Origin of the sequence: Gallibacterium anatis DSM 16844 = F 149 (assembly GCF_000379785.1) — a bacterium.
Lineage (GTDB): Bacteria > Pseudomonadota > Gammaproteobacteria > Enterobacterales > Pasteurellaceae > Gallibacterium > Gallibacterium anatis.
In genome coordinates, this window is record NZ_KB903759.1 from 1 (window position 1) to 57,671 (window position 57,671).

The following is a 57,671-nucleotide window of genomic DNA, read 5'->3' on the forward strand; positions in this document are numbered from 1 at the left end:
GGTATGGGCTATTTTGTCTTATTTATGGCGTCAATTTTACTTGTTTGAGGCATGGGTAAAACAATCAGCGAAAATGACCGCTGGCACCGTTATCTGAAAGGAAAAGCAAGAGAAAAGCGACAAAGTAAAAAAACAAACCCACTTTTATCAAATGATTTTGGAAAGATGGGTTTGTCAGCAGTCTGAAACCGGTGGAAACACCGGTTTTTTGTTGGTTTGTGTATGTTAGTTTTTTACAAGATGTTTATGATTTTGCATTGATACGTTATTTCTTTTTGTATGTTTCATCTATTTTCTGATATTTGATAATGATTAAATCATCATTGATATTACCAACTTTTTGAAGATCGCTATTTAAAAGAAGATTATTTCCTTCTTTTTGTACTCCCAAATTAATATATGGGCTAGATTTTCCTTTGCTTTCAATAAAATACAATTTATCATTTTTTTGTGATTTTGTTACAGTCAGTATATCGTTACTATTAGCTATATTTATATAATTTCCTGAAATATCTTTATCACCACAAGCGGTTAACATCGCAGATAAGCCAATAGCAGTTAAAGCAGTAATGAGTTTCTTTTTCACAATTGCTCCTTATGTCGTGATCAGTTTGAAATGAAAGGTTGATAAAAAATAAAATGCACAATTTTACCGGTGTGTACCGTCAGTGTGAGGTGTAATTTTCATCATTGGTTTTCAATGTTGAACCTTACAGACAGCATTCTACCCCCCCCCCTGAAAATAATGTAAATGCTTATTTTTGTGGTTATTTTTAGAATCTTGCACATAAAAAAACTGCTCAAGCGTTTTCACACTTGAACAGTTTGTTTCTACAGGAATATAAAAATTAACGCATTGTTACAAATTCTTCCGAACCGGTCGGGTGAATTGCCACTGTATTATCAAAATCTTTTTTAGTTGCCCCCATTTTAATAGCAACAGCAAAACCTTGAATCATTTCATCTACGCCAAAACCAATACCGTGCAAACCAACAATTTTTTCTTCTGAGCCGATGCAAACTAATTTCATTCGGCAAGGTTGGCGGTGTTGCGTTACAGCGGTATACATAGAAGTAAAGGTTGATTTGTACACTTTCACATTTTCTGCGCCATATAGTTCAATGGCTTGTGGCTCGGTCAATCCTACCGTGCCGATTGGTGGGTGACTGAAAACCACAGTTGGGATTAAGTTATAATCTAAATGTTCAGTCGGTTTATTATTGAACAAACGTTCAGATAAACGGCGACCGGCTGCTACGGCAACAGGCGTTAATTCGACCGCACCGGTATTATCTCCCACTGCATAAATCCCTTGCACATTGGTATTCTGATATTTATCAACTTCAATAAAGCCTTTGCTGTTGGTTTTCACACCAGCAGCTTCTAAATTGAGCTGATCGGTCATCGGCACACGACCAATCGCCCAAACAAGACAATCTACTGTTTGTGAACGTCCATCTTCCAAAAAGAGTGTTAGCGTGCCATCACTATTTTTCACTGCTTTTTGTGGAATAGCTTGAGTATGTAAGGTTGGGCCTTCGTTATTGATGGTTTCTACTAAAGTTTCAACAATTAACGGATCAAAATTACGCAACGGCGCGTGTTTGCGCACAAATAGATGCGTTTCAACGCCCAAACTATGTAAAACGCCTGACAATTCCACTGCAATGTAACCGGCACCGACTACAGCAACACGTTTTGGCAATGCTTTCAATGCAAATACACCATCGGAATCAATGCCGTATTCAGCACCTTCAATGTTTGGATGACTTGGACGACCGCCGGTTGCGATCAAGATATGTTTCGCTTTGATTAATTCGCCGTTGACTTCAACAGTGTGTGCGTCAACAAATTTCGCAAAACCGCGAATGACATCAACTTTGTTATTGCCGAGAACTCGCTCATAGGATTGATGAATACGATCAATATAGGCTTCACGGCTTTCACGTAATTTTGCAAAATCAAATTGGTTAACGGTAACATCAAAACCATAATCCGGCGCATAAAGGTTAATGGCTTCTGCAATTTGCGCACCGTACCACATCACTTTTTTCGGCACACAACCCACGTTTACACAAGTACCGCCAAGATATTTGGCTTCAATAATGGCACATTTTTGACCATAGCTGGCAGCACGGTTAATCGAAGCGATACCGCCGCTGCCACCGCCAATCGCAATATAATCATATTCTCTCATTTTGGTTCTCCCATTAAATTTAAACTGTTATGGCATCTATTTTGACGAAATTAAATAAAATACGCCAACTGTTAACATAAATTGGTTTAATTGGTAATAGCGATATTTATTCCGGCGTAATCCAATGAAGATCCCAATGCCCGGTGCCTTCCAGTGCTAAAACATTGGTTAAATACGGCAAAATGGCTTTCATTTGTGCTTCTAATTTCCAAGGCGGATTAATCACAATCATTCCGCTTGCCGTCATTCCTCGTTGTGCGGTATCAGGGCGAATACCCAATTCAATTTGTAGGATTTTACGGATCTGAGTCTCTTCTAAAGCGCGTACCATTTTCTTAATTTGTTGACGTAAAACCACCGGATACCAAATGGCGTATGTGCCGGTAGCAAAACGTTTATAGCCCTCAACAATGGCATCCACTACAAGCTGATAATCCTCTTTTAATTCATATGGCGGATCGATCAGAATAAATCCACGCCGTTCTTTGGGCGGCAAGACTGCCTTCAACTGCTGAAAACCGTCATCGCGTTTAACCTGTACATTTTTATAAAGCTGCATATTTTTGCGTAATAACGGATAATCGCTCGGATGTAATTCCGTTAAAATGGCTCTGTCTTGTGGGCGCAATAAATTTGCCGCCAATAGCGGGGAACCGGGATAAAAACGGAGTTTTTGTTGGGAATTTACTTTCGCAATTTGATCCAGATAATATTTCACCGTTTCGGGAAGATCTTGGCGTTGCCATAAATAACCGACGCCTTGCTCAAATTCCGCTGTTTTTTCTGCTTCAAAACTTTGTAATGAATAAAGGCCGGCGCCGGCGTGCGTGTCTAAATAAAGAAAACCTTTCTCTTTTTGCTGTAATGACTCAATGATTAAAAGTTGCACAATATGTTTCAGCACATCGGCAAAATTACCGGCGTGAAAACTGTGGCGATAACTTAACATAAATTTCCTCTTATTTTTCTAATTGATGCCAATGTTTCGGATTGACAAATTCAATGCCTTTATCGACAAAAGCGATGTTTTCGTGTTGCAACAAGTAGCGTTTTGCCGGCAATCCGCCACCAAAACCGGTGAGCTGCTGCTGTTTGCCGAGAATACGATGGCAAGGCACAATAATGCTGATCGGATTTCTACCGACTGCACCACCAACCGCACGCACCGCTTTCGGTTTGCCGATTTGATGGGCAATATCGGCATAACTGGCGGTTTGTCCAAAAGGGATTTTTAATAGTGCAGACCACACTGCACGTTGAAATTCTGTACCGATCAAATGTAATGGCAGATCAGAAAATGTGGTTCTTTGCCCGGCGAAATATTGTATTAAGGCATTTTTTGTCTGTTGCAACACCGGATGTTGATCATCATAACGCCAATTTTGTTGCGCCTGTTCCTGTTCTCGCTCAAATAATACACTGATTAAATGCTGCTGTTGGGCGAAGAGCTGTAAATTGCCAATCGGAGAAGACATTGTCAGCCAATAAATATGATCTGCCATTTGATTAATCCTTTTTAAAAGCCCGCTATTGTATTGGAAGCAGTTGAAATAGAAAAGTTAATAATTTTTACGGCGAATAAACGCGATTAAATTTTTAATTCGATAAATTAATAAGGCGGCGAGGATTAATACGCTACCAGCCAATTTTAATGCCGTTAATTGTTCATCAAGCCACCAAACGCTCATTATCATTGTCCACACCGGCTCAAGCAACATAATAATAGAAGCGTTAGCAATATTGCAGTAACGTTGCCCGATTGTTTGCAACATATAGCGGAAATTAGTACCGATTAGCACGCTAATGGTTAGCCACATAATTGCTGAAGTCGGCACTTCACTTTTCCACGGTTCAACTATTAATGAGTAACTAAGGCAAAGCACACCAACGACAGAAAGTTGCAATGTAGTTAAAGCTAAAGCCGGAATCGATTTTGAATATTGATTGTGTAAAACAAAATAACTTGCTGAGAATAGCGAGGCAAGTAAATAGAATAGACTGTCGGCAGAAAAATGCAGTTCACCTTTGGAAATCGCCAGTAAATACACGCCGGAAAGGGCAATCGGCAAGGCGATCCAGAATGAACGCAGCGGTTTATTACGAAACACCAACCAGGAAATCAGCGGTGCGATTAACATTGAAATACTCATCAGAAACGCACCCTCACCAAGATTATTACTATAAGTGATAGCAATAATCCAAGTCGCCATAAAAGCAGCAAATAACAGCCCGGTGGCACTGGCACGCATCACTTCGGTTCGAGTTAAACGTTTAAATTGTGGATAGGCAAACGGCAAGAATAACAAGGCAGCGGAGAAAAAACGCAATCCGATAAAACCGACAGGCGGAAAGCCGACTAAAGCATATTTTGAGAAAAACCATCCCAAAGCTGCCAAAATGGATACAAAAAACAGGATAATTTCGCCGATACCATCTATTTTTGCCATAAATTTTTCTTCTTATAGGAACAATGAAGGAGAATGTCTCTATTATGAGCATTCAGGAAAGGCGTGTAAAACTTTTTTCAAGTCAGTCGCGGATAATGGCATAATAAATCAGGAAAAAATACTAATTAACTGGATATTTATACAGTTTAAAGGTATGCTAACGAACACATTTTTATAGGGCAAGGCGCACTTGTGCTATGAAGACAAAATGAGGTAATTATGATTGGGCATTTACGCGGTATTCTATTGGAAAAATCACCACCAGAAATCTTATTAGAGGTGAACGGTATAGGTTATGAAGTTTTATTACCAATGACCAGTTTTTATCATTTGCCGGAAGTTAATATGGAAGCCGCCATTTATACGCATTTAGTGGTGCGAGAAGATGCACATCTGCTATTCGGTTTCTATCATAAGCAGGATCGCACGTTATTTAGAGAATTAATCAAAACCAATGGTGTCGGCCCTAAATTAGCGTTGGCTATTTTGTCAGCGATGTCGGTAAGCGAATTTTCTTATGCGATAGAGCGCGAAGAGTTGTCGAAGTTGGTGAAGATCCCCGGAGTGGGAAAGAAAACCGCCGAGCGTTTGATTGTTGAACTGAAAGGTAAGTTTAAAGCGTATCAGCACGATGATTTCTTTATTGAACAGACCGCAACGCAAAGCGGCATTGAAACAGACAAAGCTTCCTCAATAGAGGATGCCATTTCTGCGTTGGTTGCGTTGGGTTATAAACCGGTAGAAGCAGAAAAAATGGTGAAACGTGTGGCAAAACCGGAATGGGATAGCGAACAGTTGATTCGTGAAGCCTTGAAGAATGCCTTATAACAATACATAGAAGCAAAGAGATATGATTGAAGCAGACCGTATTATCAGCCCTACGGCAAAAGAGGAAGAAGAGTATATCGACCGTGCAATCCGTCCAAAATTGTTGCAGGATTATGTTGGGCAGCCGCACGTTCGGGAACAGATGGATATTTTTATCAAAGCGGCGAAAATGCGTAATGATGCACTTGATCATCTGTTGATTTTTGGTCCTCCCGGTTTGGGCAAAACCACATTAGCCAATATTGTTGCCAATGAAATGGGGGTGAATATTCGCACTACTTCCGGTCCGGTGTTGGAAAAAGCAGGCGATTTAGCAGCAATGTTGACCAATTTAGAGCCTTACGACGTGCTGTTTATTGATGAGATTCATCGTTTATCACCGGCAATCGAGGAGGTGTTGTATCCGGCAATGGAAGATTATCAGCTGGATATTATGATTGGCGAGGGGCCGGCAGCACGGTCGATTAAATTGGATTTGCCGCCGTTTACGTTGGTTGGAGCAACGACGCGTGCCGGATCATTGACTTCGCCATTGCGAGATCGTTTTGGCATTGTGCAACGCTTGGAATTTTATTCGATTGAAGATTTAACCTCCATTGTGGTGCGTAGCGCAAATTGCCTCAATCTTCAGATTGATGAGCAAGCGGCACACGAAATTGCACGCCGTTCACGCGGTACACCTCGAATCGTGAATCGATTATTGCGTCGTGTGCGAGATTATGCCGATGTAAAAAATGACGGTTTTATTTCGGTAGAGATTGCTAAATTGGCATTAACGATGTTAGATATTGATTCAGAAGGCTTTGACTTTATGGATCGTAAATTGTTAATGGCGATTATTGAGCGTTTTGACGGTGGTCCAGTTGGTTTGGATAATTTAGCTGCAGCGATTGGCGAAGAGAAAGAAACAATAGAAGATGTTTTGGAACCTTATTTAATTCAACAAGGCTTCTTACAACGTACTCCACGAGGAAGAATAGCCACACTGCATACGTATCAGCATTTTGGGGTGAGTAAATAAATTAGAAAAGGAAAGTAGACAAAAGGCATAGTAAACAAAATGAAGGAAAAACCAATATTGTTGTCTACTATGCTTTTATTTTCGGAGTTCTACTTTTTCATAATCAAAATCGGATACGGATTTCCCTGTTCGTCCAATTCGTGGCGTTCTACAGTTTGAAAGCCCATATACTGATAAAAGCCTACCGCTTGTGGATTTTGTTCATTAACGGTTAAGCTGTTCACGCCAAATTTAACAACAGCGTGTTGTAACAAGGTTTTGCCGATGCCTTTGTCACGTTGTTCGGGAGCAATGAAGAGCATTTCCAATTTTGTGCCGTTGATGCCCATAAAACCGATAATTTCGCCGTCTTCTTCTGCCAAGAACAGATGTTCCACGCCTTTAAAGGCTTCCGGTACATAAGGACGGATGGCGGCGATCTCTTCAGCAGATAAGAAATGATGAGTGGCTTCGACACTGGCTTGCCATAGGTCTAATAACTTTTCCAGCGGTAATGTTGTTCTGTTTTCTACTTGAATAATGTTCATTTTTTTCTCTATTTCAATAAGTTAGATGATTTAATTGTTTTTATTCGGTGGATTATCGTGGGCGAGAGATTTTACAGGATAATGTTGAAATCACAATTATTTTGTCGAGAACAATTATTTTGCGGAGAGCAGGAAAAAATCAGTTTTAACCAATTGACTAAAATACGTAAGAATATTTTATGTTGTTGCAATAAAAATCCTCGCTATTCTGTTGAAATAGCGAGGATTTTTTGTTTTTTTGATAGGAGTTATTCTTTAAAGTCTTTCATAAATTGACCGGCTTTTTCCACCATATTTTTTGAACCGATAAAGAGTGGTGTACGCTCGTGTAATGCAGTTGGTTGAATATCAAGAATACGACGATAACCGTCAGTCGCCATACCGCCGGCCTGTTCAGCAAGGAACGCCATTGGGTTGCCTTCATACAATAGACGAAGTTTACCGTTCGGATAACGCGTGGTGGTTGGGTAAATATAAATACCACCCTTCAACATATTACGGTGGAAATCGGAAACCAATGAGCCAATATAACGTGAAGTATAAGGACGATTGCTTGCTTCATCTTCTTCTTGGCAATATTTAATATATTTTTTCACGCCCATTGGGAATTTCAAATAATGCCCTTCGTTAATGGAGTAGCAAGTACCATCTTGTGGAATTTTGATATTTTCGTGGGAAAGAATAAATAGACCGAGCGAAGGATCGTAAGTAAAACCGTTTACGCCGTTACCGGTGGTGTAAACCAACATTGTGGATGAACCGTAAACGATATAACCGGCGGCAACTTGGCGATTACCCGGTTGCAAGAAATCTTCCAAAGTAACCGGTTGACCGATTGGCGAAATACGGCGATAGATAGAGAAGATGGTACCAACGGCAACGTTTACATCGATATTGGATGAGCCGTCCAAAGGATCGGTTAAGATAATATATTTTGCATTGCGTGCACGTTCTGTATCGAAAGCAACGATGTTTTCTTCTTCTTCCGAACCGAAACCGGCAACTTCGTCACGAGAAATAAGCGCCGCTTTCATTTTTTCGTGGGCGAATGCGTCCAATTTCATTTGTGCTTCGCCTTGTACGTTTTGAATACCGGAGTTTCCGATAATATCATTCGTTAAACCGGCTTTGTTAATATCACGGTGGATAATTTTAGCCACTAAACGAATAGAGGAGAGAATACCGCTAAGTTCACCTTTGGCATTAGGGTATTCGGCTTGTTTTTCTACAATAAATTGACCTAGAGTTTTCATAATAAACCTTACTTTTAGGATGAGAAGTTATACTATTAAAGATAACATTTTCTAATAAATGTTATAAAAATTTTTTAAACTAAAATAAAAAAATGCGAAACGGATCACAAATTTATTTTACCTTTCGATTCGATTAGTTTATTTTCGCAACGAAATATTGAAATTTAATTTTCGGGTTAATTGCCTGCAATAGTTGCTCTGCCATTGAGCGTTGTTGCATTTTGGTAGGCAATTCAACCATCACCGCTGCGGTAATATCCTGATCGTGATAACCGGATAATCTCACCAGATTTATTGCCACTTGTAATGCCGGCAAACTTGGATTAAATGCGGCATTTTCGGCATAGCGACCGGTTAAAATGGTGTCATCTTTTAATAACAGTGCGACACCACAATAAGCCTGACTATAAGGTGCGTGAGAACGGTTCGCTGCCAGTAATGCCTGTTGAGCCAACGGTTCAAAACTGTCAATGGTTAATTTGTTGTTATGTGGATCAAACAGACAAGTTTTGATATCAAGATCTTTCGGACCGAAAGCATCGGGTAAATATTGGTGTAAACGGTTATTTTGGGCGTGCGGTAAATGAATATAAAACTGTTCCGCACTGTTTAATTCGTTCATAAATTGGCGGCAATGCCCACAAGGTGTGTAATTTACGGTGATAGCGGTAATGGTGGCTTCATTATTCATCCAAGCGTGCGAAATCGCACTTTGTTCGGCGTGGATGGTCTGCTGCATACTGCTATCGCAAAATTCTTGATTTGCACCGAAATAAAGCGCACCGCTGATACCGTGTGCCACAGCACCAACGTTAAAATTGGAAACAGGCGTAACGGAATAACAAGCAGCGATAGGTAGTAATTGCAAAGCCAAGTGATTTACGCTCAATTTGAAATTTTTGCAAAGATCACTGACGACTTGTGGCGATAATTTTCCAACAAAATGTTGTTGAGAAAGGGCTTGATAAATGTCGTTAGCGAGAATTTGATCATCCCACTGCGCGAGCTGCATCTGAATTGCTTTAATTTTTGGATTAGTTGTTGCCATCATAATATCCCTCTTATTTCTGACCTATGGCGTTATGATAGAACAAATTATGCTATCCGGTTTAAATAACCTTCATTTTTGTGATGTAGGTAAAATTATTTGTGATAAATACTGTTTTTGAGCCGGTTTTTCTTGGAAAAATCGTGAATATTTTTATGCGCTCATACCATTATTTTTGAAATCGCTTATACTGGCGAACTTTTATGGTTATTGGAGAAGTGGTGTTAATGCCTTTTCAGATTGTGGCTCAAACAGAAAATTTTGTGGTAATCAATAAACCTTGTGGTGTCAGTGTACATAAAGATGATAATGAACAGGGGTTAACGACACAGCTTGCCGAACAGCGTGGTGTGGAGCAGGTTTGGTTGGTTCATCGCTTGAATAAAAGCACTTCTGGCTTATTATTGTGCGCCTTGAATCGACAAGCGGCAGCGGAATTATCGGCACAGTTTGCCGCACATCAGGTACAAAAAACTTATTTGGCATTGGCAACAGGAAAACCGAAGAAAAAACAGGGTTTGATTAAAGGCGATATGATACGGAGCCGGCGAGCAATGTGGAAATTGTCGCCAAGCTGCAGTAATCCGGCAATTACTCGTTTTTATTCAATCAGTTGTGAAAGCGGATTGCGTTTGTTTGTCTTAAAACCGCAAACTGGAAAAACTCATCAGTTGAGAGTCGCAATGAAAAGTTTGGGCAGCCCGATTTTGGGTGATCCTTTGTATGGTGATAAATCACCGGCAGATCGTTGCTATTTACACGCAGCCATATTGGCGTTTTCATTTGCCGGAGAGCGGTTTTGCTATTCGCTGTTACCGCAAGGTGTTTATTTTGAGCGGGAGTGCGTAAAAGCGCAAATTGCGGTGGTATTACAACAAGAAATTACAGAAATACAACAATAAAACGTGATTTTTTAAGCGGTTAGTATTATCATTACTCCACTTTTAACAATTTCATTTCAGTTTAATTATGACCACATTATTTTTTAGTTTTCGATTTTTTTGCTCTTAGTATCTAAGAGGCGATTGGTTTAACTAAAATCTTGGCAATTAAACTGACAAGCCTCCTCAGTATGGAGGCTTTTTTTATGACAAATTTTGACGATTATTGAGTTATCTAAATCATAGAGGAAAGGTATGCAAAACCTAGAACAGATTACAGAGCAAGCCTTAGCGGCGATTGCAGCAGCTCAGGACGGAAAAGCGTTGGAAGCCATTCGTGTTGAGTATTTCGGGAAAAAAGGGCCTTACACATTATTAATGCAGGGGCTGCGTGATCTCTCCGCCGAAGAGCGTCCGGCAATGGGAGCGAAGATTAACGAAGCGAAACAGACAGCACAATCTGCATTGAATGCGAAAAAAGCTGAATTGGAAGAGGCGGAATTGAATGCCAAACTGGCAAAAGAAAGGATTGATGTTACTTTGCCGGGACGTAAATTAGAAAACGGCGGGCTTCATCCGGTGACATTAACCATTGAACGTGTGGTGAAATTCTTCTCTGAACTTGGCTTTGCGGTGGAAACAGGGCCGGAAATTGAAACCGATCACTATAATTTCGATGCTTTAAATATTCCGGCACACCATCCGGCACGTGCCGACCACGACACTTTCTGGTTTGATGCGGAGCGTTTATTGCGTACGCAAACTTCAGGCGTGCAGATTAGAACAATGGAAAAACAGCGTCCGCCGATTCGTATTATTGCGCCGGGTCGTGTTTATCGTAACGATTATGACCAAACACATACGCCGATGTTCCATCAAATTGAGTTATTGTTTGTTGATAAAAAGGCAAATTTCACTGAATTAAAAGGTTTGTTGCACGATTTCTTGCGTAATTTCTTTGAAGAAGATTTGCAAGTGCGTTTCCGTCCTTCTTATTTCCCATTCACCGAACCTTCTGCGGAAGTGGATGTGATGAGAAAAAATGGAAAATGGTTGGAAGTGTTAGGTTGCGGAATGGTACACCCAAATGTGTTACGCAATGTCGGTATTGATCCGAATGAATATTCCGGTTTTGCGGTTGGTATGGGGGTAGAGCGTTTAACAATGTTGCGTTACAACGTGACTGATCTGCGCGCTTTCTTTGAAAATGATCTACGTTTCTTAAAACAGTTTAACTAATTTGCAGGGAGATATTTGACAAAATGAAATTCAATGAATCGTGGTTGAGAGAATGGGTTAATCCTGCGATTAGCACCGAACAGTTATGTGATCAAATCACAATGTCAGGTTTGGAAGTTGACGGTGTTGAGGCGGTTGCCGGTGAATTTAGTCATGTTGTGGTTGGTGAAGTGGTGGAATGCTCACAACATCCGGATGCCGATAAACTACGCGTAACTAAAGTGGATGTCGGTAGCGGTGAGTTATTAGATATCGTCTGTGGCGCACCAAATTGTCGTAAAGGATTGAAAGTGGCTTGTGCGAAAGTTGGTGCAGTGTTACCGGGTGATTTTAAAATCAAGAAAGCCAAGCTGCGCGGGCAACCTTCGGAAGGAATGTTATGTTCTTATGCCGAGTTAGCCATTTCAACTGACGGCAGCGGTATTATCGAATTACCGGAAGATGCACCGATCGGTATGGATTTGCGTGAATATCTTAACTTAAATGATAAAGCGATTGAGATCAGCTTAACACCGAACCGTGCGGACTGTTTAAGTATCCGAGGCATTGCTCGAGAAGTGGCAGTGGTGAATAAAGCAGCAATGAACGAATTGCAGTTTACACCGGTTAAATACACTATCAGCGACAAAGTGGCGATTGAATTAAAAGCGCCTGAAGCTTGCCCACGTTATTTATTGCGTATGGTAAGAAATGTCAATGTGAAAGCGGCAACCCCGATCTGGATGCAAGAAAAATTGCGCCGTTGTGGTATCCGTTCTATCGATCCGGTGGTTGATGTCACCAATTATATTTTGTTGGAGTTAGGTCAACCGATGCACGCATTTGATGCGGATAAAGTTGCTCAACCTATTCAAGTCAGAATGGCTAAAACCGGCGAAAAATTAGTATTGTTGGACGGCTCAACCGCAGAGTTAAAAGAGAATACGTTATTAATCGCTGATCAAAATGGTCCATTGGCAATGGCAGGCATTTTTGGTGGAGAAGCAAGCGGTGTGAATGAAAATACACAAAATGTGATTTTAGAATCCGCCTTTTTTGCACCGTTGGCAATCACCGGACGTGCTAGACAGTATGGCTTGCATACAGACGCTTCGCACCGTTTTGAACGTGGTGTGGATTTTGAATTACAGCGCTATGCGATGGAACGTGCCACTGCATTATTAATCGAAATTTGTGGCGGTGAAGCCGGAGAGATTTGTGAAGTTGCGGATGAAAACGCTTTACCGAAATTAAATCCGGTAACATTGCGTCGTGAAAAATTGGATAATTTGTTAGGTCATCACATTGAAACTGAAACCGTTACCGATATTTTACAGCGCTTAGGCTTCCAAGTTTCCTATGCAAATGATGTTTGGACGGTAGTGCCGACCAGCTGGCGTTTCGATATTGAAATCGAAGAGGATTTAATCGAAGAGGTGGCGCGTATTTACGGTTATAACACCATTCCGAATAATGCACCGTTGGCGCATTTGATGATGCGTGAACATAAGGAATCCGATATTTCATTAAGCCGTATTAAAACAGCATTTGTTGAACACGATTATCAAGAAGCGGTCACTTATAGTTTTGTTGATCCGAAAGTGCAGCGTTTATTGCACCCTGAGCAAGAAGCGTTGATTTTGCCAAATCCGATCTCTGTTGAGATGTCAGCAATGCGCGTTTCCTTATTGAGCGGATTGCTTGGTGCAGTGGCATATAACCAAAATCGTCAACAATCTCGAATTCGTCTATTTGAAAGCGGTTTGCGTTTTGTTGTTGATGCCGATCATCCGATTGGGGTGCGTCAAGAATTTGTGATTGGTGGGGTAATTTCAGGTAATCGTCATAATGAGCATTGGGCAATTAAGTCGGAAGCTGTCGACTTCTTTGATTTGAAAGGTGATTTAGAAAGTATTTTTGATCTCTCCAACGCTGGAAAAAATATTAAATTTGTTGCAAAATCGTATCCAGCCTTGCATCCGGGGCAATCAGCTGCCATTATGTTGGGTGATGAGGAGATCGGTTTTATCGGTACAATCCATCCTCGTGTAGCACAAAAATTGGATTTAAACGGAAAAGTTGTCGTGTTTGAAGTTTTATGGGATAAGATTTCACATAAAGATGTTATTCAAGCCAAAGAAATTTCCCGTTTCCCTGCTAACCGCCGCGATTTGGCGATTATTGTGGCAGAGAATGTGACTGCCGACGAGGTGTTGACGGTTTGTCGTGAGGCTGCCGGTGCACAATTAACACAAATTAATTTATTTGATGTTTATCAAGGTGCAGGGATTGCCGAAGGAATGAAGAGTTTAGCGATTAGCTTGATTTTACAAGATAATGAAAAAACGCTAAGTGATGAAGAAATTTCAGCAGTGGTAGATACCGTGTTATCTGCATTGAAAGAGAAATTAAACGCTTATTTGAGAGATTAATTTATGACACTAACAAAAGTAGAACTTGCTGAAAATTTGATTGAGAAATTCAATCTAAATAAAAATGATGCAAAAGAGTTGGTTGAATCATTTTTTGAAGAAATTCGTCAGGCGCTTGAGTCTGGTGAAGAGGTGAAGTTATCCGGTTTTGGAAACTTTGAATTGCGTGATAAAACATCACGTCCGGGTCGTAATCCTAAGACAGGTGAGTATGTGCCGATTACTGCGCGTCGTGTTGTAGTGTTCAAAGCAGGGCAAAAATTGCGGGCACGCGTTGAGAAATCTAAACCGAAAGATTAATTGAATAAAAAGAGTATTCCTTGAACAGGGGTACTCTTTATTTTATCTGTTTCTTGTAAGAATGGAGAATGTCCGTGTTAAAAATAAAACTAACATCTTCTGTTAAAACAAGTTTAATTATTGGTTTAGTCTTAGGATTGGCAGCTTGTTCATCACATCGTCATTCATATAACAGTCGGATGCCTGATCCGATTTATACGATGGCACAGCTCAGTGAGCAGCAGCACGAATGGTATCGCACTCCTTATCGGATAGGTGGCAATACGAAAAGTGGGGTTGATTGTTCCGGCTTTGTGATGAGAACGTTTTCAGATCGTTTTGCGATTCAATTACCACGCACCACTACGGCACAATCTAAAGTCGGCATTGAGGTCGGCTTAGATGAAATCCAGACCGGTGATTTGGTTTTCTTTAAAACCGGCAGAGGTCCTAATGGTTACCACGTTGGTATTTATGTCAAAAATAACCAATTTTTACACGCTTCTACCAAAGGTGGTGTTATCTATTCCTCACTGAATAATCCCTATTGGAATAAAGCGTTTTGGCAAGTTCGCCGTTTGTAGTTGATTTCTCAAAATAGGCATAATAACAATGAAAAAACCTGCTAGATCAGCAGGTTTTTTGTTACGGAGTATTACAGCGAATCTATTAATTATTAAACATTGCTGAAATAGATTCTTCGTTGCTGATACGTCGGATTGCTTCTGCCAACATACCGGATAAAGTCAATACACGTACTTTATTCAAGGCGATAATTTCCGGTCTAAGCGGGATAGTGTCGGTAACGACGATTTCATCTAATGCCGGGCTGGCAATGTTTTTCGGTGCTGAACCGGAGAAAACAGCGTGCGTTGCATAAGCAAATACACGTTTTGCACCACGTTCTTTTAATGCTTCCGCCGCTTTACATAATGTACCGCCGGTATCGATCATATCATCAACCAAGATACAATCACGATCGGCAACATCACCGATGATATGCATCACTTGGGAAACATTGGCACGAGGGCGACGCTTATCGATAATCGCCATATCTGTGTCATTTAATAATTTTGCTACTGCACGAGCACGAACCACACCGCCGATATCCGGAGAAACGACAATCGGATTTTCCAAATCAGTTTTCTTCAAAATATCATCCAACAGAACCGGTGAACCGAAAACATTATCTACCGGCACATCAAAGAAACCTTGAATCTGTTCTGCGTGCAAGTCGCAAGTTAAAACACGGTCAACGCCGACATTGGATAAAATATCTGCTACCACTTTTGCTGTAATCGGCACACGGGAAGAGCGCACACGACGGTCTTGACGGGCATAACCGAAATAAGGCACAACTGCAGTGATTCTTCCGGCAGAAGCACGACGAAGGGCATCGATCATAACCACTAACTCCATCAAACTATCATTCGTCGGCGCACAAGTGGATTGAACGATAAATACATCGGAACCACGAACATTTTCATTGATTTGGATTTGGATTTCACCATCACTGAAACGACCCACGATGGCATCGCTAAGTGAAGTATAAAGACGTTCAGAAATTTTTTTGGCTAGTTCTGGTGTTGCGTTACCAGCAAACAGCTTAATGTCAGGCATTTTTAACCTCAGAGTTGGTTTTTTAAAATTCAGATTGCAATGCAATCCACACGTTAACAATTTTGTTGCATATCCTCAAGGACAAGGTATAACGGAGAACGATTTACCCCTTTGGCAACAAACCCTGATAAGTGGGTCGGGCGTTGTTGATATACGGCTATTGCAGCATCTTGCGAATCAAACTCGGCAAAAATGCAAGCGCCAGTCCCTGTTAAACGGGTCGGTGCATATTGTACCAACCACTGAATAGCTTGTTCAACCTCAGGATAATGATCTCGCACAACTTTTTCGCAATCGTTTGTATAAACATCGGCTAATAATTGTGACAAAGATCGTTTTGGCGTATTTCTCGGCAATTTCGGATCTTGAAAGATTTTTGCGGTGGAAATCGCCACATTCGGTTTTAATACCACATAATATTTCTCATCCGGTTCACAATAGCTGATTTTTTCACCGACACCTTCAGCAAAAGCGGCTTTACCGTGAACAAAAATCGGCACGTCCGCACCGAGTTTTAAACCAAGTTCAGCTAATTGAGAGAGTGAAAGATTGGTTTGCCACAAATAATTCAAGGCGACTAATGTTGTTGCCGCATCGGATGAACCGCCACCAACGCCACCACCCATCGGCAGCTTTTTCTCAATGGAGAGCGAAGCACCTAGCGAAGTTTGCGTGTATTGTTGTAATAATTTTGCGGCACGAAAAATAAGATTATCTTCAAGCACAACGTCGTCCAATTGATTTTCCAAAGTGATATTGCCACTGTTATTTATTGTTACAGTGAGCTGATCTGAAAAATCTAAAAATTGGAATAATGTTTGTAATTCGTGATAACCATCTTCACGTCGCCCATTAATATATAAAAAAAGATTTAATTTTGCCGGGCAAGGAAATGAAAAAGAACGATTTAAAAAAGAGTTATTTTCAACCATTAGAAAGTCCATTTTTTAATTTGAATTTTTAAGGTTTTATCCGGGCTACTAATAAATAAATTTTGCGGCAACTTTGGCGATTGTTGATTATAATTTACATATTTCGCCTGCCATATTTCATTTTGCCATTGATAATCAAAATGGCTTAATAAACCCTGCTGATTAACAACATAATTTTGTGTATTTCCCGGCAACCCTTTTAACCAATTCGGAAATTGTTCTACCGGAAAATCAAAACCGATAATATCTTGTAATAATTGATGAATATCCTTATCGGCATAATAATTGCCTTTATTATCGAAAATTACAGTATTATTTGCTGTTTTTTCAATAGTTAATGTACTGCGACTTAATAAGGAAGAAAAATATAAACGATAATGTTGCTCACCTAAATATTGCCATTGAAACGAGGAAGAAAAACGCTCTTCTTTGCTGATATAACCTAATTGCCCTTCTGCCGCATAATGATTAATCGCATTCACCGCCTGTTGATGTTGCAACCATACCGGATCGTTATGCGGTAACGTAACTTGAGGTGCAACAAATTGTCCATCATTTGCACAGCCGATAAATAATAAAGTTAATCCCGATAATAAACCGAGCCGTACTGTCTTTTTAATATTCACTGTCTATTCCTGATATGAGAGATGAGAGCGATATTTTAATCAAAAGTTGATGGGATGGAAAGGAGAGCAGATATTCAGGGTGGTATGTTTCTATGTAGTCAGGAGAAAGCGATAGTCTTTGTAGGTTATGCTTTTCTTATGGGTATAGAGCAGAATAATCTTTCTTGCGTTCTGATTTTCTAATGTTGGCTGTTTTTTCAAATAAGTTTATACAATTCGAGTATTGATGAAACTATGAAAAATATATTTCTCCGTATGAAAATCTAATAGATGAGTATATCCACCCTACTACAAATGCACTGGACTTGACAGAAATACCTCTATGAGTTCATTATCTGATGAGCAAGCAACGTGCACAATGTGAAGGCAATTCGCAAGCACGAGGGCTGGATCACTGGGGAAGAAGTCCCAACTAATTAACATCAACAGTGAGGATTATTTATGAACAAAATCTTAGTAACTGCTTTAAGTATCAGTTTGTTAGGGCTAAGTGGCTTTGCTCAGGCAAAAACATACGATTACAATACTCCAATTGAATTAAAAGGTGTAATTAAATTGGAAAACGACTACCCAATGTTGTATTTAAAACAGGGCATTGATGTTAATAAAAAGGATTTTTATGATTCAGCAAAAAATGTGAAAAAAATGCAGGTTGTTAATATCAATCGTAAGCCTGGTGAAAAAACACCAACAGGATGTCAAATCGTTACAGGCACATTATTTGGATGGGAAACCGCTCATCACAAAACACCTGTATTAATTCAGGCTGAATCATTTGAGAAATGCAAATAGCATTTCATCAATCTTCCTGTACCCCAAAAAAGGCAAGAAACGTGATTTTCTTGCCTTTTTTGATATTTATCCCCTCAAAGTTAACTTTCATTTTATAATCTACAATAGATATCTATTAGTGTTTAAAATATTATGCCAATCCTCTGAATTTATGGAGGTTAAAGACGTCCACTAGAATGTTAAGAAATACAGACCGAATTGAATAAAAGTCATCACTATCGCCGCTTTCATACTGTAACCACTGAACATCATTACAAACGGAATGGAAATTACAAACACAACAGATAGTAATCCCTGAATCATTGGTAACGCTTGTCGCATTGCGTCAAAACCATGAGAAGCCACTGCATTCCCAGTAGATACCTCAAAAAAAGATAACATTTCTGATCCAAATTCTGTTAAAGCACCTAGATCGGTATTATTTCTCACATCAGAAAGATTTTGATATTTCGTTCCATTTTGAACAGCAATGCGTTGAGGTTGATTATAACAGCGGAGAATATAAATCAGGTTATTTAGATCTATTTCCCGGTGCAAGTGGTATTTTATATGACGAGGATACAGGCGAAGAATTTGATATACAAATGGAGTAAATAATATGAGAAAACCTCTTAGGCTGTTTGCTTCAGCTTAAGAGGTTTTGTTTTATTAAGCGGCAACCATTACCATTGCTGGGCGGATAACGCGTCCGTTCAGTAGATAGCCTTTTTGTAGAACGGTAGTGATTTGGTTGGCGCTGAAGCCTTCAGTTGGTTGCATTGAAATCGCTTGGTGAAGATCCGGATTAAAAGTTTCACCGACAACGCCAACCGGTTCAATGCCGAATTTAGCCACAGTGGAAAGCAGATCTTTTAGCGTGAGTTCCACACCGTCGAAAAGGGCTTTTACGCTTTCATCTTCAGAGGTGTTCGGCGTTGTGGCAGCACGTTCTAAATTATCAATTACATTAAGAATCTCTTTGGCAAATTTTTCTAAGCCGAATTTATGTGCTTTTTCTACGTCCGCTTCGGTACGGCGGCGGATATTATCAATTTCAGCACGTGCTCTTAACATAATATCCTGTTCTTTTTTGGCAGCTTCTTCTAATTGACCTTCTAAATCTTGGATTTTGGCAAGTGCTTCACTTAATGGATCAATTTCGTTGCTTTTTTCTTGCTCGTTGACGTGTTCTGTTTCTGTAGCTTGTTGATTTACTTCTTCATTCATCACGTTTTGTTCGTTGTTTTGTTGTTCAGACATAATATTCTCCAAAATCAAAAAGAGGCATTTTACGGCGGCTAGTTTAACAAAAAACACCATAACCGCCAATTATTCGGCGTGAGATATTAATTAAGTCAAATTTATCGCCGATAGTTATGTTAATATAAGCCTCATTTAGTGCAATTCAAGGATTGCGTTGTTATCAATTGGGTAATTGTTATGCAAGAATTTAGAATGAAACCGCAACAGCATACATTACATCGTTCGTTCCGTACGATTGGTGTTGTCGGGCAGCCTCGACACGATGATCGTCTTCAAATGCATCAGGATCTGTTTATTTGGTTAAAACATCGTGGTTATCACGTGTTGGTTGAGCCGGAAGTCGGTAAGGCTTTGCAATTAGAGGCAAAACATATTGCGACATTGGATGAAATCGGTGCAGCGGCGGAATTAGTAATTGTGATTGGCGGCGACGGCAATATGTTAGGGAAAGCTCGTGTGCTTGCTCGTTATGATACAGCGTTGATCGGGATTAATCGTGGAAATTTGGGATTTTTAACTGATATTGACCCGGATCAGGTGTATCAACAGTTATCAGCCTGTTTGGATCGTGGCGAATTTTTTGTGGAAGAACGCTTTTTATTGGATGTGAATGTGGAACGAGAAGGGCAGGTTATTGCGTCAAATCAAGCCATTAATGAGGTTGTGATTCATCCGGCAAAAATTGCGCATATGATTGATTTTCAAGTTTATATTAATGATAAATTTTGTTTTTCACAGCGTTCTGACGGCTTAATTATCGCTACACCGACCGGTTCAACCGCTTATTCATTGTCTGCCGGCGGACCGATTTTAACGCCACTATTAAATGCGATTACATTGGTACCGATGTTCCCACATACTTTATCTTCACGTCCGTTGGTGGTGGATGGCGATAGCAAATTACACTTTCGTTTTGCACAGTATAATGTGCGGCAGTTAGAGGTGAGTTGTGATAGTCAGGTGAATATTCCTTTCTGTATTGATGATGTGATTGTGGTGAAAAAGAGCGATTTGCGGATGAAACTGCTGCATTTACAAGATTATAACTACTACAACATTCTCAGTTCTAAATTAGGTTGGCTAAAAAAATTATTTTAAATTTCAAGAAACACTTTACTGTATAAAAAAACAGTATATACTGATATTTATACAGTATTGGAGGTTTCTTATGCTCACTCAATTACGCATCAATAATTTTGCTATTGTTAATCGTCTTACCTTAGATTTTGCACAAGGAATGTCTGTTATTACCGGTGAAACCGGTGCCGGCAAGTCAATTGCATTGGATGCCTTAGAGGTCTGTTTGGGGCAGCGTGCTGAGAGCGGAATGTTGCGTTCCGGTGAATCAAGAGCGGATGTTAGTGCGTTGTTTTCATTGCAAAATAATTCTGCGGCACAGCAATGGTTGCAAGCACACGAATTGGATGATGAGGAAAATCCGGAAGAGTGTGTTTTGCGCCGTACAATTAGTGCGGATGGTCGCTCAAAAGGATTTATTAATAATCAACCGGTGCCTGCCGCTCAATTACGTGAGTTAGGTGCATTATTGGTGCAAATCAGCGGGCAGCATTGTTCTCAACAATTATTGAAACCTGAATATCAATTACAACTATTGGATACCTTCTGTCATAACCAAAGTTTATTGCAGCAGTTAAATCATCAATTTCATTTGTGGAAGCAACAACAGCAAAAATTGGCGGATTTTCGTCAACAATGTGCGGAAAACGAAGCAAAAAAACAGCTATTACATTATCAAATTGAAGAATTGAATGAATTTGCGTTAAAACAGGGTGAGTTTGAAGAGTTGGATTCCACACAAAAACGATTGGCAAATAGTGAATTGTTAAGTCGTGGTTCGCAATCCGTTTTACAGTTGTTGTCGGAAAATGAAACTGCGAATATCGAAAATTTATTAAATAAAACAGTGAGCTATTTAGATGAATTGGTTGAGGCGGATGAGCAATTTAAAGAGGCACAACAATTAATTCAACAGGCGCAGATTTACGTTCAAGAAGCTTTTTCTGAAGTGCAGCATCTTGCCTATCGTATCGAAGATGATCCGGCGTTATTGGCTAATACGGAGATGCGTTTAAAACAGGCGTTACAATTAGCACAAAAACATCGGGTTAATGTTTCAGAATTACCGGTTTATCATCAGCAATTAAAGCGTGAATATGAGCAGTTAGCGGAATATATTGATGGTGAAGAGCTGTTAGTCGAAGCGGAACAGCAGGCTTATCAGCAGGCAATGAAAATTGCAAAACAGCTGTCAGAGCGTCGGCAGCAAGGGGCTATTTTATTAGCTAAAGCAGTAACGGCGGAAATTAAACAGTTAGCAATGGAAAATGCCGAATTCGATATTCAATGTACGACGGAATCGCAGAAATTATCCAATAAAGGCATAGATCAAATTACGTTTATGTTGTTAAGTAATCTGGGTGAAAGTTTTCAGCCATTGCACAAAAATGCTTCCGGCGGTGAATTATCTCGAATTGCATTGGTGTTACAAACATTAACTTCTGATCAAAGTGCTGTTCCAACTGTGATTTTTGATGAAATTGATGTAGGTATCAGTGGCGCAACCGCCAATATTGTCGGTAAACTTTTGCGTTCATTAGGTGAAAAAGTGCAGATTTTATGTATTACGCATTTGCCGCAAGTTGCATCACACGGTCATCAACATTATAAAGTTGAAAAATATTGCAAAGCCGGAAAAACAGAAACACAGGTTAGTTTATTAAATGCGGAGGAACGAGTAAAAGAGTTGGGTAGACTGCTTGGTGGCAGCGAAGTAACGCCATTATCGTTGGCTAATGCGGAAGAAATGCTGGCGTTAGCAAGTTAAGCGTTAATGGTAGAAAGAGCAGTTTTTTATTCATATCTCAAAAAGAGGGCTTAAAGCCTTGTACTATAAGGTTTTAAGCCACTTTTTAGCAACAATTTTGTCTACTATGCCTATTTTGTCCTATATGCCTTTTGTTTACTATGGCTTTTGCTCTATATGTCATTTTTTCAATGAAAAAAAGCGGATAAAACCAACGATTTTGTCCATTAGGACGAGAAGGTAAGCAAAATAAAGCTAGGCAAAATAAAAGAAAAAACAACATTTTTTCTATGTCGTTGCCGTGATGGTAAAAGAGGCTTTGAAGAGGGATAGATACCGCCTATCTGATGCTTTATCAAGCCATATAGGCGGTATATTTTTAGCGAAAAAATTTATTTCGCAATACGTTTATATTTTATACGTTTTGGTTGAACGGCTTCAGCACCAAAGGTTTTCTTCTTCCACTCTTCATAATCAGAGAAGTTGCCTTCATAGAAAGTGACTTTACCTTCATCGCCATAATCCAAAATGTGGGTGGCGATACGATCCAAGAACCAGCGGTCGTGAGAAATAACCATCACACAGCCCGGAAATTCCAAAATAGCATTTTCCAATGCACGCAAGGTCTCTACATCAAGATCGTTGGTTGGTTCGTCAAGGAGCAGCACATTTCCGCCACGTTGTAATAATTTGGCTAAATGCAAACGACCGCGCTCACCACCAGATAATTCACCGACACGTTTTTGTTGATCAACACCTTTAAAATTGAAGCGTCCTACATAAGCACGACTTGGAATTTCAAAGTTACCGATCTTCATAATATCCAACCCGCCGGAAACCTCTTCCCACACAGTTTTGCTATTATCCATCTTGTCGCGGAACTGTTCGACAGAAGAGAGCACTACAGTGTCCCCCAATGTAATGGTGCCTTTGTCAGGTTGCTCTTGACCGGATAACATTTTGAACAGCGTAGATTTACCGGCACCGTTTGCCCCGATAATCCCGACAATCGCGCCTTTAGGAATGCTGAAAGAGAGATTATCGATTAAAGTACGATCCCCATATGATTTGGATAAATTTTCCACTTCAATAACCTTGTCGCCTAAACGAGGACCAGGTGGAATAAAGAGTTCATTGGTTTCATTACGTTTTTGGTAATCACTGTTGTTTAACTCTTCAAATCTTGCCATACGCGCTTTACTTTTCGCTTGACGGCCTTTTGGATTTTGGCGAACCCACTCAAGTTCTTTTTCAATCGATTTTTGGCGAGCAGATTCAGTAGCAGCTTCTTGTGCTAAGCGTTTCTCTTTTTGCTCCAACCAAGAAGAGTAATTACCTTGCCAAGGGATGCCTTCCCCACGGTCAAGCTCTAAAATCCAACCTGCAACATTATCCAAGAAGTAGCGGTCGTGGGTAATAGCCACAACCGTGCCTTCATAATCGTGTAAGAAACGTTCCAACCAAGCCACAGATTCCGCATCAAGATGGTTTGTTGGTTCGTCCAATAACAGCATATCCGGTTTTTCTAATAGCAGACGGCAAAGTGCAACACGACGGCGCTCACCACCAGACAAGTGTTCAATTTTACTTTCCCAATCCGGTAGACGTAATGCATCTGCCGCACGTTCTAGCTGATTTTGTAGGTTATGACCATCGTGGGCTTGAATAATCGCCTCAAGTTCGGCTTGCTCCGCTGCTAACTTATCAAAATCTGCATCCGGATCAGCATATAGCGCATAAACTTCATCTAATCGTGTTAAGGCGTTTTTCACTTCGTGAACCGCTTCTTCAATCGCTTCACGCACGGTCTGTTGTGGTTCTAATTTCGGTTCTTGTGGCAAATAACCGATTTTAATGCCGGGTTGAGGACGAGCTTCCCCTTCAAATTCTTTATCTACACCTGCCATAATGCGCAATAAGGTAGATTTACCGGCACCGTTTAAACCGAGTACGCCGATTTTTGCACCGGGAAAGAAACTTAATGAAATATCTTTTAAAATTTGACGCTTCGGTGGCACAACTTTGCTCACGCGATGCATTGTAAAAACAAATTGTGTGGACATAGTTCTCGCTGTTTGTTTGTGATTGGATAAAGGCGTTATTCTACTGGAAATTATTGCTTTTGACCATTTCACGATGAAAATTTCAGTAACACCGAAAAAATTAGAAGATTTGATAAATCCTATTGGCTGAATAAAACATAAAAATATGCTTTTGCATACAAAATATGATTGCAACAAGGAACGTTGGAATAGTAATATCAATCAGGCTATTTATATAAATAGTGCAACACAGCATTATATTTAATTACCATTGCTATTTGAGGAATCTTTGATGTCAAGACCAATAAATTTTGTAATGATTTCACCCCATTTCCCCACCAATTTTGAAACGTTTGCACATAGATTGCGTGAAAACGGTTTTAATACATTAGGAATTGCCGATGCGCCTTATGAGTCATTAAGCGAAGGGTTACGCAATTCACTAACAGAATATTATCGTGTTGATAATATGGAAGATTATGATCAGGTTTATCGTGCAGTCGGTTATTTTGCGCATAAGTATGGACGCATTGATCGCATTGAATCGCATAATGAATATTGGTTGGAGTTGGATGCAAAACTTCGTACTGATTTTAATGTGTTTGGTTATAAAAACGAAGATATGAAAACGATTAAAACCAAATCACAAATGAAAGAAGTGTTCAAAAAAGCAGGGTTGAAAGTGGCGAAAGGGCGTGTTTTTTCCGATGAAGAGGATGCGTGCCGTCTGGTCGCAGAATTAAAATTACCGGTGATTATTAAACCGAATTCCGGTGTGGGGGCAAGCGATACTTATAAAATTCGCACAGAACAGGATTTGCACCATTTCTTTGAACATAAATCGCCGAATGTTGAATATATTATGGAAGAGTTTATTGATGGCGATATTGTTACATTCGACGGCTTAACGGATCACGATGGAAATATTGTTTTTTATTCCAGTTTGGAATATTCAGAAGCGGTGTTAGATACAGTAGAAAAAGATGGTGATATGTTCTATTTTGTGCCACGTGAAATTTCACCGAAATTAGTTGGACTCGGTAAAATTTGTGTCGAAGCCTTTAATGTCAGAGAGCGGTTTTTCCATTTTGAATTTTTCCGTGTTAAAGGTAGCAATGAAATATTACCGCTTGAAATTAATTGCCGTCCGCCGGGTGGTTTAACCATTGATATGTGGAATTATGCCAACGATTTTGATGTATTTAATGAATACGCCAACATCGTGAAAGAGAACCGGTTCTATTCCCATATTACGCATCCGTGGAATGTGGTTTATATTTCGCGTAAAGCAAATAAAAATTATGTGAACACAACGCAGGCGATTTGTGAGAAGTTCGGTAACAGCATTATCAGTGTGCAACAAGTGCCGGGCATTTTTGCGAAAATTATGGGCGAAGAAGGGATTTTAGCGAGAACTGAAACTCTGGAGCAGATGCGGGAAATTATTCAATTTGCACATCAAAAACAATAATTGAGAGGAAGTGAATTATGCATTTTGAGAGAAGAAGTCATTGGAGCGGTGAACTAGGGCGTGAAATGTATTTTAATGTGTATGGTCACGCCGGTAAGCCGGTAATTGTGTTTCCATCCTCAGGCGGTGATCAAAATGAATATGGTAATTTCGGGATGATTGAAGCCTGCCGTTCTTTTATAGATCGTGGATTACTGAAGTTTTATACGCCTGATTCTTACGATAAAGAGTCGTGGTTGGCAACTTACAAATCCGGACACGATATGGCATTAGCACACGATGCTTATGATCGTTATATCGTCAATGAATTGGTGCCGTTAATTCGGCACGAATCGCAATGGGGCGGCGCAATGATGGCGACCGGTTGCAGTATGGGGGCGTTTCATACGATCAATTTTGCATTGCGTCATCCGGATTTGTTTGATGTGGCGATTGCGTTAAGTGGCGTTTATGATGCTCGTTTTTTTACCGGTGAGTTTTATGGCGATCAGGCGGTCTATTTCAATTCACCGATCGATTATCTTTGGGGACAGCAAGATAGTTGGTTTTTAGATCGTTATCGCCAAAATCACTACATTGTGGCAGTGGGACAAGGTGCTTGGGAAGAGCAGCACGTTGCAGATACAGCACGTTTGCAAGAAGCTTTTCAGGCGAAAGGCATTGTCGCTTGGTTTGATTTTTGGGGATACGATGTTGATCACGATTGGCCGTGGTGGAAGAAACAGATGCCATTTTTCCTTAGCAAGTTGGAAGAGCAGGGCATAATTTAATCAGCATCGTTATTCGTTCTTTATTTTTGCTGGCGAAACCGACTCTGTTAATGCCAAATGGAGTATGAGTTTCGTCGGCAATGCTTTTTATATTAGGTTGAAAAATCGATCAAGTAGAATAAGCGATCAGTTTTTTCATCACTTAGTCAATATTTTAAAAGTTCTTATCTTCACGATCATTGTTATTATTGTTGTTCATCTTATTGTGATTGGTGGCGCTTATTTTTTACTCAATATTATGAAAATAAGTGAACTTAACAATGTAATACTTAAAAATAACACTGCCTTGTCATCGTCATAACGACGATTCTTAATCGCTAATTTTTGTAAAATTGTTACAAAATGAGCAAACTTTAATCATTTATTAGAAAATGAGAATAATTCTTAAAAAGATCTTGAAAACGTAAAAATTTTATTGATAATAGTTCTCATTAATTTAATTGATAGTTTTTAACCCTCAATAACCTAAGGAGAACCTCCAAATGAAGAAAACCTCATTTGTATTATTACCGCTTGCTGCTTTTATTAGTGGCGTAGTTGTTGCAGATGAAGCTGATAATTTAGATGCGATTGAAGTGGTGAGTGATAACCTTTCACCACAAAAAGCAAGCTTATCCGCCGGTAGTTTAGCCAAAGTTCGCCAAGCGACTACGACTGCAGATATTTTGCGCTCAGTGCCGGGTGTTAATGTAAATGGCGCACGTTCTATAGTGCAACGTTACAGCATTCGTGGCGTAAGCGAAGAATATTTAACGGTCACAGTTGATGGCGCAAGACAAAACGGTTATGCATTCCACCACGCCGGAAATTATGGTATCGATCCGGATATTTTAAAACGTGTGAATGTTGATGTCGGTGCAAATTCTGTGGTAACCGGTGCGGGTTCATTGGGCGGTGCGATTCGTTTCGGAACCGTTGAAGCGGCAGATTTGTTAGCGGATGGCGAAAACTTTGGCGCGAAATTCAAATGGGGCTATGGCAGCAGTGCTGATTCCAACCAAGCGGCAACCACACTTTATGGTCGTGTCGGTGGTTTAGATGTTTTAGGTTACTTTAATTATCGTCACCAAGAAAACGGTAAAGATGGTAATGGCGTAGAAAATGCAAATAAAGGGCATTTATCCAACTATTTATTCAAAGCGAAATACAATATTGATGATACACAATGGGTGAAATTCTCAGCAGAACGGTATAATAATACGGCGCTAAGCTGTTATCGTGCTAATTTTAACTTTTGTTTAGGAGATGTGCCTAAACCGGGTGAACAGGGTTATAACGAAACCAATCACGGAAAAGCACTCACAGAATTATTACGTAAAACTTATACGTTGAGTTATGGTATCGATCCGAAAGATAATCCATACTTAAATTTCAAAGCTAATTTATATAACACCGAAACCGATATGAGTTCAATGGGTAAACCACAAACCAACATTCGTACGGTCGGAGGTACTGTTTCTAACATTGCAGAAATTGATTTAGCTAATACCCATCATTCAATTACCTTTGGCGGTGAGTATTACAACACTAAATCAAGAGCATTGAATGCACCGGATAAATCTTATCAACCAAGAATTGATAGTACTTCTGTTTATTTGGAAGACAAAATTGCAGTTGGCGATTTCTTAATCACTCCGGGTGTACGTTATGACTATTATCAAGCAGATCTTGATAAGAATTTTGATAAAAGCTACCAACGTTTTTCTAAAGCACTAGGTTTAAAATATTTACTAACAGATGATTTAGCAGTATTTGCCAACTATACTGAAATCTTTAAAGGACCTGATGCTGGTGAGATTTATTTACGTGGAACTCGGAATTATTTGCCAAGTATAGATGCTATTCGAGGAAATAATAAAGAAGCTGGTATGAGCCTTGCTAAGGCAGATATTTTTGGCAATGATGATTTCTCTTTAACCGCAAAATATTTCCAAACTAAATACAATCATTTCAATACCAATACCATAACCGAACAGGGTAGCGGTTATCAAGATATTGGTGAAGTAAAGGTCAAGGGGGTTGAGGTTTCCACTGCTTATCGTATCAATAATTTATTTATTAATGCCGGCTATGCCAGAGCAAGAAGTGAACAGCTTGACCCGTTATTCGGTTTCTATAATTTAACTGCTTTGCCGGATACCGGAGATAAATATACTTTAGGTCTAAGTTATGTTATGCCGGATTATGGTGTAGAACTTGGTTGGAATACTATTTGGGTAAGAAGTATTACTATCAATTCAGCAGAAAAACGAGGTGGTCCTGCTAAGAAAACTGAAACCTATAAAGAAAGCTATTCTGTCAGCAATGTTTATGCAACTTGGTCACCAAAACAATTACCTAGTTTAGAATTGACGGCTGGTATCGATAATATTTTTGATAAAGCCTATAAAGATCAAGCAACTAAATATTATGCTGCTTCAGATAATGAACTCGGTCGTAACTATAAATTCACCGTTTCTTATAAATTCTAAGTAATGATTTGACTTTCCGCCAACCTTTAAATAAAGGCAGAAAGTCTTTATTCCTCTGTGTTAATTTATATAAGTGCATCGCAATGATGCCTTATATTTGTTGTTTTTAAAGGGTTGGAAAATGGATGCATTATTTGATTTCTTACAACAATATGTTGATTACATTATTTTAGGTCTGTTGGCGTTGATGAGCTTTGTAATGGTCTGGATGGTGATTGAGCGCTTATTGTTTTTACATAAAATCAATATTAAAAATTATCAGAATATCCACGATCTGGAAATTGATTTGACACGTCATTTAACCATTATTTCTTCCATTGGTGCAAATGCTCCCTATGTGGGATTGTTGGGAACAGTTATTGGTATTTTGCTCACTTTCTACCAGTTAGGGCAATCGGGTGGCGACATTGATGCTAGTGCCATTATGCTTCATTTGTCATTAGCACTGAAAGCAACTGCTGTGGGAATTTTAGTCGCTATTCCGTCAATGATGTTTTACAACGGTTTAGGGCGTAAAGTGGAAGTGAAACGCTTACAGTGGAAATCTTTACAGGCGGAACAATCAAGATAGGAATGAGATATGAAGAAGTTCGATGAAATTAATATTATTCCTTTCATTGATATTATGTTAGTACTGTTGGCAATTGTTTTGATTACTGCATCTTTTATTTCGCAAGGTAAAATTAAGGTGAATGTACCGAAAGCAAGTAGCACGGTAGCATTTAAATCGGATGAACTTGCGAAACTGCTCACTATCACTAAAGATGGTGAGCTTTATTTCAATGATAAGCCGATCAATAGAACCGATTTAGAGAAAGAGATGGCGAGTTGGGATAAATCACAAAAAGTAACATTAAAAGTAGATTATGAAGCTACTTTCCAAGAATTTGTCAGTATTACCGACTTATTAGGTAAAAATGAGATCAAAAATGTTGCCATTGTGACGGTAAAGGATAAAGGAGGCAATTAAGTGCATTACACCAAGCCTGCTTTTTATGTTACCACTGCTATTTATAGTGCATTATTTGCCGGTGCGGTTTGGTCATTTGATGGAACGCAACAGTCAGCAAATAGCATAAATGGAGAAATTTCACCGATCATTTCAATGGAATTGCTTTCTGCCAATATTGTTGAGGAACCTCAACCTGAAACAGAAATCAAGCCTGAACCAGAAAAGATAGTTGAAACTCAGAAACAAGAAGTTGTTCCTGATCCGACAATAAAAAAAGAATCGAAACAGCCTAAAAAAGAGATTAAAAAAGAAGTTGTAGAGCGAAAACGGGAACGTAAAAAACATCACGAACATCGAAAAATGCATCGCCCGGCTTCACAGGCGGTGCAATCTAAGGCACAGGGTGCGCCGGTTACCACACAACAGCAAAATTTGCAGGGAACCGGGGCAAGCAGTGATGAGCTGGCATCATATCGTTCTGCATTACGGCGTGAGATTGAAAAACATAAACGTTATTCACAACGGGCAAAAATGTTGCATCGACAAGGTACGGTGGTCGTACAATTTACTTTGATGAATGATGGTTCTATCCAAAATGTGCGTTTGCATCGCTCTTCAGGTTACGAAGAGTTGGATCAGTCGGCAATGGATGCGGTGGCGAAAGCCAACAGTGTCGGTGCGCGTCCGGCAGGATTGGCAGCAGAACAAAAAATTCCGATTAAGTTTATGTTGCGATAATTATTTCTTCTTATTTTTCAATTTGTCCCACATTTTGTCTTCTTGTCCACGCCATAAACGTTGAATATTGTCGTGGTGGCGGTAGATAAGAAGACAGCAAACCAATGCGGTCGGGAAGGTGAATTCGGGGCGAAACCACCAAACATAAAACGGGATGGTCAATGCAGCAATGACGGCACTGAGAGAAGAGTAACCGCTGATGAGAAAAACGCACAACCAGACACCGAGCATAAATCCGGCAACAGACCAACCGATTGGTGCGATTGCGCCGAATGCGGTTGCCACACCTTTACCGCCACGAAAGCGATAATAAATCGGGAAAATATGTCCTAAGCAAGCACCCAAAGCCACCATTCCCAGTTCAAATTGTGTGAGTTGTAGATAATAGCCAAGCCAAACCGGCAACATTCCTTTGAGAATATCAAAAATCAGCACCAACAATGCCGGCAAACGACCGCCGATTCTTAACACATTGGTAGCGCCGGGATTATGAGAACCGTTTTCTCGAGGATCAGGAAGATGAAAGAGTTTGCACAGGATAATCGCGCTCGAAATAGAACCGATCAAATAGGCGATTAGCATATAAAAAATAGCAAATAGACTCATAATTTTTCCTTTTCACTCATTTTGGCTTTTGCTATTGTAACCAAAATTGTTAGTATAGCCACTATTAATTGATCAGAAACGGCGAAAATTTATATGACGACAGAATTTATTTTTATTGAGGAATTAACGGTTTTTACCACGATTGGCGTTTATGATTGGGAACAACAGATTAAACAAAAATTGGTGTTTGATTTAGAAATGGTGTGGGATAGTGAACAGGCGGCAAAAACAGATGATGTGCAATTCTGCCTAAATTATGCCGAAGTCAGTGACTTTATCATTGATTATGTGGCTAACCGATCATTTGCTTTAATTGAAAGAGTGGCATATGAGGTGATAGAACAATTACATCAACGTTTCCATATTTCACAAATTCGTTTAAAACTCAGCAAGCCCGGCGCAGTTGCTCAAGCAAAAGCGGTCGGCATTGTAGTAGAAAAAAGATTCGATTAATTTTATCAATGTCGGAAAATACTGTTAGGCTTTACGCATATAAATGTGCGGAATATTATCTTCCAGATAGACATCCGAAATTGCAACAAAACCAAATTGCTGATAAAACGCTTGCAAATAATGTTGCGCCTGAATTTCAATGGGGCAGTTTGGAAACTGCTGTTGAATAAATGCCAAAGTGTTTTTTATCAGTGTCTGTGCATAACCTTTGCCACGAAAATCCGGCATAACTAAAACGCGTCCGAAATGTACGCAATCGTTTTGTAAAAAGATACGGGCGTAAGCGACCAGCTGTTGCTGCTCCGATAACCAAAGATGAAAGGCGTGCAGATCAATTTCATCCACTTCCTGATATGGGCACTGTTGTTCCACGACAAAAACGGCAGTGCGAGCTTGATAAATCTGAAAGAGCTCCTGTGTAGTTAATTGCTCAAATGTTTTAAGTTGTTGTTGCATCATTTTTATAAAAGAGGGCTGAAAAAGAAAAACAAACGCTCAAAAAAGCGTTGCCATAATGGGCGTTGCTGCCATTGTTGATAATCGATGGTATCGGTTTGCTGATAATAATTATGGTGCAGTTGCATAATTTCTTTGGCAAAATCACGATCTTCTACAATCATCATTACCTCAAAATTAAGCATAAAACTGCGAATATCCATATTAACGCTACCGACCAATGCCAAACGTTGATCAATCAAAATACTTTTAGTGTGCAACAATCCGCCTTTAAAGCGATGAATTTTAACGCCGGCAGCTAATAAATTATCGAAAAGCGCACGACTTGCCCATTGCACCATAGTAGAGTCATTTTTCTTTGGCAAAATAATATTCACTTCCACGCCACGTTGTGCTGCGATTTTTAAAGCATCCTCAATGCTTTGATTCGGCACAAAATAAGGCGAGGTGATGGTGATCGATTTTCTGGCAGAAAAAATAGCGACAGAAAGTGTTTGCGACATTAAATCATCCGGAAAACCGGGGCCGGTGGCAACAATTTGCACTGCGTGCGAGTTGTCATTTTCGATCGGCAACAGAGGGCAAAGCGCAAACGCAAAAGGTTGCTGTTGTTCTGTTTCAATTTCCCAATCCCACGCGTGCAGATGATTAAGAATAGAAGAAACCGGCCCATCAATTCTCACCATAATGTCAATCCATTGTCCAACGTTAGCATCCTGTTTAAATTCGCTTGGATCTACCATATTCATACTGCCGGTATAAGCAATTTGATTATCGATCACCACAATTTTACGATGCTGACGAAGATCGATACGTTCTAAAAACATACGTAACGGATTCGCGTGCAGTGCTTCCAGAATTTCAATGCCTTGTTGGCGTAATTGTTGGCAATGTTTGCTCAATAGAAAATCACGACTCCCTACGGAATCAAGCAGAATATGAATTTGCACGCCACGCTGTTTTGCTTTTAGTAATGCCTGTTCGACCTGCTCAATAAGTCCGCCGCTTTGCCAAATATAGAAAGTCATATTGATCGAGAAATTCGCCTGCTCAATATCTTTAATAATGCTGTGAATAATGCTTTGTGGTGTTTGTAAAATATGCAAATCATTGCCGATAATACAAGGAATATTTTGCCGACGTTGGCATAGCTCAAACAGCGCTTTATAACGCAAGGCATCATTGTTTTCGACCAAATTTTTATAATCTTTATATTGATTAAACCAAGCGACATATTTAGGTCTTAATTGGTGGAAAAGCTTAGCGCGATGCGAACCTAACTTGATTTCCCCAAAAATAAAGTAAGCAATGATGCCGATAATGGGAACGATATAAACGATTAATAACCACGATAAGGTTACCGACATTGCCTGTTGTTTAAATAACAGACGTAAAGTGATGGATACTTGGCAAATCCAGATAGTGACAGGAATGGCGTATTGCAAAATAGTGATAATATCAGCGGTAATAATCATAACATCATCAATAACTTAATTCAGTAGACCCTATTTTAACAAAGAAAATCGACATCGCGATTGACTTTATGCGATGTCGATCAGCTTTAGATAATTTTATCTGTTTTTTCCATAAACCACGCTGCGGCAGCCATTACCAACACTAGACCACAAAGTACCCAAGTCTGTGGCAACCAGCTATGCCAAATGCCGTAGCCGTAACCAAACAGTACCGGTCCGCACGCCGCTAACAGATAGCCACCAGATTGTACAATTCCGGATAATCTTGCATTGTTGGTCGGAGAAGTGGTTTTTACCGATAACATTGTTAAAAGATAAGGGAAAAATGCGCCGCCGGCTAAACCGGTAAAGATATTGACGAACAGCCAATAACCGGTGCTTTGGTAATCCAACAGCATCATTATTGCGCCGAGTAAGGCAATAAGCATAAAGAACATAATCACGAATTGTCGTCTTTTAGCCGACCAACGGATAAATGCAGAAGGTAAAAACAGCATTAATGGAATGGTTACCAACATAAAAATGCCCAGCAAATAACCGGTAGTGTTAGCCGACAATCCGGCTTGTTGTCCCATTGTCGGCAACCACGCCAAAGTGGTATAGAAATAAAGCGATTGCAATCCACCGAAAATCACGAAACACCATACATATTTATTGCGCCACAAAGAGGTTTGATGTTGCGTTGCAGTGTGAGTTTCTAAATAGTGATTATGTTTTACATTAGGTAACCAAATTAAGAGTGCGATCACTAAAACGGCGGATAAGATCAACACCATTGTTTGCCAACTGCTGGCGGAGGTAATTGGCATTGCCAATGATGAACCGATGATGGTGGCGAATGTCATTGATAAAGAATAGAGTGAGGTGAGCTTGCCTAAGCGGCTCGGATAATTTGCCATAATAGTGCTTGGCAATAAGACATTAAGCACCGCAATACTGATACCGATAAATGCTGTACCGATAAAGAGCAGTGGTAAAGAGAAAATTCTTAAAGTAGAACCAATCAACATTAAAACTAACGCCATTGCGAACAGTTTTTCTAAACCGAAACGTTGCCCAAGTTTTGCCGCAAAAGGAGAAACCAAAGCAAACATAATAAGCGGCAATGTTGTTAGCATTCCCAATTCACTGATTGGAATTGAAAATTCAGCGGCAATTTCGTGCAAAATAGGAGGAATAGCCGTAAATGGCATTCTTAGCACTACGCCAATCATCATAATGCCTAAAATTAAAAAAGTGGTATTTCTTTGTTTCATTTTAATAGTGAGTTAATCGTTAGAAGAAAAATAGATCTAAAAATTGAAAAGTAAAAATAACACGCCCTCAAAACTGAGGGCGTTAATTAAATAAATTTAAAGGTTAATCGCTTATTCAGCTGCTTTTAATTGTTGGTAATAGTTTTCGTAATATTGAATTGCATCACCAACATCGTCCTGCCAATAACTGTTTTTCAACACATCTGCCGGTGGATAGATGCTTGGATCTTCAGTAATTTCTTTAGGCAACATCTCTTTAGCTTTCAAGTTGGTTGTTGGATAACCTATTTCTGTCGCTAAACGCGCTGCCACTTTAGGACTTAATAAGTAGTTAATCAATTTGTGTGCGGCATCCGGGTTTTTGGATGTTTTAGGAATAGCTAAAGTATCTACCCATAAAACTGGGCCTTCTTTCGGATAAACCGCATTGATTGGCGCATTTTCTTTTTTCGCAATACGAATAGAACCGTTCCATAATTGACCCAGTTCCACTTCACCGGCGATAAAGGAGTTTGCCGGATTGTCAGAATTAAATGCCAATACATTTGGACGAAGTTTTAATAACTCTTCATATGCTTTTTTGATAATGGCCGGATCTTTAGTGTTCGGATCTTCGCCAAGTTTCAATAAAGCAATGTTGAAAACTTCACGCGCATCATCTAATAACTGCACTTTACCTTTATATTCCGGTTTCCAAAGATCTGCCCACGAAGTGAATTGCTCCGCTTTGTAGGTGTCGGTATTAAACGCAATTTCAGGTGCGCCTAATAATTGTGGGAGAGAATATTTGTTACCCGGATCATATGGTTTATCCAACATATTTGGATCAAGGTCTTTAATCACAGGCAATTTGCTGTGATCTAAAGGTAGTAACATCCCTTCTTTTGCCATTTTGGATACAAAGTAATTTGATGGCGCAATGACATCATAAGTTGCGCTGTCACCCAAAGTTTTTAACTTAGCGTACATTGTTTCATTGGATTCAAGACTGGAAACATTGACTTTAATGCCTGTTTCTTTAGTAAAGTCATCCAATAAACCGTCAGGTACGTATTCTGTCCAAGTATAAAGGTAAACGGTGTCCGCATCAGCGTGAACAGCCGTATTGATACCAAGAGCAAGTGCGCTAATACCTAATAAAGTAGTGATTTTTTTCACAAAATTCTCCATTACAGTAGTGAGTTAATGCCATAGCTCGACCAATGCCAAGCGACTAAAAAATCTTACGATTTTTATTGGTACTTGAACAATGTGTAAATGTTTCAACTCATCAAACAGCGCATTAAATTGACCGCATTTAATGCCTTGTTCTGACTTCGAAGTGAAATTCACCTCTAGTGAAGCATTCTACCCGAAAGGGTGAAGAAGAGTTTCAATGAAACCACATTTAGACAAGGTAAGCTATTCTATAAAGTGTGGGCAAATAAGGCAACCACTAATGTGGATAAATATAAATTAGTTCTAAAATTAAGCTTAATTTGATGACTGTCATTTAACTGCCACATTTAATCGGTAAAATCATAATTTATAGTAGAGAAAAGTAATACTGATAAATATGGGAGCAGAAAATGTCAATAGAGCAGGATAATGAATGTTATACACTAAAAGAGTTAAGCTGGTTGGCTTTTAATGAACGGGTATTGCAGGAAGCATATGACGAAAGTAATCCATTATTGGAAAGAATTCATTTTCTTGGTATCTTTGCTTCCAACCTGGATGAATTCTATCAAGTCAGAGTATCGAATTTAAAGCATAAACTTTTGATTAGTAAAGAAAAAGATTCATCTTCTGCAAAACATATACGCATACAGTTAGAACGTATTCAGCAACGTACTGAAGCCTTGAATGATCGATTTAATGATATTTATAGTCGATTAATGTTGCGTTTGGCAAAGCATAAAATTTTTGTCTTAAATGAAACACAATTATCGCCATTTCATCAGGAATGGTTAAAAAAATATTTTAAAAAAGAGATTAAACCCCATATTTTCCCTATTATTCTAAATGAAGAAATCGATTTATTGCATTCATTAAGTACACATAATTCCAATCTGATTATTGAATTAAGAAAACATAAAAAGATTCAGCATTTAGCTATTTTACCTATTCCGTCTGATATTCTTGCCCGATTTATTGTTCTACCGAAAGAAAAATATAAAAGATATGAAAGTATTGTTTTATTAGATAATGTATTACGTTTCTGCTTATCAGATATTTTTTCTGATACGGTTTTTGATTATGACGAAATTAATGCTTATTCAATCAGAATGACGCGCGATGCTGAATATGATTTAGTGACAGAAGTAGAATATAGTTTACTGGAACAAATGTCTTCCAGCTTAAAACAACGATTAACAGCGCAACCGGTAAGATTTTTATATGAAAAAAGTATGCCGAAAAATTTATTAAAAATGTTAAAAAAACGGTTGCATATTACCAATCTAGATTTAGTGGAAGCGGGTGGACGCTATTTAAGTTTTAAACATCTATTACAATTTCCTAGTCTTGGACATAAATCTCTAGTGAATACACCGTTGCCGGCAATTAAACATCCACAGTTAAAAAAAGAGCGCATTATTTTTGATGCTATTACGAAGAAAGATTTACTTTTATATTATCCATATCATAGTTTTGATGTTATCTGTGAAACTCTGCGCCAAGCCTCTTTTGATCCGAATGTGATTGCAATAAAAATTAATTTATATCGTGTTGCCAGACATTCATTAATTATTGAAGCATTATTAAATGCGGCAAATAATGGTAAACAGGTTACAGTCATTATTGAATTACAGGCGAGATTTGATGAAGAAGCCAATATTCATTGGGCAAAGAGATTAACTGAAAGCAATATTAAAGTGGTTTTTTCTCCGGTAGGGTTTAAGATCCATTCAAAATTGTTTTTAATTACCCGAAATGAAAATGGAAAATTGGTGGATTATGCGCATATCGGCACCGGAAATTTCCACGAAAAAACAGCAACTCTTTATACGGATTTTGCATTATTAACAAAAAATAAGGAAATTACAGAAGAAGTAAAACGTGTCTTCCGTTTTATTGAGATGCCATTCAGCCCGACAAAATTTTCTTATTTATTGGTTTCCCCTATTAATGTTAGAAAACGATTAGCACATTTAATTAATCGAGAAATAAAAAATACAGAGAAAGGTAGAAAGAGCGGTATTATTTTGAAGATTAATAATCTTGTTGATGAGGAAATGATAGATTTATTGTATAAAGCAAGTCAGGCTGGTGTTGTGATTAAAATGATTGTACGAGGAATGTGCTCGTTAAAAGCAGGTGTGCCGGGTTTGAGTGAAAATATTCATATTATCAGCATTATTGATCGTTTTTTGGAGCATCCAAGAGTATATTATTTTGAGAATAACGGTGATCCTGAAGTCTATATTTCATCTGCCGACTGGATGACTCGGAATCTTGATCGGCGAATTGAAGTTGGAGCACCGTTGCTTGATTCAGATGCAAAACAGTGTGTCATTGATATTTTAAATATTCAGCTTGCGGATAATGTAAAAGCACGCATAATTGACAGCAACGAACAGAATAATTATGTGCGTAATGATGAGGAACAATGTCGTTCTCAGCTTGCTATTTATGATTATTTATCTGCAAAGTCTAACGAAAAATAGGATAGTAAAATGGAAAGGATAGCAGCATTGGCTTATCCATCAACCAAAGAATTTGCCGCAATTGATTTAGGTTCTAATAGTTTTCATATGATCATTGTTCGTGAAGTCAATGGTTCGATTCAAGTTCTTTCAAAAATGAAACGGCGGGTACAGCTTGGCGATGGATTGGATGAAAAACATCATTTAAGTCAAAATGCCATCCAACGAGGTGTTGAATGTTTAGCGCTGTTCGCCGAGCGTTTACAAGGGTTTTCAATTGATCAGGTCAATGCTGTCGCAACTTATACCTTACGTCGTGCGGAAAATAGTGATGAATTCTTGCAGGCAGCCAAAAAGGTTTTTCCTTTCCCAATTAGGATCATTTCCGGTGCCGAGGAAGCAAAATTAATTTATTTAGGCGTTTCTCATACGCAACCCGAAACCGGAAGAAAATTAGTTGTAGACATTGGTGGCGGCTCTACTGAGATGATTATTGGTGAAGGATTTTCTCCATTGCTGGCGGAGAGCCGTCATATGGGGTGTGTGAGTTTTACTAAAGCATTTTTCGCAGATGGTAAAATCAGTGAAAAACAGTTTTATACAGCACAAAAGACGGCATTATCGAGAATTGAAGATCTTTCGTGGGAATATCGTCATTTAGGCTGGAATTCGGTGTTAGGTTCATCCGGCACCATTAAAGCTATCAGTCAAGTAATTGCGGAAAACTTTAGTGCGGACGGTATTATTACCCCAAAAACATTACAGCAAGTGATTGCATTAATTTTGAAATTTGATTCTTTTGAGAAGATGAAAATTGCAGGGCTAAGTGAAGATCGTATTGGTGTTTTTGTTGCCGGAGTCGCAATTTTAAGTGCTGTTTTTGAGAATTATCGTATTGAACAGATGCGTTATTCTGATGGTGCTTTACGGGAAGGGGTTTTATATAGTTTTGAGCGTCATTTCCAAGTTGATGATATTCGGGAAAGGACGGTAACAAGCCTAATTAAGCATTTTTGGATTGATAAGGAACAGGCATTGCGTGTTGCTGACACAGCGTTATTGTTGGCAAGTCGTTATCAACGTTGGAAAAATAGTGAGCAGATAGAGGAATTACAGAGTATTTTGTTGGCGGCTTCACTGTTGCACGAAGCAGGAATGGTGGTAAATCATAGTGCCGCGCATAAACACGCTGCCTATATTTTGCAAAATAGTGAGCTGCCGGGATTTGATCCGATGCAGAAAAATTTGTTAGTGACACTCGTCCGTTTTCAAATGAAATCATTGAAACAGTTGGATTTGTTGAAAGGAAGTCGTTATCACAGTCAAGATGTGCTGGCGCTAATAATGATGTTGCGTTTAGCCGTTATTATTAATAGATCACGCCAATCTACTGAAATTACGGAAAAATTTGCTTTGCACGTGAATAGTGACGGTAATAAATGGGCGCTGGAATTTGAACCGGGTTATTTAGAAAGAAATCCACTTACACAAAGTGATTTATTACAGGAACAGAATAATTTACAGATAATTAAAGTGAATCTGTCTATTCGTTAAATATTGCAGCTAAATAAAAATCATCAATGACACTTAAACTGACTTGTAGGGGTTTAAGCATAGAAACAGAAAATATGAGTAAACCCCGAATCAGTTATAAGATTAACGTTCCGCTTTTTCTACGGTTTTGAGAATATTGTCTTTAATTACGTTTTTAACTTCGGCAATTAATAACTTATGAATGGTATGTAACCTTGGTTTCTCTTTTGCAGTGAAAGGAACGGGGCGGCAAAATTCCATTGTTTTAATCCCCAATCGCGCTGTAAGCAGACCGACACCAATACCTTGAGCGACACGTGCTGATAGCTTTGCAGTAAGATCTTGCGAAAGCCAATCCATTCCAATATCACGAATAACATCGGTTGCGCCGGCGAAAGCAATATTGAACAACACCATTCTGATTAAACGGATACGACTGAAATAACCCAATTTAACCCCATATAATGCTGCCAATTTGTTGATTAAACGTAGATGACGCCAAGCAACAAAAGCCATATCTACCAGTGCCAATGGGCTGACTGCCACAATCATTGTTGCTTCAAGGGCTTGTTTATTAACAATTTTTTGCGCTTGCTGATCGAGCGGATGCAGAAATTCTTCACTGAAGAGTTTGAGCAATTCTGATGTGTTATAACCTTGATTTGCATATTGCTGCCACTGTTGATATTGCGGTTGTTGTGGCGATATTTGCATATAGTTTAGTAATTGCTTCGTCAGCTTAGTACTATCTTCTGTGTTACTGATTGGCGAATTAAGCTGCAAGTGTTGACTCTGTTGTTGTAATATTGCCAGCTTTTTGAGTTGTCGTAATTGACGAAATTCTTTGACTACGGCACTGACACCAAAGACAACAATGGCAGCAAAAACGAGTGCAAATGCGAAATTAATCCATTGGTGCTGCTGCCAAGCATCGACCAACCACTGAATTGCCTGCGCAATGGTTGCTGCGCCAAACAGGGCAACAGTGCCAATTAATCCTTTTTGCCACCAAGAAAGCGGACGCTGAATGGCTTGTTGTAATTGTTGCTCCATTTCACCCTCTTCCTGATATGCGCTTTGATCGAGTTCAACTTGGGTAGGGTGAAATTCTCGTTTTGTTTTTAGCTTTTCCGGCTGCGGTTCGCTGTCTTGGGGTTGAAATAGGTGTTTATCGTTCATTATGTTAATTTGTCTCCTAATAAATATTCTAAAACTGAATCAAGTCGTAAGTGTGGTAATGGCTCGCCTTCAAGCGCCGTTTGCGGTTCAAACTGATCAAATTCAAAAGCGGAATTTTTCCAGAAATCGGCAGTTGGTAGCCGTTGCGGCACCGTTCCGGGAAAGAGTGTCACCGATTTTTTATCTATACTTCTAACGCCTTGAATGGCTTTAAACTGCTGTCCCTGTTCTTCGACAATCACTTGTTGTGTGGCACGAATCGCCGCAAATGCGGTGAAATCAATATCAATATGTGAAAATTGTAGATGCTCACCTTCTGACTGAACTAATTGTCGTAACAGACTGATCAAATTGGGAATTTGATCGGTTGTAATATGATCCGCTTTAGTTGCGGCAAACAACAATTTGTCGATTTTTGGCGAAAACAGACGGCTGAAAAAATTGCGTTGTCCGTAATGAAAACTTTGGAATAAAGCCCGTAATGCCATTTGCATATCAATAAACGCTTGATGGCTATGATTAAGCGCTGTTAGACAATCAGCCAGAATAATTTGACGATCAAAACGTGAAAAATGTTGCTGGTAAAAGGCTTTGACAATTTGATCTCTGTAATAGCAATAACGTTGTTGCAACACCGAAAAATAACTCTGTTTGTCGGCATTTTTTTGTAGCTGTTGCCACTGTTGTTCAGAAAGATGAACCAATGGAAAAAATTGCAAAGCGATTGCGCCTTCCGCTTCTCCGGGAAGAATAAAGCGTCCCGGTTGAATAAAGTAAAAACCGGCGGATTTACATTGATGCAAATAGTCAGTGTAATCTTTGGCAAGTTGAGCTAAAAAGTGTTCATCTGCGGCCTGTGTAAGATCGAGTTTTTGTAATTTTTCCAACCAAGGTTGCGCCAGTTGTTTTCGTTCCCCTTGCAACAGTTGGTGCATCGCTTGCGACCAACGCTGAAAATCCTGTGATAATAAAGGCAAATCAAGCAGCCATTCTCCGGGATAGTCAAAAATATCCAAATAAAGCACACCGTTTGCTTTAATATGACGTAACAAACTCTGGCTATGTTGGTAATGAATTTCTAATCTGGTTTCGCTTAAACCTCGAGTTGACTGTGGCCATTGTGGTGGAGATTGTTGCAGTGATAACAAATTCTCTTCATATTCAAAACGAGGAAGCTGCCAATTTTTTTGAGTTAGGCGTTTAACGCCCAAAATACGGTGATGACGAGCCGCACTGAATAAGGGTAGTTGCGGTTGTTCTACGGTATTTAATGATAATAGCTGATTGATAAATCCGGTGATAAACGTGGTTTTTCCACTTTGGCTTAAGCCGGTTACCGCCAGACGCAGTGTTTGATCCAAACTGCGTTCAATCAAATTATCCAGTTCGTTTTGTAACGTTTTTAGCATAATAGACTTAAATTGATTTAATTGTTGTTAGTGTAGCTGATTTTTTAGTGTCAAAAAAAGCGTTTGTTTTAAATATGGGGATGAATTGTGTTTTGTCAAAAATAATAAAACATTAAGCGATCATTTTTCAGAAGTATATAAAAGAAAAATACGTTTTAACATCCTGTTAAAACGTATTTTCAAAGAAGGTTCGTATTTAAATTAGATTAGCGATTTTCGCCAAGTGGAACTTCTGCATCCGGTTCGTGAGTGATACGGTTACGTAAATCACGGCGGATAACTTCAATAGTCCAGAACCAGAAAATGTGACCAACAAATTCTGAAACGTGTTCATAGAATGGCCATTCTGCTACTGGTGGCGTTAAACCGAGTAGAGGGAAAGTAATATAGTGAACACAGATATCGCAGATAATACCAGCCAATACACCTTGCCATAATTTGACTTTAGGGAAGCGTTCCGCAACCACACAATAAGCAATAGCAAAAACAAGAGAGAAAATAATGTGAGTTACACCAATCCAGTTAAACGCTTGATCTGCAAAGGTAAATGCAGCGGCAGTCGGATCGATACCTAAATAATCTCTTAAGAAAACGTGTGGTGGATTTAAGAAAGCACGTGAACAAACTTCAAGCGCCTGTGACGGATCTTGACACGCTGCCACGAAAAGATCTAATGGGCTACGAGGTGGAAATGGATGCTCTGCTCCCCATTTTACAAATGCTGAAATAACACCGGCAATAATACCGACAAAAATTGCCACACCATAGCGGCGACGGCTCGGTTCTGTTTGTTGAAATAGATTAATCATAAAAAATTCCTAAATTTATCAATGAGATATAATATTTTTTACCATTAGCTTTCATTTTGTTGAAATGATAACCGGCGCAATAATAAAACAAAAAATATTTTATACAATAAAAAAATAATCAATAGGAGTTATTAGATTAAAACTTATACTAATTTTATTAAAACTAAATCGATTTAGTGGTTGTTTATATAAAATAACGGATAAATTTTATTCTATTTGGAGTGTTTAGGCTGAAATTGTGAGCTTTTTTGTAGCTGCAACCAAGAGCGAACTCTTGATTAAGATCGTCATTTTGATGATTTAATCGTCTATTGACGATAATATCCTTTTACAAAGGCGCAATCGCTAGTTAATATGCTAGTTTGCTGAATTTAGATGAGAATAGGTTAATTCATAAGTAAGCTGGTTTTTCGATGGCTTTGATTAAATATATTACAATTTTTATCTGTTTTATCTTCGCACAGACGGCATTTTCAGCACCAAGAGTACCTAAAGAAGTGCTGAATAACGGTTTGGTTTACTGTACGCACGATTTGCCGGTGTCGTTGAATCCACAAACGGCGGAGATTGGCAGTCATACCAATATTGTCGCCGATCAGATCTATAATAAATTATTTGAGCTGACCGGAAATGACAATCAGGTAGTGCCTTCATTGGCAACCTCTTATCACACCTCACCGGACGGAAAACATATTTTGATTAATCTGCGTCGTGGTGTGAAATTCCACAGAACAGCTTGGTTTACGCCGACAAGAGATTTCAATGCGGAAGATGTGGTTTTCTCTTTAAATCGTATTTTAGGCAAAAATGACGGTATTTTGCCGATAAATGATGATTTCGGGGAGGAAAACAGTAAAATTTCGCAATATCAATTATTTAATGAGAAAGCCAAAAACAAACATTTCCCCTATTTTGAAAGCATTAAATTAAGAAATAAAATTGATTCGGTGGTTGCTTTAAATCCTTATCAAATTCAAATTAATCTTGTTTCACCGGATGCTTCGGTGCTTTCCCATCTTTCCGGGTCTAATGCCGTAATTTTGTCGTATGAATATGCGTTACAACTTAATGCAGATGATAATTTGGCACAATTGGATATTTTGCCGATCGGCACCGGACCTTATCAATTAAAGAGTTATTTTCGCGATAAAAATATTCGTTTAGTGAGAAATGATGGTTATTGGGGAGAAAAAGCGAATATTAAAAATATTGTCATTGATGTTTCGACCACAAAAACAGGACGATTGGCAAGATTTTTAAATGGTGAATGTGATATTGTCGCGTTTCCGGATGCAAGTCAGCTTAAATTATTGAATGAACGTTTGCCGAGTGTACAAATCAGTTCTTCCGATAGTATGAATTTGTCTTTTTTAGCATTAAATATGAAACGCCCGATTATGCAAAATATTGATGTAAGACGGGGTTTAGCTTATGCAATTAATCGACCACGAATTATTAAACATATTTTTTATGATACGGCTAAAATTGCACAAAGTATTATTCCACAAATTTCGTGGGCTTCGCGTTTTAATGCAACGTCATTTGAATATAATTATGATCCAATAAAGGCAAAAGCATTATTATCAGATAAATTGCTTAATCTCTCTCTTTGGGTAATTAATGAAGAGCAGGTTTATGATCCGAATCCGGTTAAATTAGCAGAAATGATAAAATATGATTTGGAACAATTAGGTATAAAATTAAATGTAAAAGTGGTGTCTTATAATTTTCTGAAAAAGAGTGTGGAGGATGGCACAGATAATTACGATATGATTTTAACCGGCTGGATTACCAATAATTTGGATCCGGATAGTTTCCTAAGACCGATACTAAGTTGTGCATCACAAAATACTATCTCTAATTTAAGTAATTGGTGTCATCCACCGCTTGATGCGTTGCTAATTCGAGCGTTACAAACGAATGTACAATTATTAAGAGCGCTGGATTATGATATGGCGCAGCAATTAATTATCCGGCAGGTGCCGATTATTCCGATAGCGACAGTAAATAATGTATTGGTTTCAAATAACCGGGTAATAGGATTGAATATGACGCCATTTGGAAATATCCATTTTGCAGCATTGTCTTTAAATGAGGGTAAAAAATGATTATTGCTCTGATTAGACGATTATTACTGATTTTTATCTCTTTAGTGATTTTATCAATATTAGCTTATGCCATTATGTTGAAAGATCCGCTTAATCAGGTTTTATTTGAAGATTCCACGTTTCAAGGATATTTGCAGTATATTGAAAAATTAAAAAATGCGGATTTTGGTATTACCTACATTGGTGGTGAATTATTACGAGATCAAATTTTATCTGTGCTGCCTTCTACTTTGGAATTATGTATTTCTGCGATGATTTTAGCGTTATTATTTGGTATTCCATTAGGATTTATTGGTGCATTAAGTAATCATTCTGTTGGTAAATTTATACGTGGTTTTTCTTCAATAGGATTATCTATTCCGGTTTATTGGATTGGTTTAATTTTATTATATTTGGCAGCAATTTATAATTGGGAAATTTCATCAGTTGGTCAATATAATGCATTATATGAAATTAAACCGGTGACCGGTTTTGCGATTATTGATGTTTGGTTTGTGGAAGAACCATATAGAATTAAAATCGTACAAAGTGTATTGCAACATTTGGCATTGCCGACATTAGTTTTAATGATTATGCCGATGATGGAAATTACCCGATTAACGCAGCATAGAGCGGAACAGGTTATTTCAGCTAATTATACTAAAACCGCTTTAACTCGTGGTTGGTCTAAATTTAAGATTCTTCGTGTTTATTTATTGCGTAATACATTAGCACCTATATTACCCTATATTATCCGTACATTTACTTTGACATTGGCAGCTTGTATGTTGATTGAAAATATTTTTAATTGGTCCGGAATAGGGCAGTGGTTAATTGCGGCACTTTCCGAACAGGATTATAATGCGGTGGCAAGCGGTGTTATTGTTATTGGAATAATTGTCTTATTTATTAATTTATTAGCGGATTTAAGTGAATTTCTTTTAGATCCATTTAAGAAAAAGGCTTGGTATGATTGAGCAAAGGGCGGAAGATTTCCGAAATACAAAAGCAAAAAAAGCCATTTGGAAAATATTCAGCAAAGATCGTATTGCTTTATTTAGTTTATTCTGTTTTTCCGGATTGGTCACTATTGCTATTTTAGTGCCATTTTTATCACCCTATTCTCCGGATCAACAATTTATTGGAAATGAACTAATGCCACCTTTTTGGGATAAAAGTGGTAATTTAGTGTTTTTATTGGGAACCGATGATATCGGCAGGGATTTATTCAGTCGTATTTTATGGGGTGTTCATTATACGTTCGGTTCTGCGTTAATTATTGTGTTAGCAATTTTAATAATTGGTGGCGGTTTAGGGTTAATTATCGGTATTAATCAAGGGGTAAAATCTAGGACATTAAAATATCTTGGTAATGTTTTTTTGTCTATTCCTATTTTATTGGTTGCTATTATTATTGCAGCATTGATTGACAGTGGACTGACCAACGCAATGTTGGCTATTTTTCTCGCTTTATTGCCACATTTTATCCATCAAATAGATAATGCCGTACAACAGGAATCACAAAAAGATTATGTGTTATTGCTTCGTTTGGAAGGGATTTCAAAATATATTCTGTTAAAAGAGACTATTTTACCTAATATTTTTCCGGTTTTTGTAAGAGAAACGGCAAGAATATTTATTTTAGCAATTATGGATGTGAGTGCATTAAGTTTTATTTCGTTGGGTGCTTCATCAACAATGCCGGAATGGGGCGCAATGATAAGAGATTCCGTTGACTTATTATATATCGCACCTTGGGCGGTTGTTTTACCTGGAACTGCAATTATGTTTTCTATTTTAGTCATTATCGTGTTAAGTAACAGCTTATTACGATCTTTCTATAAATATTATTCATAGTAGGGAGAAAATAATGGCTTTATTGGATATTCGTAATTTATGCATCGATATTAAAACGGCAAATGGCAAAATTCGTATTGTTGATAATGTGAATTTAACCATTAATGAGGAAGATGTTTACGCATTGGTCGGTGAATCAGGTTCAGGGAAAAGTTTAATTGCTAAAGTGATTTGTAATGCGGTAAAAGATGACTGGATTATCAGTGCGGATCGTTTTCGTTTTAATGATATTGAATTATTAAAGCTTTCTCCGGCGAAAAGACGTAAATTAGTCGGGAGAGAAATTTCTTTAATTTATCAAGATCCTCTGACTTATCTTGACCCAAGTAAAACCATCGGTGATCAGCTGATTCAATCCATCCCGAATTGGACCTTTAAAGGCAAATGGTGGCGTTGGTTCGGTTGGAAAAAGCGGCGTGTTGTGGAATTGTTGCACCGAGTCGGTATTCGTGATCATAAAGATATTATGCGCAGTTATCCCAATGAAATTACGGAAGGCGAAGGGCAAAAAGTGATGATCGCAATGTCCATTGCCAATCAGCCGCGTTTATTGATTGCCGATGAAGCGACAACCGCATTGGGAACCAATACACAAAGTCAAATTTACCGTCTTTTATTGGCGATGAACCAGAATCACGGCACTACCATTTTATTTTTAAGCAGTGATTTGGTTTCAGTGAGTGAATGGTGTGAAACCATTAATATTTTGTATTGCGGTCAGTCGGTGGAAAGCGGACCAAGAGAGATTATTATGAACTCGCCGTTTCACCCCTATACAATGGCGTTGATGAACTCCAACCCGGATTACAATATTCCGCTAGCGCCGAAAACGCAGCTTAATGCATTGCCGGGAATGGTACCTTTATTAACCAATATTCCGATTGGTTGTCGTTTAGGGCCTCGTTGCCCATTCTCTCAACGTAAATGTGTGGTCAAACCGCCATTGCGGAAAATAAAACAGCACGAATATGCCTGCTATTATCCGTTAAATATTCGCGTGCATTCTGAAACAAAAGAGAAAGTGGAACCAATAACGATTCAAGCAACATTAACCGGAAAAGAAGAGTGATAAAATGGGTGAAGTGGTATTACGCGTTGAAAATTTGACTAAAACCTTCCCGAGCAGTGGTAACTCCTTGTTTAATCGTGCTTTTGATGCGGTTCGGGATATTTCATTTCAGCTGGAACAAAAACAAACGTTAGCTATTATTGGCGAAAACAGTTCGGGTAAATCAACTTTGGCAAAAATGATTATGGGCATTACCGAGCCAAGCCGAGGTGAGATTTATTTTAAGAATAAATTACTGAAATTTGGTGATTATTCCTTTCGCTCTAAGCACATCCGTATGCTATTCCAAGATCCGAATTCCACTTTCAATACACATTTAAATGTGGGACAGACATTAGATTTGCCGTTAAGATTGGCAACGCCGCTTTCGGAACAGGAGCGAAATCGGAAAATTTTCCATACGTTACGTTTAGTTGGCTTATCGCCGAATCACACCAATATTCGTTTTAGTGATTTAACCATCAGCCAAAAACAGCGCGTGGCGTTGGCAAGAACAGTGATTTTAGAACCGGAAGTGATTATTGTCGATGATGCCCTTAATTTTCTTGATTCTTTAGTTAGAGCTCAATTAATTAATTTATTATTGAAGTTGCAGGAACAATTAGGCATTGCTTATATTTATATCGGACAAAATATTGGGATAATTAAACATATTTCCGATCAACTATTAGTATTACACGATGGACAAATTATCGAATATGGTGATACATTAGAAGTGATTTCTGATCCACGGACTGAGCAGACTAAACGATTATTACAACAATAAGGCGTGTTAATTTGTACACGCCTTAATTGCTAAAATGAAAGTTTATTTATTCGCTGAATTTTGTTCAATAATTTCTACAGTTTTTTCAGGAAAATTAATATCGAGTTGATTAAATGGAATATCAATACCGGCAGCATCAAATTCCAATTTTACCTTTTCCATAATATCAAAATGCACACCCCAATAATCGGCAGTATTGACCCAAGGACGCACAAATAATTGCACACTACTTGCCGCTAATGCACCCACTGCAATTAAAGGTGCAGGTTCTTTTAATACACGAGGTTCTTCTTGCAAACAACGAGCAATAATTTCTTTTGCTTCGGTAATATCCGATTCGTAAGAAATATCAAAAATAAAATCAATACGGCGAGTTGAATTTAAAGAATAATTGGTAATTTTTTGTGTGAAAATTTGATTATTCGGCACTAATACTGTTTTATTATCGCCGGTTCTTAACTCCAACATTAATAAACCGATTTGTGTTACTGTTCCGGAACCGCTGGCAACTTCGATAAAATCGCCTTTGCGGAAAGGTTTAAATATTAAAATCATCACACCGGCAGCGAAATTTTGTAGTGAATTTTGCAAAGATAAACCGATGGCTAAACCGGCAGCACCAATTAACGCTACCAAAGAAGTCGTATTAATACCTAATTGGGAAAGTGAAGCAATAACCACAATTAATAATAATGCAAAATAGGCGATTGAGCGGATAAATTCACTTAGCATTTCATCTTTTACTGTACGATGAATCATTGTGGCTAATAATTTGCTAATAAATTTAGCTAACCGTTTTCCCACCAAGAAAATAATGATAGCTAATAAAATTTTAATTGAATAAGGAACAATCCAATCATTAAAAATATTGAGCAGATGTTGTTCATCTAATAATGAATGCCAATTAATATTTTGCAAATCTAACGCATTGTTGACTTGATTTTCAACATTTTCTGTATTTTGCGACATAGTTTCTCCTATAAATCGATGAAAGGGCATTATTATAATGATGTAATTTAAAAGATCAAAGAATGAGATTTAAATAGGGAATGGCATTTTTAATACTTATTATGGTAATTTTTGATGATATGTCTTGGGAAAAGAGCTTGATATTTAATCATCAAGAATGCTTTTTATAATAATAAAGATGGGAAATTTCCCATCTTTATTGAGCAGATTATTAGAACATTGTTGTATCTTGGAATAAGCCTACTTTTAGATCAGTCGCGGTATAAATAATGCGACCGTCAACTTCTACCTCTCCATCAGCTAATCCCATAATTAATTTACGATTAATGACGCGTTTTAAATGGATACGGTAAGTGACTTTTTTGGCAGTTGGTAGAATTTGTCCGGTGAATTTTACTTCGCCCACACCTAATGCACGACCTTTACCTTCGCCGCCAATCCAGCCTAAGAAGAAACCGACTAATTGCCACATTGCGTCTAAACCTAAGCAACCGGGCATCACAGGATCGCCAATAAAATGACAGCCGAAAAATGGCAGATCAGGGCGAATATCGAGTTCAGCTTCAATATAACCTTTACCAAATCGACCTTTATGTTCATCCATTTCCACAATACGATCCATCATTAACATTGAGGGTGCCGGCAGTTGCGGTCCTTTTTCGCCGAATAATTCGCCCCGACCGGAGGCTAATAAATCTTCATAATTAAATGATTTCTGAGCGGTGAAATTTCTTTTTTGTGTACTTGTGTTAGGCATACTGATCTCCTGCGATATGCATAAAAAGAGTTTTCCGAAAAGGGAAAACGAGATGTGAGCTATTTTAGCAAGGAAAAATACTTTTTAAAATAGCTTACATCTGTTAGCTGAATGGTCGGATCAGTTTTTGTTCGTTTTATGCTTTTTTCATCGCACTTAACCAGGAAAACCACTTTGAACAAGCTGATTTATGTTCTGATTTTTGTTCGATATTCTGCAAAATGAGCTGATTTAATGGACGATTATCGGCGTGATAAGTTTTATCCGGCATTTCGATTAAATCGCGTTGTAATAAAATTTGTAATGCTTGTGCCGCATCTTCCACAACCCAAAGGTGGAATTGTTGCGCTTTCACTGCAGCAATAACCTCTTGATTTAGGCTGAGTTGATTGCAGACAACGGCAGGAATAATAACCCCTTGGCGACCATTTAAACCACGTTGTTGGCAAATGGCAAAGAAGCCTTCAATTTTCTGATTGACGCCGCCAACAGCGTGAACTAAGCCGAATTGATCGATAGCGCCTGTTACTGCGATATTTTGCGGTAACGGCAATTCGGCAAGCGCACTGACAAGCACACATAACATTGCTAATGAGGCGCTGTCGCCGTCAATTTCAGTGTACGACTGTTCAAAAACCAGTGAAGCGGAGAAGGGAAGTTGACTCGGTAATTGCAAAATATTGCTTAAACAAGATTGTGCAATCATCATTCCTTTACTGTGAATATTGCCGGCCAATTCATTTTTGCGATCAACATCGACAATTTCACCGCCTTCGCCGATTTGCACTAAACAACTGATACGGGACGGTTCACCGAAACTATAAGGAACACCCGGATATTCAATCACGGATAGGCCGTTGATTTGCCCGATTTCTTCGCTCTCAGTGTCGATGTAAACCTGTTCAGCAAGAATGCTTTGATAACTGCGCTGCTGCAACAGATCACGTTGATAGCACTGTTGCTGATAGAATTGTTCCACCATTTCCGCATTAATGATGTTATCGTTGCTGTTTGCTCGATAACTTAATGCACCTTTCAGAATAGTGATAAGCTGTGTTGGTGAATTGGCGATTAAATGCCGATCTTCACTTTCTCTGGTCAGCCATTGATAAATCCGATTAATGGCGGAAAGATCGAGTTCACATTGCAGCTCATTTTGTGCCAAATTGCATAGATAGCTTGCCCATTGCTGTTGCTGTGCTTGATCTTCAATGTCCGTATAAGCAGCAATTTCAGCATAATCTGCTAATTGATAAAGATCGGGCTGAAAAGTTTCAAATTCGGCAAGATTATCTCGACTGCCTACAATAATTAATTTTAATTTCAATGGCATCGGCGGAATAACGCAGGTTTGACGCTGTAGAATATCATCCAATTGCCAATGAAATTGTTGCTGTTGCAGAATGCTTAATAAACGTTGCCAAAGGTCAAATTGAGAGAGTAACTGCGCAGCGGACAAAATGAGGATACCGCCGTTCACTTGGTGAATTAAACCCGGTATCAGTTGGATTTTATTACTGTTAACCAGTTGCAACACTTGCCCAAAAAGATATTGTGGAGAGAGATAATCGGCACATTTCACCCAATACCGTTGAGCAAAGTTATCTTGCACGGATTGCGCCGGACGCATCTCAATTGTCGGAAAATCATTGGCATCAGGTTGCTGAAATTGGTAATGCACACCATTCACTGCCACGGCTTGATCGGCAAAATAGTGCTGCATTAAATACTGTTGCAATCTTAGTAAATCGGCAAACTGTTCTTCGCCTTTTAGCACCAAAATTGCATTGCTATTTTGTGCCAGCCAATTATTAATAGCGGCAGTGGTTCTTGGCTGAAGATCCCAAAAAGTTTGTTGCGGATCGACAGGCAGTTGAGAAAAAGAGAAGGTAGGTGCCAATGCTTGCCATTTTAGTTTTAATAAATCCATAATCGTTCTCATAATAAATTTAACCGGCAAATTATACACAAAAGTACTTATAACTTCTTTCTTGATTCGGCGTTCCGCTGAAAAATCCTACAATAGACGGGATCAACCTAAATTGATACTGCGAATGTACGCGCTTTTTGCTAAACTCTAACAACTTTTGTTGGAAAAATAGGAATAATATATGCAACAAATTATTGAGGTAAACGGGCAGAATTTGGCAGAAGTGTTGGATATGGGCAAAACACAGCCGCTGGCATTTCTGTTTTATGCGGCTTCAGATCGCGCTTCACTTGATTTTGTCGCAACGATGGAGCGACTTGCTGCAAAATATGCGGAGCAGTTCATCCTGGCGAAGGTTAATTGTGAAACGGAACAGATGATTGCAGCGCAATTTCGTATTCAGGCATTGCCGACCACCTATCTTTTTAAAGATGGCGCGCCGGTAGACGGTTTTCAGGGCGTGTTGCCGGAAGCGGAATTGGAGCAACGTTTGCAAGTGATTTTACCGAAAGAGGATGAAATTAAATTTAACCAAGCGTTGGATTATTTAGCAGTAGAAAATTATGAGCAGGCATTGCCGTTGTTAAAACAGGCGTGGGAACTTTCCGATAAGAAGAACAGTGATGTCGCACTGTTATATGCTGAAACCTATATTGCAATGAAAAAGGTTGAGCCGGCACAGGAAATTCTGAATCAGATTCCAATACAAGACAGGGATAGCCGTTGGCAAGGTCTGCAATCACAAATTGAACTCTTAATTCAAGCAGCAGATACACCGGAAATTCAGCAATTACAACAGGATTATCAAAAAAATCCGACAGCGGAAATAGCGATTAAATTGGCAGTACAACTGCATCAGGCAAATCGCAATGAAGAGGCGTTGAATTTATTATTATCAATTTTACAAAAGGATCTGAATGCCGAAGAGGGCGAGGTGAAACGTCAGTATTTGGCGATTTTATCCGCTTTAGGCAATAGTGATCCGTTAACGAATAAATATCGTCGGTTAGTGTATTCATTGTTATATTAACGACGTTTTTGTAAGAACAAGAGTAGAGGCAAAAAATGGAAACAAAACATAGTAAATTATTAATTTTAGGTTCCGGTCCGGCAGGTTATACGGCTGCAATTTATGCAGCGCGAGCAAATTTAAAACCGGTATTGGTAACCGGCTTACAGCAAGGCGGACAATTAACTACAACCAATGAAATTGAAAATTGGCCGGGTGATGCAGGTGAAACCACCGGCCCTGAATTAATGCAAAGAATGTTGGAACACGCCGAAAAATTTGAGGCAGAAATTGTGTTCGATCATATCAATAAAGTGGACCTTTCCAAACGGCCATTCACTTTATATGGTGATAGCCAAACTTTCACTTGTGATGCCTTAATTATTGCGACCGGCGCTTCAGCAAAATATTTAGGCTTACCATCGGAAGAGGCTTATAAAGGTCGTGGTGTGTCGGCTTGTGCCACTTGTGACGGTTTCTTTTATCGCAACAAACCGGTAGCGGTAATTGGGGGAGGCAATACTGCCGTAGAAGAGGCGTTATATTTAGCTAACATCGCTTCCACTGTGCATTTAGTGCATCGCCGCGATGAGTTTCGTAGCGAAAAAATTCTGTTAGATCGCCTAATGAAAAAGGTGGAAGAGGGAAAAATTGTGTTGCACACTAACCGTACTTTAGCAGAAGTTTGCGGTGACAATATGGGCGTTACTCATTTGCAGTTAAAAGATACGCAATCCGAACAGCAGGAAACTTTAAGCGTAGACGGTGTTTTTGTTGCGATTGGTCACGCGCCGAATACCGATATTTTTGCCGGTCAATTGGCATTAAATAATGGTTATATTGTGGTGAAATCAGGGTTGCAAGGCAATGCCACCGCAACTTCGGTTGAAGGCGTATTTGCTGCCGGCGATGTGATGGATCAACATTATCGTCAGGCAATCACTTCAGCAGGAACCGGCTGTATGGCAGCGTTGGATGCGGAACGTTATCTTGATGCCCAACAAGCGAAAGGTGCTTAATGATGTTATTCCCCTCAATTTTTTGAGGGGATTTTGTTTCTCTTTTTGTCTTTAAACCATTATGGAAAAATCACGCCAAAAACAATTACAAAACTGGTTAAAACAGCAAAATAAACTGATTCGCAAGCCTTTAAGACTAAACCTTCTATTTGCGATTATTTCAACAATTCTCTTAGTTGTTCAAACTTGGTTATTAGCAGGATTACTGCACGATCTCATCATTGCGCAGTTGCCACGAGAACAGCTGCTGCCTTCATTTATCGCTTTGCCGATTATTTTTTTGGTCAGGGCCGGGTTGCTTTATGCGCGAGAGAAAGTCGGTTTTTACAGCGGACAACGGTTGCGTCGGCATTTACGCCAACAGATTTTAACTAAATTGCAGCAAGTCGGTCCGGCCACATTGTCTTATAAGCCGGTAGGTAGCTGGGCAACGTTGGCATTGGAGCAGGTAGAGAATTTGCATAACTTTTATGCGCGTTATTTGCCTCAGCAATATTTGGCAGGGGCGGCACCATTGATTTTATTAATTGCTATTTTCCCGGTGAATTGGGCGGCAGGCTTGATTTTATTGTTGACCGCGCCGTTGATTCCAATTTTTATGGCGTTGGTCGGCATTAAGGCGGCGGAAGCAAATCAGCGTAATATCACCACACTTTCCCGTCTGAGCGGTCAGTTTTTGGATCGTTTACAAGGATTGGAAAATTTGCGTATTTTTAACCGCACACAACAACAGACGGAACAAATCGAAGACAGTACTGAAGATTTTCGTGAAACAACGATGGATGTGTTGAAAATTGCTTTTCTCTCATCAGCGGTACTTGAATTTTTCACTTCAATTTCAATTGCTTTGACAGCGGTTTATTTCGGGTTTAGTTATTTAGGTCAAATTGAATTCGGTAGTTATGGCACAGGCGTAACGCTGTTTGCTGGCTTTTTTTGCTTGATTTTAGCGCCCGAATTTTATCAGCCATTGCGTGATCTCGGCACTTATTATCACGACAAAGCGGCAGCAATCGGGGCGGCGGATACGATAGAAGAGTTCCTTTCTCAAGATTTTTTAATCGCACAGCAAGGAGCGGAAACCATCAATGGCAGCTCAATTCATATTGAGGCTAAAGCGTTAGAGGTGTTGTCACCGGACGGTAAGGCTTTGACGAAACCGTTAACTTTCACGATTAATGCTGGAGAAAATATTGCATTGGTCGGGCAAAGTGGAGCCGGAAAAACCTCGCTAATGAATGTATTGTTGGGATTTTTGCCTTATCGAGGAAGTTTATTGATTAATGGTATTGAACTGAATCAACTGGATCTAAATGCGTGGCGGCAGAAATTGGCTTGGGTGGGGCAAAACCCATTGTTGTTGCAAGGCACAATTCGCGAAAATTTAGCTCTTGCTGATCAAAAAGCCAGTGATGAACAACTTAAATCCGCATTGCAACAGGCTTATGTTGAAGAGCTGATCCCTTTGTTGGACAAACCGTTACAGGACGGCGGTCTCGGGGTTTCGGTCGGACAGGCACAACGTTTGGCAGTAGCTAGAGCGTTATTGAAGCAGGATACGCCATTATTGTTGTTGGACGAGCCGACCGCCAGTTTGGATGCCCGTTCTGAAAATCAGGTGTTGAACAGCTTGCAACAATTAGGTAAAGCGAAAACCACATTGATGATTACCCATCGCATTGAGGATTTGAAGCAGTCCGATGGCATTTTAGTGATGCAAGCAGGAGAAATTGTGCAACAAGGACATTTTGCTCAATTACAACATCAAGGCTTTTTTGCTGAATTATTGGCACAACGACAAACGGAAGTGAATTAAGGATAAAGTGATGCGATCATTATTACCATTTTTAGCGATGTTTAAACATTCGCCGGCACGTTTGATGTTAGGCATTATTTTGATGCTGACCGGTTTGGCGGCGAGTATTGGTTTATTAACCCTTTCCGGCTGGTTCTTAGCTGCAGCGGCTATTGCCGGCGTGTCGTTAATGTTTAATTTTTTCTATCCTTCTGCCGGAGTAAGGGGATTGGCGGTTGGACGTACGGTGGCACGTTATTTTGAGAAAATAGTAACCCACGATGTGACCTTTGAAATTTTGGCAAAATTACGTGTAATGATTTTTTCCAAAATTATTCCGTTAAGTCCGGCAGTGTTGAGCCGTTATCGTAATAGCGAATTATTGAATCGGTTAGTGGCGGATGTGGACACGCTGGATACCCTTTATTTACGGCTGTTTGCACCGTTCGTCAGTGCAGTTTTGATGATTGTTTTTATCGGCATTGGCTTGAGTTTTCTCGATAAAACCATTGCCTGTTTTATTGCCGGCACGCTTTTATTGTTATTAGTGGTGTTACCGACCATTTTTTATCGTTTAGGCAGAAAGTTCGGGGCAAAATTGACGGCAACCCGAGCGCAATACCGCAGTCAATTTGTTGAATATATCCAAGCTCAAGCTGAATTATTGCTGTTTAATGCCAGCGATAATTTAAAACAACAATTAGCAACAACAGAAAAAAGTTGGTTGCAATATCAACAAAAAGAGGCACAGTTATCAGGATTGTCCAGTGCGATTTTGTTGTTTATCAATGGCTTAATGATTGTTTGCACATTATGGATGGCGGCAGCAACGCCAATGGGCAATGATGAATTTAAATTGGCATTGATTGCCTTGGTCACTTTTTCTGCGTTAGCCTCGTTTGAAATTTTAATGCCGATTGGTGCAGCATTCTTACACTTAGGGCAGGTTATTGCTTCGGCGGAACGTGTCAATGATATTATTACGCAGCAGCCGTTAGT

53 protein-coding genes (1 of these 53 running past the window's edge) are annotated in these 57,671 nt (G+C 39.0%); 28 read left to right on the forward strand and 25 right to left on the reverse strand.

Features of this window, described 5'->3' with window-relative positions; genetic code table 11:
• Positions 1-265: 265 nt before the first annotated feature.
• From A3EO_RS0112105 to A3EO_RS0112125, 5 genes are all read right to left on the reverse strand, one after another.
• A complete protein-coding gene (locus tag A3EO_RS0112105; protein ID WP_018347341.1) occupies positions 266-586 on the reverse strand; it encodes a hypothetical protein in 321 nt (106 codons plus the stop codon).
• Between the two features lie 262 nt (positions 587-848).
• Positions 849-2,198, reverse strand: coding sequence for a glutathione-disulfide reductase (gene gorA / locus A3EO_RS0112110; RefSeq protein WP_018347342.1), 1,350 nt, complete (start codon positions 2,196-2,198; stop codon positions 849-851).
• Positions 2,199-2,304: 106 nt separating this feature from the next.
• Positions 2,305-3,147, reverse strand: a complete 843-nt coding sequence (locus tag A3EO_RS0112115; protein ID WP_018347343.1) for a 23S rRNA (adenine(2030)-N(6))-methyltransferase RlmJ — start codon at positions 3,145-3,147, stop codon at positions 2,305-2,307.
• A 10-nt stretch (positions 3,148-3,157) separates the two neighbouring features.
• Positions 3,158-3,700 (reverse strand): methylated-DNA--[protein]-cysteine S-methyltransferase, encoded by a 543-nt coding sequence (locus A3EO_RS0112120; RefSeq protein ID WP_018347344.1) that lies wholly within the window; start codon positions 3,698-3,700, stop codon positions 3,158-3,160.
• A gap of 57 nt (positions 3,701-3,757) precedes the next feature.
• Positions 3,758-4,645, reverse strand: coding sequence for a DMT family transporter (locus A3EO_RS0112125; RefSeq protein WP_018347345.1), 888 nt, complete (start codon positions 4,643-4,645; stop codon positions 3,758-3,760).
• Positions 4,646-4,864: 219 nt separating this feature from the next.
• Between A3EO_RS0112125 and ruvA the strand changes: the two genes are divergently transcribed.
• Positions 4,865-5,473 (forward strand): Holliday junction branch migration protein RuvA, encoded by a 609-nt coding sequence (ruvA, locus tag A3EO_RS0112130; RefSeq protein ID WP_018347346.1) that lies wholly within the window; start codon positions 4,865-4,867, stop codon positions 5,471-5,473.
• Between the two features lie 22 nt (positions 5,474-5,495).
• On the forward strand, positions 5,496-6,494 hold the full coding sequence (gene ruvB, locus A3EO_RS0112135) for a Holliday junction branch migration DNA helicase RuvB (RefSeq protein ID WP_018347347.1): 999 nt from the start codon (positions 5,496-5,498) through the stop codon (positions 6,492-6,494).
• Between the two features lie 89 nt (positions 6,495-6,583).
• Here the strand turns inward: ruvB and A3EO_RS0112140 are convergent, their stop codons facing one another.
• From A3EO_RS0112140 to cdd, 3 genes are all read right to left on the reverse strand, one after another.
• Positions 6,584-7,021, reverse strand: a complete 438-nt coding sequence (locus A3EO_RS0112140) for a GNAT family N-acetyltransferase (protein WP_018347348.1) — start codon at positions 7,019-7,021, stop codon at positions 6,584-6,586.
• A gap of 248 nt (positions 7,022-7,269) precedes the next feature.
• Positions 7,270-8,274, reverse strand: coding sequence for a class 1 fructose-bisphosphatase (gene fbp / locus A3EO_RS0112145; protein ID WP_018347349.1), 1,005 nt, complete (start codon positions 8,272-8,274; stop codon positions 7,270-7,272).
• A 133-nt stretch (positions 8,275-8,407) separates the two neighbouring features.
• Complete coding sequence (gene cdd / locus A3EO_RS0112150) at positions 8,408-9,325, reverse strand: cytidine deaminase (protein ID WP_018347350.1); 918 nt, start codon at positions 9,323-9,325, stop codon at positions 8,408-8,410.
• A 200-nt stretch (positions 9,326-9,525) separates the two neighbouring features.
• Between cdd and A3EO_RS0112155 the strand changes: the two genes are divergently transcribed.
• The 5 genes from A3EO_RS0112155 (at position 9,526) to A3EO_RS0112175 (ending at position 14,716) form a co-directional block, all read left to right on the forward strand.
• Positions 9,526-10,224 carry a TIGR01621 family pseudouridine synthase gene (locus A3EO_RS0112155; RefSeq protein ID WP_018347351.1) on the forward strand — a complete coding sequence of 233 codons (699 nt, stop codon included), beginning with the start codon at positions 9,526-9,528 and terminating at the stop codon, positions 10,222-10,224.
• Positions 10,225-10,458: 234 nt separating this feature from the next.
• Complete coding sequence (gene pheS, locus A3EO_RS0112160) at positions 10,459-11,442, forward strand: phenylalanine--tRNA ligase subunit alpha (protein ID WP_013747044.1); 984 nt, start codon at positions 10,459-10,461, stop codon at positions 11,440-11,442.
• 23 nt (positions 11,443-11,465) lie between these two features.
• Positions 11,466-13,853 carry a phenylalanine--tRNA ligase subunit beta gene (gene pheT / locus A3EO_RS0112165; protein WP_018347352.1) on the forward strand — a complete coding sequence of 796 codons (2,388 nt, stop codon included), beginning with the start codon at positions 11,466-11,468 and terminating at the stop codon, positions 13,851-13,853.
• 3 nt (positions 13,854-13,856) lie between these two features.
• The gene (locus A3EO_RS0112170) at positions 13,857-14,153 is read left to right on the forward strand and encodes an integration host factor subunit alpha (RefSeq protein WP_018347353.1); all 297 of its coding nucleotides are present in this window, start codon (positions 13,857-13,859) and stop codon (positions 14,151-14,153) included.
• A 68-nt stretch (positions 14,154-14,221) separates the two neighbouring features.
• Positions 14,222-14,716 (forward strand): C40 family peptidase, encoded by a 495-nt coding sequence (locus tag A3EO_RS0112175; protein ID WP_013747047.1) that lies wholly within the window; start codon positions 14,222-14,224, stop codon positions 14,714-14,716.
• A gap of 85 nt (positions 14,717-14,801) precedes the next feature.
• On the opposite strand, the gene A3EO_RS0112180 is transcribed toward A3EO_RS0112175, so the two are convergent.
• From A3EO_RS0112180 to lolB, 3 genes are read right to left on the reverse strand one after another with little or no spacing between them, the layout of a single operon-like run.
• Positions 14,802-15,752 carry a ribose-phosphate pyrophosphokinase gene (locus tag A3EO_RS0112180; RefSeq protein ID WP_013747048.1) on the reverse strand — a complete coding sequence of 317 codons (951 nt, stop codon included), beginning with the start codon at positions 15,750-15,752 and terminating at the stop codon, positions 14,802-14,804.
• Positions 15,753-15,805: 53 nt separating this feature from the next.
• Positions 15,806-16,684, reverse strand: a complete 879-nt coding sequence (ispE, locus tag A3EO_RS0112185; protein WP_018347354.1) for a 4-(cytidine 5'-diphospho)-2-C-methyl-D-erythritol kinase — start codon at positions 16,682-16,684, stop codon at positions 15,806-15,808.
• Positions 16,684-17,310, reverse strand: coding sequence for a lipoprotein insertase outer membrane protein LolB (lolB, locus tag A3EO_RS0112190; protein WP_013747050.1), 627 nt, complete (start codon positions 17,308-17,310; stop codon positions 16,684-16,686). The genes ispE and lolB overlap by 1 nt, the downstream gene beginning before the upstream one ends.
• Before the next feature lie 441 nt (positions 17,311-17,751).
• Here lolB and A3EO_RS0112200 point away from each other — a divergent pair, with 441 nt between their 5' ends.
• Complete coding sequence (locus tag A3EO_RS0112200) at positions 17,752-18,102, forward strand: DUF4431 domain-containing protein (RefSeq protein WP_013745149.1); 351 nt, start codon at positions 17,752-17,754, stop codon at positions 18,100-18,102.
• Between the two features lie 171 nt (positions 18,103-18,273).
• On the opposite strand, the gene A3EO_RS13770 is transcribed toward A3EO_RS0112200, so the two are convergent.
• Positions 18,274-18,483, reverse strand: a complete 210-nt coding sequence (locus tag A3EO_RS13770) for a conjugal transfer protein TraG N-terminal domain-containing protein (RefSeq protein ID WP_018347356.1) — start codon at positions 18,481-18,483, stop codon at positions 18,274-18,276.
• 267 nt (positions 18,484-18,750) lie between these two features.
• Positions 18,751-19,341, reverse strand: a complete 591-nt coding sequence (grpE, locus tag A3EO_RS0112210) for a nucleotide exchange factor GrpE (protein WP_018347357.1) — start codon at positions 19,339-19,341, stop codon at positions 18,751-18,753.
• 180 nt (positions 19,342-19,521) lie between these two features.
• Here grpE and A3EO_RS0112215 point away from each other — a divergent pair, with 180 nt between their 5' ends.
• Together A3EO_RS0112215 and recN are read left to right on the forward strand one after the other, a co-directional pair.
• Positions 19,522-20,442 (forward strand): NAD(+) kinase, encoded by a 921-nt coding sequence (locus tag A3EO_RS0112215; protein ID WP_018347358.1) that lies wholly within the window; start codon positions 19,522-19,524, stop codon positions 20,440-20,442.
• 70 nt (positions 20,443-20,512) lie between these two features.
• Positions 20,513-22,189 (forward strand): DNA repair protein RecN, encoded by a 1,677-nt coding sequence (gene recN / locus A3EO_RS0112220; RefSeq protein WP_018347359.1) that lies wholly within the window; start codon positions 20,513-20,515, stop codon positions 22,187-22,189.
• A gap of 371 nt (positions 22,190-22,560) precedes the next feature.
• Here the strand turns inward: recN and ettA are convergent, their stop codons facing one another.
• Positions 22,561-24,231, reverse strand: a complete 1,671-nt coding sequence (ettA, locus tag A3EO_RS0112225) for an energy-dependent translational throttle protein EttA (protein WP_018347360.1) — start codon at positions 24,229-24,231, stop codon at positions 22,561-22,563.
• Positions 24,232-24,502: 271 nt separating this feature from the next.
• Between ettA and A3EO_RS0112230 the strand changes: the two genes are divergently transcribed.
• The 6 genes from A3EO_RS0112230 (at position 24,503) to A3EO_RS0112260 (ending at position 30,612) form a co-directional block, all read left to right on the forward strand.
• Positions 24,503-25,681, forward strand: a complete 1,179-nt coding sequence (locus tag A3EO_RS0112230; RefSeq protein WP_018347361.1) for an ATP-grasp domain-containing protein — start codon at positions 24,503-24,505, stop codon at positions 25,679-25,681.
• A gap of 17 nt (positions 25,682-25,698) precedes the next feature.
• On the forward strand, positions 25,699-26,451 hold the full coding sequence (locus A3EO_RS0112235) for an esterase family protein (RefSeq protein WP_018347362.1): 753 nt from the start codon (positions 25,699-25,701) through the stop codon (positions 26,449-26,451).
• 482 nt (positions 26,452-26,933) lie between these two features.
• Positions 26,934-28,922, forward strand: a complete 1,989-nt coding sequence (locus A3EO_RS0112245; RefSeq protein WP_018347364.1) for a TonB-dependent receptor domain-containing protein — start codon at positions 26,934-26,936, stop codon at positions 28,920-28,922.
• Positions 28,923-29,043: 121 nt separating this feature from the next.
• Positions 29,044-29,493 (forward strand): TonB-system energizer ExbB, encoded by a 450-nt coding sequence (gene exbB, locus A3EO_RS0112250; protein ID WP_018347365.1) that lies wholly within the window; start codon positions 29,044-29,046, stop codon positions 29,491-29,493.
• Positions 29,494-29,502: 9 nt separating this feature from the next.
• Positions 29,503-29,892, forward strand: coding sequence for a TonB system transport protein ExbD (exbD, locus tag A3EO_RS0112255; RefSeq protein WP_018347366.1), 390 nt, complete (start codon positions 29,503-29,505; stop codon positions 29,890-29,892).
• On the forward strand, positions 29,893-30,612 hold the full coding sequence (locus tag A3EO_RS0112260; protein ID WP_018347367.1) for an energy transducer TonB: 720 nt from the start codon (positions 29,893-29,895) through the stop codon (positions 30,610-30,612).
• Here the strand turns inward: A3EO_RS0112260 and plsY are convergent, their stop codons facing one another.
• Complete coding sequence (gene plsY, locus A3EO_RS0112265) at positions 30,613-31,218, reverse strand: glycerol-3-phosphate 1-O-acyltransferase PlsY (RefSeq protein WP_018347368.1); 606 nt, start codon at positions 31,216-31,218, stop codon at positions 30,613-30,615.
• Between the two features lie 93 nt (positions 31,219-31,311).
• Between plsY and folB the strand changes: the two genes are divergently transcribed.
• Complete coding sequence (folB, locus tag A3EO_RS0112270) at positions 31,312-31,671, forward strand: dihydroneopterin aldolase (RefSeq protein WP_018347369.1); 360 nt, start codon at positions 31,312-31,314, stop codon at positions 31,669-31,671.
• A 24-nt stretch (positions 31,672-31,695) separates the two neighbouring features.
• Here folB and A3EO_RS0112275 read toward each other — a convergent pair whose 3' ends face one another.
• From A3EO_RS0112275 to A3EO_RS0112290, 4 genes are all read right to left on the reverse strand, one after another.
• A complete protein-coding gene (locus tag A3EO_RS0112275; protein WP_026211141.1) occupies positions 31,696-32,127 on the reverse strand; it encodes a GNAT family N-acetyltransferase in 432 nt (143 codons plus the stop codon).
• A gap of 5 nt (positions 32,128-32,132) precedes the next feature.
• On the reverse strand, positions 32,133-33,602 hold the full coding sequence (gene cls, locus A3EO_RS0112280; protein ID WP_013747081.1) for a cardiolipin synthase: 1,470 nt from the start codon (positions 33,600-33,602) through the stop codon (positions 32,133-32,135).
• An 86-nt stretch (positions 33,603-33,688) separates the two neighbouring features.
• Complete coding sequence (locus A3EO_RS0112285; RefSeq protein ID WP_026211142.1) at positions 33,689-34,858, reverse strand: MFS transporter; 1,170 nt, start codon at positions 34,856-34,858, stop codon at positions 33,689-33,691.
• Positions 34,859-34,969: 111 nt separating this feature from the next.
• Positions 34,970-35,989 carry an extracellular solute-binding protein gene (locus A3EO_RS0112290; RefSeq protein ID WP_230585727.1) on the reverse strand — a complete coding sequence of 340 codons (1,020 nt, stop codon included), beginning with the start codon at positions 35,987-35,989 and terminating at the stop codon, positions 34,970-34,972.
• Positions 35,990-36,426: 437 nt separating this feature from the next.
• Between A3EO_RS0112290 and ppk1 the strand changes: the two genes are divergently transcribed.
• The gene (ppk1, locus tag A3EO_RS0112295; protein ID WP_018347372.1) at positions 36,427-38,505 is read left to right on the forward strand and encodes a polyphosphate kinase 1; all 2,079 of its coding nucleotides are present in this window, start codon (positions 36,427-36,429) and stop codon (positions 38,503-38,505) included.
• 9 nt (positions 38,506-38,514) lie between these two features.
• On the forward strand, positions 38,515-40,038 hold the full coding sequence (gene ppx, locus A3EO_RS0112300; protein WP_018347373.1) for an exopolyphosphatase: 1,524 nt from the start codon (positions 38,515-38,517) through the stop codon (positions 40,036-40,038).
• A 102-nt stretch (positions 40,039-40,140) separates the two neighbouring features.
• Here the strand turns inward: ppx and A3EO_RS0112305 are convergent, their stop codons facing one another.
• The 3 genes from A3EO_RS0112305 to A3EO_RS0112315 all read right to left on the reverse strand — a co-directional run bounded on the left by A3EO_RS0112305 (position 40,141) and on the right by A3EO_RS0112315 (position 43,414).
• Complete coding sequence (locus A3EO_RS0112305) at positions 40,141-41,196, reverse strand: YcjF family protein (protein ID WP_018347374.1); 1,056 nt, start codon at positions 41,194-41,196, stop codon at positions 40,141-40,143.
• Positions 41,196-42,605, reverse strand: coding sequence for a YcjX family GTP-binding protein (locus tag A3EO_RS0112310; RefSeq protein ID WP_018347375.1), 1,410 nt, complete (start codon positions 42,603-42,605; stop codon positions 41,196-41,198). Before A3EO_RS0112310 ends, A3EO_RS0112305 begins: the two co-directional genes overlap by 1 nt.
• A 206-nt stretch (positions 42,606-42,811) precedes the next feature.
• Positions 42,812-43,414 carry a YagU family protein gene (locus A3EO_RS0112315; protein ID WP_018347376.1) on the reverse strand — a complete coding sequence of 201 codons (603 nt, stop codon included), beginning with the start codon at positions 43,412-43,414 and terminating at the stop codon, positions 42,812-42,814.
• 413 nt (positions 43,415-43,827) lie between these two features.
• Here A3EO_RS0112315 and A3EO_RS0112320 point away from each other — a divergent pair, with 413 nt between their 5' ends.
• The 5 genes from A3EO_RS0112320 to A3EO_RS0112340 are packed head-to-tail and all read left to right on the forward strand — an operon-like array spanning position 43,828 to position 49,193.
• Entirely contained in the window at positions 43,828-45,522 is a 1,695-nt protein-coding gene (locus tag A3EO_RS0112320) for an ABC transporter substrate-binding protein (RefSeq protein WP_018347377.1), read from the forward strand.
• Positions 45,519-46,478 (forward strand): ABC transporter permease, encoded by a 960-nt coding sequence (locus tag A3EO_RS0112325; protein WP_018347378.1) that lies wholly within the window; start codon positions 45,519-45,521, stop codon positions 46,476-46,478. Before A3EO_RS0112320 ends, A3EO_RS0112325 begins: the two co-directional genes overlap by 4 nt.
• A complete protein-coding gene (locus A3EO_RS0112330) occupies positions 46,471-47,358 on the forward strand; it encodes an ABC transporter permease subunit (RefSeq protein ID WP_013747093.1) in 888 nt (295 codons plus the stop codon). The genes A3EO_RS0112325 and A3EO_RS0112330 overlap by 8 nt, the downstream gene beginning before the upstream one ends.
• A gap of 13 nt (positions 47,359-47,371) precedes the next feature.
• Positions 47,372-48,427 carry a peptide ABC transporter ATP-binding protein gene (locus A3EO_RS0112335; protein WP_018347379.1) on the forward strand — a complete coding sequence of 352 codons (1,056 nt, stop codon included), beginning with the start codon at positions 47,372-47,374 and terminating at the stop codon, positions 48,425-48,427.
• A 4-nt stretch (positions 48,428-48,431) separates the two neighbouring features.
• Positions 48,432-49,193, forward strand: a complete 762-nt coding sequence (locus tag A3EO_RS0112340; RefSeq protein ID WP_013747095.1) for an ATP-binding cassette domain-containing protein — start codon at positions 48,432-48,434, stop codon at positions 49,191-49,193.
• Between the two features lie 42 nt (positions 49,194-49,235).
• Here A3EO_RS0112340 and A3EO_RS0112345 read toward each other — a convergent pair whose 3' ends face one another.
• From A3EO_RS0112345 to A3EO_RS0112355, 3 genes are all read right to left on the reverse strand, one after another.
• Positions 49,236-50,162, reverse strand: a complete 927-nt coding sequence (locus A3EO_RS0112345; protein WP_018347380.1) for a mechanosensitive ion channel family protein — start codon at positions 50,160-50,162, stop codon at positions 49,236-49,238.
• 211 nt (positions 50,163-50,373) lie between these two features.
• A complete protein-coding gene (gene fabA / locus A3EO_RS0112350; RefSeq protein ID WP_013747097.1) occupies positions 50,374-50,919 on the reverse strand; it encodes a bifunctional 3-hydroxydecanoyl-ACP dehydratase/trans-2-decenoyl-ACP isomerase in 546 nt (181 codons plus the stop codon).
• A gap of 136 nt (positions 50,920-51,055) precedes the next feature.
• Positions 51,056-52,849 carry an AAA family ATPase gene (locus A3EO_RS0112355; RefSeq protein ID WP_080638301.1) on the reverse strand — a complete coding sequence of 598 codons (1,794 nt, stop codon included), beginning with the start codon at positions 52,847-52,849 and terminating at the stop codon, positions 51,056-51,058.
• Between the two features lie 181 nt (positions 52,850-53,030).
• Between A3EO_RS0112355 and A3EO_RS0112360 the strand changes: the two genes are divergently transcribed.
• The 4 genes from A3EO_RS0112360 to cydC form a co-directional block, all read left to right on the forward strand.
• Complete coding sequence (locus A3EO_RS0112360; protein ID WP_018347382.1) at positions 53,031-53,879, forward strand: co-chaperone YbbN; 849 nt, start codon at positions 53,031-53,033, stop codon at positions 53,877-53,879.
• A 35-nt stretch (positions 53,880-53,914) separates the two neighbouring features.
• Positions 53,915-54,877 (forward strand): thioredoxin-disulfide reductase, encoded by a 963-nt coding sequence (gene trxB, locus A3EO_RS0112365; protein ID WP_018347383.1) that lies wholly within the window; start codon positions 53,915-53,917, stop codon positions 54,875-54,877.
• Between the two features lie 61 nt (positions 54,878-54,938).
• Entirely contained in the window at positions 54,939-56,693 is a 1,755-nt protein-coding gene (cydD, locus tag A3EO_RS0112370) for a heme ABC transporter permease/ATP-binding protein CydD (protein ID WP_013747101.1), read from the forward strand.
• A 10-nt stretch (positions 56,694-56,703) separates the two neighbouring features.
• On the forward strand, positions 56,704-57,671 hold the 5' portion of the coding sequence (gene cydC, locus A3EO_RS0112375) for a heme ABC transporter ATP-binding protein/permease CydC (RefSeq protein ID WP_018347384.1). The gene runs 775 nt beyond the window's last position; the window shows 968 of its 1,743 coding nt (coding positions 1-968); it begins with the start codon at positions 56,704-56,706; its stop codon lies off the right edge, out of view.

What these genes read in the sequence shown, in the direction of transcription:
- gorA (WP_018347342.1), bottom strand. Translation starts at nt 2,198, where the DNA reads ATGAGAGAATATGATTATATTGCGATTGGCGGTGGCAGCGGCGGTATC.
- A3EO_RS0112115 (WP_018347343.1), bottom strand. Translation starts at nt 3,147, where the DNA reads ATGTTAAGTTATCGCCACAGTTTTCACGCCGGTAATTTTGCCGATGTG.
- A3EO_RS0112120 (WP_018347344.1), bottom strand. Translation starts at nt 3,700, where the DNA reads ATGGCAGATCATATTTATTGGCTGACAATGTCTTCTCCGATTGGCAAT.
- A3EO_RS0112125 (WP_018347345.1), bottom strand. Translation starts at nt 4,645, where the DNA reads ATGGCAAAAATAGATGGTATCGGCGAAATTATCCTGTTTTTTGTATCC.
- ruvA (WP_018347346.1), top strand. Translation starts at nt 4,865, where the DNA reads ATGATTGGGCATTTACGCGGTATTCTATTGGAAAAATCACCACCAGAA.
- ruvB (WP_018347347.1), top strand. Translation starts at nt 5,496, where the DNA reads ATGATTGAAGCAGACCGTATTATCAGCCCTACGGCAAAAGAGGAAGAA.
- A3EO_RS0112140 (WP_018347348.1), bottom strand. Translation starts at nt 7,021, where the DNA reads ATGAACATTATTCAAGTAGAAAACAGAACAACATTACCGCTGGAAAAG.
- fbp (WP_018347349.1), bottom strand. Translation starts at nt 8,274, where the DNA reads ATGAAAACTCTAGGTCAATTTATTGTAGAAAAACAAGCCGAATACCCT.
- cdd (WP_018347350.1), bottom strand. Translation starts at nt 9,325, where the DNA reads ATGATGGCAACAACTAATCCAAAAATTAAAGCAATTCAGATGCAGCTC.
- A3EO_RS0112155 (WP_018347351.1), top strand. Translation starts at nt 9,526, where the DNA reads ATGGTTATTGGAGAAGTGGTGTTAATGCCTTTTCAGATTGTGGCTCAA.
- pheS (WP_013747044.1), top strand. Translation starts at nt 10,459, where the DNA reads ATGCAAAACCTAGAACAGATTACAGAGCAAGCCTTAGCGGCGATTGCA.
- pheT (WP_018347352.1), top strand. Translation starts at nt 11,466, where the DNA reads ATGAAATTCAATGAATCGTGGTTGAGAGAATGGGTTAATCCTGCGATT.
- A3EO_RS0112170 (WP_018347353.1), top strand. Translation starts at nt 13,857, where the DNA reads ATGACACTAACAAAAGTAGAACTTGCTGAAAATTTGATTGAGAAATTC.
- A3EO_RS0112175 (WP_013747047.1), top strand. Translation starts at nt 14,222, where the DNA reads ATGTCCGTGTTAAAAATAAAACTAACATCTTCTGTTAAAACAAGTTTA.
- A3EO_RS0112180 (WP_013747048.1), bottom strand. Translation starts at nt 15,752, where the DNA reads ATGCCTGACATTAAGCTGTTTGCTGGTAACGCAACACCAGAACTAGCC.
- ispE (WP_018347354.1), bottom strand. Translation starts at nt 16,684, where the DNA reads ATGGTTGAAAATAACTCTTTTTTAAATCGTTCTTTTTCATTTCCTTGC.
- A3EO_RS0112200 (WP_013745149.1), top strand. Translation starts at nt 17,752, where the DNA reads ATGAACAAAATCTTAGTAACTGCTTTAAGTATCAGTTTGTTAGGGCTA.
- A3EO_RS13770 (WP_018347356.1), bottom strand. Translation starts at nt 18,483, where the DNA reads ATGTTATCTTTTTTTGAGGTATCTACTGGGAATGCAGTGGCTTCTCAT.
- grpE (WP_018347357.1), bottom strand. Translation starts at nt 19,341, where the DNA reads ATGTCTGAACAACAAAACAACGAACAAAACGTGATGAATGAAGAAGTA.
- A3EO_RS0112215 (WP_018347358.1), top strand. Translation starts at nt 19,522, where the DNA reads ATGCAAGAATTTAGAATGAAACCGCAACAGCATACATTACATCGTTCG.
- recN (WP_018347359.1), top strand. Translation starts at nt 20,513, where the DNA reads ATGCTCACTCAATTACGCATCAATAATTTTGCTATTGTTAATCGTCTT.
- ettA (WP_018347360.1), bottom strand. Translation starts at nt 24,231, where the DNA reads ATGTCCACACAATTTGTTTTTACAATGCATCGCGTGAGCAAAGTTGTG.
- A3EO_RS0112230 (WP_018347361.1), top strand. Translation starts at nt 24,503, where the DNA reads ATGTCAAGACCAATAAATTTTGTAATGATTTCACCCCATTTCCCCACC.
- A3EO_RS0112235 (WP_018347362.1), top strand. Translation starts at nt 25,699, where the DNA reads ATGCATTTTGAGAGAAGAAGTCATTGGAGCGGTGAACTAGGGCGTGAA.
- A3EO_RS0112245 (WP_018347364.1), top strand. Translation starts at nt 26,934, where the DNA reads ATGAAGAAAACCTCATTTGTATTATTACCGCTTGCTGCTTTTATTAGT.
- exbB (WP_018347365.1), top strand. Translation starts at nt 29,044, where the DNA reads ATGGATGCATTATTTGATTTCTTACAACAATATGTTGATTACATTATT.
- exbD (WP_018347366.1), top strand. Translation starts at nt 29,503, where the DNA reads ATGAAGAAGTTCGATGAAATTAATATTATTCCTTTCATTGATATTATG.
- plsY (WP_018347368.1), bottom strand. Translation starts at nt 31,218, where the DNA reads ATGAGTCTATTTGCTATTTTTTATATGCTAATCGCCTATTTGATCGGT.
- folB (WP_018347369.1), top strand. Translation starts at nt 31,312, where the DNA reads ATGACGACAGAATTTATTTTTATTGAGGAATTAACGGTTTTTACCACG.
- A3EO_RS0112275 (WP_026211141.1), bottom strand. Translation starts at nt 32,127, where the DNA reads ATGCAACAACAACTTAAAACATTTGAGCAATTAACTACACAGGAGCTC.
- cls (WP_013747081.1), bottom strand. Translation starts at nt 33,602, where the DNA reads ATGATTATTACCGCTGATATTATCACTATTTTGCAATACGCCATTCCT.
- A3EO_RS0112285 (WP_026211142.1), bottom strand. Translation starts at nt 34,858, where the DNA reads ATGAAACAAAGAAATACCACTTTTTTAATTTTAGGCATTATGATGATT.
- ppk1 (WP_018347372.1), top strand. Translation starts at nt 36,427, where the DNA reads ATGTCAATAGAGCAGGATAATGAATGTTATACACTAAAAGAGTTAAGC.
- ppx (WP_018347373.1), top strand. Translation starts at nt 38,515, where the DNA reads ATGGAAAGGATAGCAGCATTGGCTTATCCATCAACCAAAGAATTTGCC.
- A3EO_RS0112305 (WP_018347374.1), bottom strand. Translation starts at nt 41,196, where the DNA reads ATGAACGATAAACACCTATTTCAACCCCAAGACAGCGAACCGCAGCCG.
- A3EO_RS0112310 (WP_018347375.1), bottom strand. Translation starts at nt 42,605, where the DNA reads ATGCTAAAAACGTTACAAAACGAACTGGATAATTTGATTGAACGCAGT.
- A3EO_RS0112315 (WP_018347376.1), bottom strand. Translation starts at nt 43,414, where the DNA reads ATGATTAATCTATTTCAACAAACAGAACCGAGCCGTCGCCGCTATGGT.
- A3EO_RS0112320 (WP_018347377.1), top strand. Translation starts at nt 43,828, where the DNA reads ATGGCTTTGATTAAATATATTACAATTTTTATCTGTTTTATCTTCGCA.
- A3EO_RS0112325 (WP_018347378.1), top strand. Translation starts at nt 45,519, where the DNA reads ATGATTATTGCTCTGATTAGACGATTATTACTGATTTTTATCTCTTTA.
- A3EO_RS0112330 (WP_013747093.1), top strand. Translation starts at nt 46,471, where the DNA reads ATGATTGAGCAAAGGGCGGAAGATTTCCGAAATACAAAAGCAAAAAAA.
- A3EO_RS0112335 (WP_018347379.1), top strand. Translation starts at nt 47,372, where the DNA reads ATGGCTTTATTGGATATTCGTAATTTATGCATCGATATTAAAACGGCA.
- A3EO_RS0112340 (WP_013747095.1), top strand. Translation starts at nt 48,432, where the DNA reads ATGGGTGAAGTGGTATTACGCGTTGAAAATTTGACTAAAACCTTCCCG.
- A3EO_RS0112345 (WP_018347380.1), bottom strand. Translation starts at nt 50,162, where the DNA reads ATGTCGCAAAATACAGAAAATGTTGAAAATCAAGTCAACAATGCGTTA.
- fabA (WP_013747097.1), bottom strand. Translation starts at nt 50,919, where the DNA reads ATGCCTAACACAAGTACACAAAAAAGAAATTTCACCGCTCAGAAATCA.
- A3EO_RS0112355 (WP_080638301.1), bottom strand. Translation starts at nt 52,849, where the DNA reads ATGGATTTATTAAAACTAAAATGGCAAGCATTGGCACCTACCTTCTCT.
- A3EO_RS0112360 (WP_018347382.1), top strand. Translation starts at nt 53,031, where the DNA reads ATGCAACAAATTATTGAGGTAAACGGGCAGAATTTGGCAGAAGTGTTG.
- trxB (WP_018347383.1), top strand. Translation starts at nt 53,915, where the DNA reads ATGGAAACAAAACATAGTAAATTATTAATTTTAGGTTCCGGTCCGGCA.
- cydD (WP_013747101.1), top strand. Translation starts at nt 54,939, where the DNA reads ATGGAAAAATCACGCCAAAAACAATTACAAAACTGGTTAAAACAGCAA.